At 60.1% G+C, this 57,146-nt stretch carries 48 protein-coding genes and 1 pseudogene (1 of these 49 running past the window's edge); 23 read left to right on the top strand and 26 right to left on the bottom strand.

Annotation, left to right across the window (positions count from 1 at the left end; all coding sequences use genetic code 11):
- Positions 1 to 49 carry the 3' portion of a hypothetical protein gene (locus PMI28_RS17360; RefSeq protein ID WP_033063250.1) on the top strand. It extends 1,226 nt beyond the left edge of the window, so the window shows 49 of its 1,275 coding nt (coding positions 1,227-1,275); the start codon falls outside the window, past its left edge; its stop codon occupies positions 47 to 49.
- Positions 50 to 271: 222 nt separating this feature from the next.
- On the opposite strand, the gene PMI28_RS17365 is transcribed toward PMI28_RS17360, so the two are convergent.
- From PMI28_RS17365 to PMI28_RS0128475, 3 genes are all read right to left on the bottom strand, one after another.
- The gene (locus PMI28_RS17365; RefSeq protein WP_007985753.1) at positions 272 to 5,383 is read right to left on the bottom strand and encodes an NEL-type E3 ubiquitin ligase domain-containing protein; all 5,112 of its coding nucleotides are present in this window, start codon (positions 5,381 to 5,383) and stop codon (positions 272 to 274) included.
- 148 nt (positions 5,384 to 5,531) lie between these two features.
- Positions 5,532 to 8,681: a transglycosylase domain-containing protein gene (locus tag PMI28_RS17370; protein ID WP_007985751.1), complete on the bottom strand. Its 3,150-nt coding sequence runs from the start codon at positions 8,679 to 8,681 to the stop codon at positions 5,532 to 5,534.
- A gap of 282 nt (positions 8,682 to 8,963) precedes the next feature.
- Positions 8,964 to 9,422, bottom strand: coding sequence for an REP-associated tyrosine transposase (locus tag PMI28_RS0128475; RefSeq protein ID WP_033063249.1), 459 nt, complete (start codon positions 9,420 to 9,422; stop codon positions 8,964 to 8,966).
- A gap of 480 nt (positions 9,423 to 9,902) precedes the next feature.
- Here PMI28_RS0128475 and PMI28_RS17375 point away from each other — a divergent pair, with 480 nt between their 5' ends.
- Positions 9,903 to 11,324 (top strand): amino acid permease, encoded by a 1,422-nt coding sequence (locus PMI28_RS17375; protein WP_007985749.1) that lies wholly within the window; start codon positions 9,903 to 9,905, stop codon positions 11,322 to 11,324.
- Positions 11,325 to 11,473: 149 nt separating this feature from the next.
- On the opposite strand, the gene PMI28_RS17380 is transcribed toward PMI28_RS17375, so the two are convergent.
- A complete protein-coding gene (locus PMI28_RS17380) occupies positions 11,474 to 12,598 on the bottom strand; it encodes an OpgC family protein (RefSeq protein WP_007985748.1) in 1,125 nt (374 codons plus the stop codon).
- Between the two features lie 248 nt (positions 12,599 to 12,846).
- Here PMI28_RS17380 and PMI28_RS17385 point away from each other — a divergent pair, with 248 nt between their 5' ends.
- From PMI28_RS17385 to PMI28_RS17395, 3 genes are read left to right on the top strand one after another with little or no spacing between them, the layout of a single operon-like run.
- Positions 12,847 to 13,221, top strand: a complete 375-nt coding sequence (locus tag PMI28_RS17385; RefSeq protein ID WP_007985747.1) for a GtrA family protein — start codon at positions 12,847 to 12,849, stop codon at positions 13,219 to 13,221.
- Positions 13,218 to 14,183, top strand: a complete 966-nt coding sequence (locus PMI28_RS17390) for a glycosyltransferase family 2 protein (protein WP_007985746.1) — start codon at positions 13,218 to 13,220, stop codon at positions 14,181 to 14,183. The genes PMI28_RS17385 and PMI28_RS17390 overlap by 4 nt, the downstream gene beginning before the upstream one ends.
- A complete protein-coding gene (locus PMI28_RS17395; protein ID WP_007985745.1) occupies positions 14,180 to 15,733 on the top strand; it encodes a glycosyltransferase family 39 protein in 1,554 nt (517 codons plus the stop codon). Before PMI28_RS17390 ends, PMI28_RS17395 begins: the two co-directional genes overlap by 4 nt.
- Before the next feature lie 33 nt (positions 15,734 to 15,766).
- Here PMI28_RS17395 and PMI28_RS17400 read toward each other — a convergent pair whose 3' ends face one another.
- Both PMI28_RS17400 and PMI28_RS17405 read right to left on the bottom strand, forming a co-directional pair.
- The gene (locus PMI28_RS17400) at positions 15,767 to 17,386 is read right to left on the bottom strand and encodes an FMN-binding glutamate synthase family protein (protein WP_007985743.1); all 1,620 of its coding nucleotides are present in this window, start codon (positions 17,384 to 17,386) and stop codon (positions 15,767 to 15,769) included.
- A 204-nt stretch (positions 17,387 to 17,590) separates the two neighbouring features.
- Positions 17,591 to 18,391, bottom strand: a complete 801-nt coding sequence (locus tag PMI28_RS17405) for a helix-turn-helix transcriptional regulator (protein ID WP_007985741.1) — start codon at positions 18,389 to 18,391, stop codon at positions 17,591 to 17,593.
- 124 nt (positions 18,392 to 18,515) lie between these two features.
- Between PMI28_RS17405 and PMI28_RS17410 the strand changes: the two genes are divergently transcribed.
- From PMI28_RS17410 to PMI28_RS17430, 5 genes are all read left to right on the top strand, one after another.
- Positions 18,516 to 19,337 (top strand): carbon-nitrogen hydrolase family protein, encoded by an 822-nt coding sequence (locus PMI28_RS17410; protein WP_007985739.1) that lies wholly within the window; start codon positions 18,516 to 18,518, stop codon positions 19,335 to 19,337.
- Between the two features lie 223 nt (positions 19,338 to 19,560).
- Entirely contained in the window at positions 19,561 to 20,886 is a 1,326-nt protein-coding gene (locus PMI28_RS17415; protein WP_007985737.1) for an APC family permease, read from the top strand.
- 324 nt (positions 20,887 to 21,210) lie between these two features.
- Positions 21,211 to 21,645, top strand: coding sequence for an NUDIX hydrolase (locus PMI28_RS17420; RefSeq protein ID WP_007985736.1), 435 nt, complete (start codon positions 21,211 to 21,213; stop codon positions 21,643 to 21,645).
- 23 nt (positions 21,646 to 21,668) lie between these two features.
- Positions 21,669 to 22,307, top strand: coding sequence for a LysE family translocator (locus tag PMI28_RS17425; protein ID WP_007985735.1), 639 nt, complete (start codon positions 21,669 to 21,671; stop codon positions 22,305 to 22,307).
- Between the two features lie 2 nt (positions 22,308 to 22,309).
- The gene (locus tag PMI28_RS17430) at positions 22,310 to 22,807 is read left to right on the top strand and encodes a GNAT family N-acetyltransferase (RefSeq protein WP_007985734.1); all 498 of its coding nucleotides are present in this window, start codon (positions 22,310 to 22,312) and stop codon (positions 22,805 to 22,807) included.
- A 119-nt stretch (positions 22,808 to 22,926) separates the two neighbouring features.
- Here PMI28_RS17430 and metR read toward each other — a convergent pair whose 3' ends face one another.
- Positions 22,927 to 23,844 carry a transcriptional regulator MetR gene (gene metR, locus PMI28_RS17435; protein ID WP_007985733.1) on the bottom strand — a complete coding sequence of 306 codons (918 nt, stop codon included), beginning with the start codon at positions 23,842 to 23,844 and terminating at the stop codon, positions 22,927 to 22,929.
- Positions 23,845 to 24,023: 179 nt separating this feature from the next.
- On the opposite strand from metR, the gene PMI28_RS31555 reads away from it, so the two are divergent.
- The 3 genes and pseudogenes from PMI28_RS31555 to PMI28_RS17440 all read left to right on the top strand — a co-directional run bounded on the left by PMI28_RS31555 (position 24,024) and on the right by PMI28_RS17440 (position 25,561).
- Entirely contained in the window at positions 24,024 to 24,206 is a 183-nt protein-coding gene (locus tag PMI28_RS31555) for a hypothetical protein (RefSeq protein ID WP_033063248.1), read from the top strand.
- Positions 24,185 to 24,301 (top strand): annotated as a pseudogene (locus tag PMI28_RS29570) (hypothetical protein); the annotation flags it as partial. The gene PMI28_RS31555 and the pseudogene PMI28_RS29570, both read left to right, overlap by 22 nt.
- Positions 24,302 to 24,526: 225 nt before the next feature.
- Positions 24,527 to 25,561, top strand: a complete 1,035-nt coding sequence (locus PMI28_RS17440) for an alpha/beta fold hydrolase (protein ID WP_033063247.1) — start codon at positions 24,527 to 24,529, stop codon at positions 25,559 to 25,561.
- A gap of 361 nt (positions 25,562 to 25,922) precedes the next feature.
- Here the strand turns inward: PMI28_RS17440 and PMI28_RS17445 are convergent, their stop codons facing one another.
- The 8 genes from PMI28_RS17445 to PMI28_RS17480 all read right to left on the bottom strand — a co-directional run bounded on the left by PMI28_RS17445 (position 25,923) and on the right by PMI28_RS17480 (position 34,721).
- A complete protein-coding gene (locus PMI28_RS17445; protein ID WP_177318964.1) occupies positions 25,923 to 26,252 on the bottom strand; it encodes a GlpM family protein in 330 nt (109 codons plus the stop codon).
- A gap of 8 nt (positions 26,253 to 26,260) precedes the next feature.
- Complete coding sequence (locus tag PMI28_RS17450; protein ID WP_007985728.1) at positions 26,261 to 27,589, bottom strand: sigma-54-dependent transcriptional regulator; 1,329 nt, start codon at positions 27,587 to 27,589, stop codon at positions 26,261 to 26,263.
- Complete coding sequence (locus tag PMI28_RS17455; RefSeq protein WP_007985727.1) at positions 27,586 to 29,487, bottom strand: sensor histidine kinase; 1,902 nt, start codon at positions 29,485 to 29,487, stop codon at positions 27,586 to 27,588. The genes PMI28_RS17450 and PMI28_RS17455 overlap by 4 nt, the downstream gene beginning before the upstream one ends.
- Before the next feature lie 72 nt (positions 29,488 to 29,559).
- Positions 29,560 to 30,294 (bottom strand): amino acid ABC transporter ATP-binding protein, encoded by a 735-nt coding sequence (locus PMI28_RS17460; RefSeq protein WP_007985725.1) that lies wholly within the window; start codon positions 30,292 to 30,294, stop codon positions 29,560 to 29,562.
- The gene (locus PMI28_RS17465; RefSeq protein ID WP_033063246.1) at positions 30,291 to 30,962 is read right to left on the bottom strand and encodes an amino acid ABC transporter permease; all 672 of its coding nucleotides are present in this window, start codon (positions 30,960 to 30,962) and stop codon (positions 30,291 to 30,293) included. Before PMI28_RS17465 ends, PMI28_RS17460 begins: the two co-directional genes overlap by 4 nt.
- Positions 30,962 to 31,708 carry an amino acid ABC transporter permease gene (locus tag PMI28_RS17470; protein WP_007985720.1) on the bottom strand — a complete coding sequence of 249 codons (747 nt, stop codon included), beginning with the start codon at positions 31,706 to 31,708 and terminating at the stop codon, positions 30,962 to 30,964. The genes PMI28_RS17465 and PMI28_RS17470 overlap by 1 nt, the downstream gene beginning before the upstream one ends.
- Positions 31,709 to 31,899: 191 nt before the next feature.
- Positions 31,900 to 32,814, bottom strand: coding sequence for a glutamate/aspartate ABC transporter substrate-binding protein (locus PMI28_RS17475; RefSeq protein WP_007985718.1), 915 nt, complete (start codon positions 32,812 to 32,814; stop codon positions 31,900 to 31,902).
- 278 nt (positions 32,815 to 33,092) lie between these two features.
- Positions 33,093 to 34,721 carry a glucan biosynthesis protein D gene (locus tag PMI28_RS17480; RefSeq protein WP_007985716.1) on the bottom strand — a complete coding sequence of 543 codons (1,629 nt, stop codon included), beginning with the start codon at positions 34,719 to 34,721 and terminating at the stop codon, positions 33,093 to 33,095.
- A gap of 417 nt (positions 34,722 to 35,138) precedes the next feature.
- Here PMI28_RS17480 and PMI28_RS17485 point away from each other — a divergent pair, with 417 nt between their 5' ends.
- The gene (locus PMI28_RS17485; protein ID WP_007985715.1) at positions 35,139 to 35,324 is read left to right on the top strand and encodes a hypothetical protein; all 186 of its coding nucleotides are present in this window, start codon (positions 35,139 to 35,141) and stop codon (positions 35,322 to 35,324) included.
- A gap of 49 nt (positions 35,325 to 35,373) precedes the next feature.
- On the opposite strand, the gene PMI28_RS29565 is transcribed toward PMI28_RS17485, so the two are convergent.
- The 3 genes from PMI28_RS29565 to PMI28_RS17495 all read right to left on the bottom strand — a co-directional run bounded on the left by PMI28_RS29565 (position 35,374) and on the right by PMI28_RS17495 (position 36,709).
- Entirely contained in the window at positions 35,374 to 35,664 is a 291-nt protein-coding gene (locus tag PMI28_RS29565) for a type II toxin-antitoxin system RelE/ParE family toxin (RefSeq protein ID WP_081501410.1), read from the bottom strand.
- The gene (locus tag PMI28_RS17490) at positions 35,642 to 35,890 is read right to left on the bottom strand and encodes a CopG family ribbon-helix-helix protein (RefSeq protein WP_007985713.1); all 249 of its coding nucleotides are present in this window, start codon (positions 35,888 to 35,890) and stop codon (positions 35,642 to 35,644) included. The genes PMI28_RS29565 and PMI28_RS17490 overlap by 23 nt, the downstream gene beginning before the upstream one ends.
- Positions 35,891 to 36,196: 306 nt before the next feature.
- The gene (locus PMI28_RS17495) at positions 36,197 to 36,709 is read right to left on the bottom strand and encodes a BRO-N domain-containing protein (protein ID WP_007985711.1); all 513 of its coding nucleotides are present in this window, start codon (positions 36,707 to 36,709) and stop codon (positions 36,197 to 36,199) included.
- 448 nt (positions 36,710 to 37,157) lie between these two features.
- On the opposite strand from PMI28_RS17495, the gene PMI28_RS30870 reads away from it, so the two are divergent.
- Positions 37,158 to 37,352, top strand: coding sequence for a hypothetical protein (locus PMI28_RS30870; protein WP_007985709.1), 195 nt, complete (start codon positions 37,158 to 37,160; stop codon positions 37,350 to 37,352).
- On the opposite strand, the gene PMI28_RS17500 is transcribed toward PMI28_RS30870, so the two are convergent.
- The 8 genes from PMI28_RS17500 to PMI28_RS17535 form a co-directional block, all read right to left on the bottom strand.
- The gene (locus PMI28_RS17500; protein ID WP_007985708.1) at positions 37,342 to 38,826 is read right to left on the bottom strand and encodes an APC family permease; all 1,485 of its coding nucleotides are present in this window, start codon (positions 38,824 to 38,826) and stop codon (positions 37,342 to 37,344) included. The genes PMI28_RS30870 and PMI28_RS17500 overlap by 11 nt on opposite strands.
- 274 nt (positions 38,827 to 39,100) lie before the next feature.
- The gene (locus PMI28_RS17505) at positions 39,101 to 40,525 is read right to left on the bottom strand and encodes a gamma-aminobutyraldehyde dehydrogenase (protein WP_007985706.1); all 1,425 of its coding nucleotides are present in this window, start codon (positions 40,523 to 40,525) and stop codon (positions 39,101 to 39,103) included.
- A gap of 168 nt (positions 40,526 to 40,693) precedes the next feature.
- The gene (locus PMI28_RS17510; RefSeq protein WP_007985704.1) at positions 40,694 to 41,503 is read right to left on the bottom strand and encodes an ABC transporter permease; all 810 of its coding nucleotides are present in this window, start codon (positions 41,501 to 41,503) and stop codon (positions 40,694 to 40,696) included.
- Entirely contained in the window at positions 41,493 to 42,440 is a 948-nt protein-coding gene (locus tag PMI28_RS17515) for an ABC transporter permease (protein ID WP_007985701.1), read from the bottom strand. Before PMI28_RS17515 ends, PMI28_RS17510 begins: the two co-directional genes overlap by 11 nt.
- Before the next feature lies 1 nt (position 42,441).
- Complete coding sequence (locus PMI28_RS17520; RefSeq protein WP_007985700.1) at positions 42,442 to 43,479, bottom strand: ABC transporter ATP-binding protein; 1,038 nt, start codon at positions 43,477 to 43,479, stop codon at positions 42,442 to 42,444.
- 209 nt (positions 43,480 to 43,688) lie between these two features.
- Complete coding sequence (gene ydcS / locus PMI28_RS17525; protein WP_007985699.1) at positions 43,689 to 44,840, bottom strand: putative ABC transporter substrate-binding protein YdcS; 1,152 nt, start codon at positions 44,838 to 44,840, stop codon at positions 43,689 to 43,691.
- 83 nt (positions 44,841 to 44,923) lie between these two features.
- On the bottom strand, positions 44,924 to 46,423 hold the full coding sequence (locus PMI28_RS17530; protein ID WP_007985697.1) for a gamma-aminobutyraldehyde dehydrogenase: 1,500 nt from the start codon (positions 46,421 to 46,423) through the stop codon (positions 44,924 to 44,926).
- 105 nt (positions 46,424 to 46,528) lie between these two features.
- A complete protein-coding gene (locus PMI28_RS17535; protein WP_007975056.1) occupies positions 46,529 to 47,443 on the bottom strand; it encodes a LysR family transcriptional regulator in 915 nt (304 codons plus the stop codon).
- A gap of 203 nt (positions 47,444 to 47,646) precedes the next feature.
- On the opposite strand from PMI28_RS17535, the gene PMI28_RS17540 reads away from it, so the two are divergent.
- From PMI28_RS17540 to PMI28_RS17575, 8 genes are all read left to right on the top strand, one after another.
- On the top strand, positions 47,647 to 48,339 hold the full coding sequence (locus PMI28_RS17540) for a tellurite resistance TerB family protein (RefSeq protein WP_007985691.1): 693 nt from the start codon (positions 47,647 to 47,649) through the stop codon (positions 48,337 to 48,339).
- Positions 48,340 to 48,635: 296 nt separating this feature from the next.
- Positions 48,636 to 50,258 carry a methyl-accepting chemotaxis protein gene (locus PMI28_RS17545; RefSeq protein ID WP_007985688.1) on the top strand — a complete coding sequence of 541 codons (1,623 nt, stop codon included), beginning with the start codon at positions 48,636 to 48,638 and terminating at the stop codon, positions 50,256 to 50,258.
- Positions 50,258 to 50,794 carry a chemotaxis protein CheW gene (locus tag PMI28_RS17550; RefSeq protein WP_007985686.1) on the top strand — a complete coding sequence of 179 codons (537 nt, stop codon included), beginning with the start codon at positions 50,258 to 50,260 and terminating at the stop codon, positions 50,792 to 50,794. The genes PMI28_RS17545 and PMI28_RS17550 overlap by 1 nt, the downstream gene beginning before the upstream one ends.
- Complete coding sequence (locus tag PMI28_RS17555) at positions 50,791 to 52,062, top strand: CheR family methyltransferase (RefSeq protein WP_007985684.1); 1,272 nt, start codon at positions 50,791 to 50,793, stop codon at positions 52,060 to 52,062. Before PMI28_RS17550 ends, PMI28_RS17555 begins: the two co-directional genes overlap by 4 nt.
- A complete protein-coding gene (locus PMI28_RS17560; RefSeq protein ID WP_007985683.1) occupies positions 52,059 to 52,739 on the top strand; it encodes a chemotaxis protein CheW in 681 nt (226 codons plus the stop codon). The genes PMI28_RS17555 and PMI28_RS17560 overlap by 4 nt, the downstream gene beginning before the upstream one ends.
- Positions 52,736 to 55,021, top strand: coding sequence for a hybrid sensor histidine kinase/response regulator (locus PMI28_RS17565; protein WP_007985682.1), 2,286 nt, complete (start codon positions 52,736 to 52,738; stop codon positions 55,019 to 55,021). Before PMI28_RS17560 ends, PMI28_RS17565 begins: the two co-directional genes overlap by 4 nt.
- The gene (locus PMI28_RS17570; protein ID WP_007985681.1) at positions 55,018 to 56,028 is read left to right on the top strand and encodes a chemotaxis response regulator protein-glutamate methylesterase; all 1,011 of its coding nucleotides are present in this window, start codon (positions 55,018 to 55,020) and stop codon (positions 56,026 to 56,028) included. Before PMI28_RS17565 ends, PMI28_RS17570 begins: the two co-directional genes overlap by 4 nt.
- A 48-nt stretch (positions 56,029 to 56,076) precedes the next feature.
- A complete protein-coding gene (locus PMI28_RS17575; RefSeq protein ID WP_007985680.1) occupies positions 56,077 to 57,078 on the top strand; it encodes a diguanylate cyclase in 1,002 nt (333 codons plus the stop codon).
- Positions 57,079 to 57,146: the final 68 nt, after the last annotated feature.

Raw genomic sequence — 57,146 nt, 5'->3', positions numbered from 1 at the left:
CGCCCACTATGCCGGGAACATCGTCGTGATCTGGGATTCGGAAATATGAAAAAGCCTTGGGCTAATGCCGGTAAGTTAAGACATTTGAGCGACGAAAATCCTGTGGGAGCGTGGCTTGCCCGCGAAGAATGCACCGCGGTTTTTCAGGTACTACGCGTCATCGTTTTTCGTGGGCAAGCCACGCTCCCACAGGTTCTGCGTCTTAACTTACCGGCTGACTGTTTGCCTCCAGGTACAGCATCTGGCAATGGTCGAAACGTTCAGGGCGTTTTCAATGACCTGCCATTTTCAATGCCATTCGGGTCAGGCGTCGCGCCAGCTCCTTTTCTTCGTCAAACAGATTGTTGATCAATCGGTTGTACACCTCATCGGTCATCTCCTTGCCAGTGAACACAACCGACTCGGGCACTGGAAGCTGTCGGGCAAGTTCTTTGAGTTTTTCCCCGAGCTGGTTTTTGTATTCATCCGTGCGGTGCCGGGTATGAGCCCGTTCATTTTGCGTCTGCCGCAAATCCGCCAGTAACCCGGCCTTGACCACCGCGTACAGCTCGGTGTTTTCCTCAAATGCTCGCGGGTGGGTCGCATGCAGGTATTCAACCCAGAAGCGTTGCTCCAGCATCTGGTTCACCAGCCCGTCACCGTACTCCAGTGACAGCACCGCGCCGTAGGCGTGATCGATCATGCTCTCACTCACGCCGGCAACCGGCCTGTGAAGCATGCTTCGCGATTGCCAGGGCAGGTCCAACCGTCGGGCCAGACCGGTCTGGTAGGCCAGATAGACCTCGACTTCATCCGGCGTAAGGCCGCTGGCCATCCGTTCCTGCATGTCCGCCCGGGCAATTTCATTCACATGATCCAGACGCGCCGCACTCCGGGCCAGGGTCACCAGTTGACGTTCGAGCATCTGCGGCGAGGTGCTCAAAGACCTGGCTTCCGAGGCCAGCACTTCCAGCCCCATGTTGTTGAACAACTGAGCGCCGGCGTCGGCGCAATTAGTGGGCGCGTTGGCCATGGTGAAGAGTGTGCTCCGTAGCTCGGCATCCATGTCGGCGGCATCGATCATTCGCCATACACGCTTGGCCAGCTCGATTCGAAACTCGCCTCCAGCTCGATAATCAGCAGACAGGCTAAGGCCGCGAATCACCGTGAAGAATCCCGCCGAGTCCGGTTCATCGGCCAGATCACCCCAGGCCTCGCCACGGTATCGGCCAAGCCCGGGGGAGGGCGTCCACCATTCGCTGTCGTCAGGTACCGGCCAGAAGGCCAGATCGTTGTCGGTGGCAGGTGGATAGGCATGTCGGGGGCTGAGTCCCACGGACCTCCTGAGGTCTTCATAGGCCAACCGGTTCATGTCGCTGAGCGCTTCTGCGTTCAGACGGGTGCGCGCGACCACCAGCGCATCCTTGGACCCGGGGATCACATCGGGGATGCGGGCAAGCAGGTTGTCTTGCAGGTCGAGGAAAAAACCGCGAGGCCGAGGTTTGGCGAAAGTGCCTCGGGGCCAGGTGTCGATGCCGGTGCCACGCAGGCTGACGATCATCAGGCCGGGCATGTGTCCGATGTCCGGTAGCGCGCCCAAGGGGTTGTGATCCAGCCTGAGGGTTTTCAGGTAGGTCAGGCGGCTGAGTTGTTCAACGCTTTGCGCTGTCAGGCGGATGTGGTTGTCGTTCAGGCGCAGGGTCGACAGAACGTGCATCGCGGTGATGCCCTGGGGTATTTCAGTCAGTTGACAGCCTCTGGCGCTTAATTCGTCCAGGTGCGCAAAGTCCTTTAACAGACCGCCCGGTTCGCTGGAGAAACGCGTGTTGTCCAGATTCAATACCGAAACCTTGTCGAGAAACCGCTTGAGATCGGGCTTGTGTTTCCACCAGGTCTCAAGATTGACACTGCTCAGTTCCACCGATAAATCGAGACGATAACCGCCGTGGGGATGCAGGCTGCGTTCATCGAACACCTGGCTTCGACGTTCGAAACACTCGATCAGTCGTTCGGCGATGTGGCGCCCGCCGCCGTCGCGGAAACCCTGGGGGTCAGGCCCCCAGACGTCGGATTGCTGATAACGCCACTGATTGAGGGTGACGCGCAGGTCGTCGAGTTCATCCTCAAGCGCCGAAAGGGCGGTCAGGGGGTCACCTTGCGCGGTCAACGCTTCAATGAAACTCGTGGCCTCCTCGGCGCTGAAGATCGGGTAAAGGTCGCGAACCCGCCGATCCAGCGAGATGGAACCGCCCTTGCTCAGGCCCCCGCCCTGTAACAGCAGGGTGGTGATCCGGTCACGCTGCGAGCGAATCGGAATGTCGGCGAGCGCGGTTCTGCGGACTTCAGGGGTGACGAGGATTTGCTTGAACCAGTGTTTGAGCGCCTTGCCCTGGCCGAGCTGGAAACCCAAGGCGTTGCGCTGATCCTGCGACATTGCACGCAGCAACGACTCATAGAGGCTGCTGGCACCGTAAAGGCGATTGTCCTGGTCGAACACTTCATATTTGTTGCGTACGCCGCTGCTGACGAGCGTCCTGACCCGGGTAGCGGATTGCGCGCCAACGCTGCAGCGCAAGCTTCCGTGCGCGGAACTGTCGCGGATATCGACACGCAAGTCGGTGAATACGTCGCTGTGCAGTTTCAGCGTATTCAGGAGCAGACGCTCGGTGTCCGCAGTTAACCCCGAATGCCCATAAAGGCTCTCGGTTGCCCGGACCGCGCGCACTTCGAAATTCAGTTCACGGGCCTGATTTTTTATACGCAACGGAAGGCGCTTTTCGCTGAGCATCGCGAGGCGTTCCGCACCCGTGGCGTTGGCCAGCAGCGTTTCGCCGATGCTTGACGGCAGTTCGGGAAACACGTCGCTAAGCAATCTCACTGGCGGGAGGCGATTTTTTTCCCGGGTGCGATATGTCCGTTTGGCTAACCTGTCCATTTCGCCTTCGACATAGTCGGCCAGTTGATTGCGCAAGGCTTGTGCCCGATGCGCCGGTGGCACGTCGGGGCCGAGCATGACGGCGAGTTCGGGCTCATCCAGAAACGCCACCACGCGTTCGGGCAACTGTCCGGCCATGACGTCCGCCAGGCTGATGCTGAGGATGTCCGATGACAAAGCCTCGGGATTGCCATAAAGGCGGTCTTGCGCCGAAGCACTGGATTGATGAAGCACGCGCAGGGCCTTGTCGTCTGGCCAACCGGGCAGTTCCGTTACGGTTTGCTCGAACCAGGTCGAAGCGGGGTCGGGCATCAAAGGTTGGCCGCTGCGAATCTGCTGCTCCAACAGGACGACATCTTCATACGCCTCGAAGCGTTTCAGGGTATCGGCCAGCAGTGGCGGCGGCGCTTCAGATTCGACGTACATCCGCCGCAAGGCATCGTGATCGGTGCCGCTGATGGCGCGGATCTGCTCCAGTTCGCCATCGCTAAAGCGCTCGACCGAATGCCCGAGCCGGCGCATCAGTTGGTGTTCATTCCAGGTTCCGGGCTGTTCGCCTTCATGCACGAAGGCACCCAGGCCATTGTGTGTCACCTGCGGTCGATAAGCGTCCGGCCGCTGGGGATGAACCACCCGCATCCGGCCGGAGGGTTCTCGCTCGATCTCAAGGAGTTTGCCCTCGTGAGGCAGAATGGATTTGCCTTGATGCCGATGCAACCCCCAGGCATCAGGCGTTGAATCGGCGGGCAATGACAGGTTGTGCTGTTGGTAGGGCGTGAGATCGGGGTGCCAAAGGCGTTGGCTGCCATCAGGCAACTGCACCGGTTTCATCGCGTCGATGAACGGTGAAGAGAGGGATTTGCCCAGCTCGGCGGCACTGCCGAAGATGCCCAACTGAACCAGGTTTTCGACAATGCCCAATACATGCCCGGCCGCTTCGGTGGTCTGACCTTCAGCCCAGTCCACCACGCCTTCGAATACGTCATCCGTCAGTTGATAAGCGGTGTACGCCAGCATCAACTCACCGAGCACCGGCACGAACGGCGTAACCACAAACAGGGCAACATTGAAAATGTCCGAGAGCATCTTCTCCAGGTTGTCCCACCAGGCCCAACGCGCCATGCGGTCGGCATCCTGGGTGGAGATCGCGAGGTCGCGGGCATCGTTGACGATCTTGTTGAGCCTGATCCGGAACAGGTATTGCCAAAGGTCGTCATGGGCCGGGTCGGGCGAGCGGTTTTGATAGTCATCGGTGATCGCCTGGACGCTGAAACTCAGGTTGGGATGGTCCACCGGCGTATCCCTCCAGACGGGGCCGCCGGCCTGACGATCTCGTTGCTGCCATTGCACCGTGCTCAAGCGTTGATTGAGATTGGCGAAGAAATGCCCTCGCTCCTGGTGGGGCACGAACTGGCTGAAGAACTGTTGATAACTGAACCCGGCCGATGGCTCTCCGTTGGCGGGTTTTTCTTCGCGCAACTGGCGAGTCAGTTCGGCCATGAACTCGGCGGGCGAGGGGTATTCCTTGAGTGGGTGTTGGTTGTCGTGTGGCACATAGGCGATCAGGCGGCCGGGAGAGCCATCCGGTCCAGGATCGGTTGTGATCAGCACAATGCCCGCCAGCACCGTTTCCATCATGGCCAGGTTGTAGTAGCGCACGTGCTTGCCGTCGAGCTTCAAATCTCGTTGGCCGTGGACCAGACCGAGGATCAGTCGATGGGCGTGTGCATCAATGTGTTTATTGAGCAGTGCCAAATGTGCCGCTGCTTTCAACGCGGCTTTTTGGCTGGCAGTGACCGCCGTGCGAACGTTGTTGGCCACCAGGGGGCTGCCGAATCCGAGGGCCTGACGCAATGCGTGCTGGTAGCGGGCCCCGATGTTCAGATCACGGCAGATGGCCTTGAACGTTTGGGCGGTAAGCGTGGCTCCCGTGATGGTGTGGTTGATGTGCAGCGTTTTCATCTGTCCGCGTGGGTCCGGCGCGTCAAGAAAAGCAAAGTCCGAAAAGGTTTCTTCATCCGAGAAGTTGTGCAGGGCCGCGTTCAGCAACGAGACCGTCCTGACCTTGGTGCCACCCTTGAAATCATGCACCCACCATGGGCGGCCGACGGCGGCATAAAGCCGCAGGTAGGTGTTCCTGACGTCAATGTCGCCGTAGTGCTTGCTCAGCGCTTTTTTCAACAGGGGTTCGGCAAACGCATAAACATCCGCCAGGTTCTCAAGCAGGGCGTCCACGGCGTTCTGGGTAGACCAGTGCTCGGCTATCGCCTCTCTGAGCTGATGATGAGCGGAGCGGGCATGGGGTTTGAACGGAGCGAAGTTGTGTGGGGCAGCCTTTAATGCGCGAGCGTTGACAGGGGAAATGTCGGTGATCCAGGCGGGCAACGCCTGAGCGATCCAGGCGTCATTAATGCCGTCCTGGTTTTTGGTGTCGCGGCGTTTTTGATCAATCCTTGAAAAATTCGTCATGTGCTAACCGTCAAAAGCTGTAATCAGGCTTTTCAGGTTAGGCAGGTACTGCGGTCGAAAAAAAGCGTAAATACAGGGTTGGATTACCCCCGAAAGAAGCTTCGATCCAACGATAAACAAAGAGCGAAAAATACAGGAATACCACCTTTTAACGTGCAGATGTGCCCGGTGCGGTCGCGGTTTGGGTGACGACCGGCAATCCTGCCCCGGCACCGCACATTGTGTGGGTGCCCGGTTGCAAATACGGCGTCAGTATCGGCGCCATGCCCTTGAGCACTTGCACCGGCAACGCCGAGGTGAAGGTGAAGCTTTCCGCCGAGCGTCCCGGTACGAAGGCGGTCAGGGTGCCGAAGTGGTGATCGCCGATATAGAACACGAAGGTCGCCGTGCGGTTGAGCGATTTGGAGCTGAGAATCCGCCCGCCGGAGCCGATGGCTTCGATGCGGTTGTCGCCGGTGCCGGTCTTGCCGCCCATGGCCAGTGGCGTGCCGTCGGCCAGTTTGAAACTGCCGGACACGCGTTTGGCGGTACCGGCGTCCACCACTTGCGAGAGGGCTTCGCGCATGGCGGTGGCGACCTCGGATGGCATCACCCGTTTGCCCACATCCGGGTCGTTGATCAACCGGGTTTCATAGGGCGTGCCCGCGGCAAAATGCAGGCTGTCGATGCGCAGCGTCGGCATGCGCACGCCGTCGTTGAGGATGGTGCCGATCAGCTCGGCCAGGGCTGCCGGACGGTCGCCGGAGCTGCCGATGGCGGTGGCCAGCGACGGCACCAGATGGTCGAATGGATAGCCGACTTTCTGCCAGCGCTGGTGAATGTCGAGGAACGCTTCGATCTCCAGCATGGTGCGGATGCGGCTGTCGCGGGCGCCCTTGTGCCGGCTCTTGAACAGCCAGCTGTAGACTTCCTGGCGTTCGAACTGGCTGGCCTTGACGATTTCGCCCCACTTGGCGTCCGGGTGGTTCAGCAAGTAGCCCATCAGCCACAGGTCCAGCGGGTGCACCTTGGCGATGAAACCCTGGTCGGGCAGGTCGTAGGTGCCGGGACCATAGGCTTCATAGAGCCGTTGCAGGCGCTCGTCGGTGAGTTTTTCGGTGAGCTTTTCACCCTGGAGGTGCGAGCGCACGAAGGAGTTGAAGCTTACCTGGCTGGCCTGCGGCAGCAAGTAGCGGTGTACGGCGGCCATGCGGATCGGCGTCGGGCGCATGCTGTCGAGGAAGGTGTCGAGCCGGTCCTGGGTGTCCTTGTTCTTGTACTTCTTCCAGAACTTGAGCAGGAACGAAGTCCCTTCGCGGTCAGCGAACGAGGCCAGGTATTCCTGGCGCCGCGGGTCGCGGTCGTCCTTGAACAGTTCGGCACTGCTGTTCGCGCCGGAGTAGGTGGTGTAGCGCACCAGGTCACGCATCAGGCGAATGAACGGCAGGTTGATCGACTCGCGCAAGGCGTCGCGCAGGGTCGGTATCCGGCCGTTGTCTTCCTTGCGGAAGTTGTGGAACACATGCAAGCCGCCCCCGGTGAAAAACGCCTCGCCGGGGCTGGCGGAATATTTGCGGTCCAGGGCTGCACCGAGCATTTTCTGCAGGTCGCGGTCGTTGTTCTCGATCAGGTAATCGACCGCCCAGCGGCTCAGGCGGTCCTGATCCGGCACGTCGACTTTCTTCAGTTCCGGAACGGTCATGCCGGCGTACTTGTCGTGCAGCTCCGAGATGATTTGCAGGTAGGTGGTGAGCACGCGCATTTTCGCGGTGGAACCCAGTTCCAGTTTGCTGCCTTCGTTGATGTCGAACGGCTGGTCGGTGCTGTCGGTCTGCACTCGAACCCGCGAGCCGTCCGGGGTCAGTTCGAACAGGGTGAAGCTGTAGCGCACCTGGGTGGTGCTGGTGGGGGTCAACAAGCGTTCGCCCATCAGGCCGATTTGCGTCGCATAGGCCGGATCGGCGAGTTTTTTCAGGTACGCGGTGGCCTGGGTTTGCAATTCCCCTTGCAGGGTGCTGGTGGCTGACAGGTCAAGGCGGTCGAGGTCGTACAGCGGCCGATTGAGCAAACCGGCCAGGCGGCTGCGGGCCACGCTGATGCCTTTGTTGGTTTCGATCGGTTGGATGGTCGGCTGGGTCGCCCAGTCGCGATACGTCACCTTGCTGGCCAGTGCCGCGGCGGCGAACGGCGCATCGATCACATTGTTCTGGGCCAGCAAACGAATATGACTGTCGGTGAGGTCGGCCAACTCATCCCGGCCCTTGGTCAGGTAATGCGACGGGCGGCGCTGGGCAATCATCAGCGACAGCATTTCGCGCAGGGCCAGGCCTTTGTCCGCCATGGTTTTTGGATCCGTCGCGGTGCTGGACAACGCTTCGTTGGCCAGTTTGAAGTCGGAGCCGTACCACACGCGCAACCCTTCAGCCATGCCATGCACTTCACCGTGGCCCGGTACGGCCGACAGCGGCACGCTGTTGAGGTAGTCGCGCACCACATTCTGCCGGGCTTCGAGGGTTTGCGGCCCGGCCTGATAGGCGCGTACGGTGGCGGAGACCATTTGGCGAATTTTTTCCGCGCCATTGACCGTCAGACCATCGGGGGAATGCCGGTACTTCTCCAGTTGTGTGGCCAGGGTACTGCCACCGGCGGATTGGCCGGGCACATGCAACATCTTGGCCACCTGGGACCACGCCGCCATGCCGAACCGCGGCCAGTCCACGGCCGGGTTGGCCAGAGGTTGTTTGGGGTCGAGCAGGAAGCGGTTCTCGATGAACAGCAGGCTGTTGACCACCACCGGCGGAATCGAGGCAAAGGATGAATAAAGCTGCTGCGGATAGTTGTATTGGTACAGCGGCGCTGCACGGCAATCGGTGATCGACAGCCCGGCCTGGATCTTCTCGGCATAGGGTACGAACAGGCCCTGGTCGCTGTACTTCAATAGCGCCGGGGAAAAGCGGGTTTGCGCCTCAACGACGAAATCGCGCTTGATCAAGCGCGGCAGAAACTCATCCAGCGAGCTGTAGCCCAGGCGCCGATCGAACGGGCCGTCGCCCGGATAGCGAATCGCATTGCTGGGGCCGGGTTTGAGCTCATAGCTCAGGGATGCGGCGTATTTGCTGACTTCCCTGGCCTGAAACCTGGAGGTACGCATTTCCCTCGCGGCGGCCAGCCCCACGACAATCGCGATAATCAACAGCAATAACCAGAACGCTCCCCAACCGTGTTTCGAGCGACGGGGTTTTTCAGGTAACGGCGCTTCATCCACACCTTCATTCGGGACCACGGTTTTACTCGAATCGGTTTGCCACAAAGCGCCCATAGTCGACTGATCCATTCACGCAGATTTATCGGACTTGTCTGAAGCTTAGACGGTGGATGGCAATGGTGAAAAAATTGTGAAGTGCAAAATGTCGGGTTATTGCTGTTTCCTGTGGCGAGGGAGCTTGTCGGATCGCCGCACCGTCCCGTTGGGCTGCGAAGCGGCCCCAAACTGTGTAAATACCGTTCGCCTGAATAAACCAGGCGTATGGTTTTGCGCCTGCTGCGCAGTCGAGCGGGAGCAAGCTCCCTCGCCACAGGGGGATCAGCCAGCCAAGTGACTTCAGAGCCAGCACGCATCCCAGAGCGGGTAGTCGCCAATTTTCTCTACCAGACCTGCCCGCAATGGATTGGCAACGATGTAGCGGGCGAACGGTAGAAGGTCCTCTCCATCGCGTATTGCCCGGTCGTGGTAGCCGGTTTGCCAGAAGGCTCCACTTTCGTTCAATGTCCGGTTGATGGTGAGGGTGCTCCGGGATTTGATGGCCTGCATGAGTTGCGCCAGCGTGTAGCGTTCAAGCTGTATTAACCAGTGGAAATGGTCCGGCATGATGACCCAGGCCATTGAGTCGACCCATTTTTGATCATGGGCTCGCCTGAACTCCTCAACCAAAAGGCGTCCAAGCCGCCAATCCGCGAATATTCGGCGGCGTTGATGCACGACTGCGGTAATTAAATAGCCCCGTCCTGGTTCTGAGTAACGTCCACGGCGCAATAGATGCGAGTTTGGATGTGGAGGCATTCCGTTGCTCCCTTTGGCGTTTGGCTAAATACGCTAGCTCCTCGTTTTCCTGCTTGAACCTGCATTTGCTGAGTGAAATTTCCCAACTCATTGAAGGAATCGGATCCACGCAGCACTTTTGTGGCGAGGGAGCTTGCTCCCGCTGGACTGCGAAGCAGTCCCCATACCAGCAACTCTGATCGGTCTGGAATATCTGGTTTTTTGGTTTGGCGCCTGCTGCGCAGTCGAGCGGGAGCAAGCTCCCTCGCCACAGTAGAGTGGGCTGAAACACTTGAATTAGAGCTTTCAAGACTTTGGCAGGGGCATGACGATGCACCATTGTTGTGCAATACTCGGTGCCGCTTTTCCCACTGATTTTGCGGGTTTTTCCTACAAGACAGCTCTGCCCACGAAGCAGGGCCGGTTCGGGAAGCGATGGCTTATCGGTCAGCGCTTCGCCACTCGGTGGTCATATCCAATAACAAGACGAGGATGTCCCCCATGCCCACAGGCAATCACCTGCCCCAAGGCGAGACCGCTCAGGGCGGTCCGCTTAAACGTGAACTCGGCGAGCGGCATATTCGCCTGATGGCACTCGGCGCCTGTATCGGCGTCGGCCTGTTCCTGGGTTCGGCCAAGGCCATCGAAATGGCCGGCCCGGCCATCATGCTGTCCTACATCATCGGCGGTCTGGCGATCCTGGTGATCATGCGCGCCCTCGGCGAAATGGCCGTGCACAACCCGGTCGCCGGCTCGTTCAGCCGTTATTCCCAAGACTATCTTGGCCCGTTGGCGGGCTTCCTGACCGGCTGGAACTACTGGTTCCTGTGGCTGGTGACCTGCGTCGCGGAAATCACTGCCGTGGCGGTCTACATGGGCATCTGGTTCCCCGACGTGCCGCGCTGGATCTGGGCGCTCGCTGCGCTGATCAGCATGGGCTCGATCAACCTGATCGCGGTCAAGGCCTTCGGTGAATTCGAATTCTGGTTTGCCCTGATCAAGATCGTCACCATCATTGCGATGGTGTTCGGCGGCATTGGCATCATCGCCTTTGGCTTCGGCAACGACGGTGTGGCCCTGGGGATTTCCAACCTGTGGACCCACGGCGGCTTCATGCCCAACGGTGTGCAAGGCGTGTTGATGTCGCTGCAAATGGTGATGTTTGCTTACCTCGGCGTGGAGATGATCGGCCTGACCGCCGGTGAGGCGAAGAACCCGCAAAAGACCATCCCGAACGCCATCGGCTCGGTGTTCTGGCGGATTCTGCTGTTCTACGTCGGCGCGTTGTTCGTGATCCTGTCGATCTACCCGTGGAACGAAATCGGCACCCAGGGCAGCCCGTTCGTGATGACCTTCGAGCGTCTGGGCATCAAGACCGCAGCGGGCATTATCAACTTCGTGGTGATCACTGCTGCGCTGTCGTCCTGCAACGGCGGCATCTTCAGCACCGGGCGCATGCTTTACAGCCTGGCGCAGAACGGCCAGGCCCCGGCGGGGTTCGCCAAGACGTCGAGCAACGGTGTGCCGCGACGTGCGCTGCTGCTGTCGATTGGCGCGTTGCTGCTGGGTGTATTGCTCAACTATCTGGTGCCGGAAAAGGTTTTTGTCTGGGTGACGGCGATTGCCACCTTCGGCGCGATCTGGACCTGGGCAATGATCCTGCTGGCCCAGCTGAAATTCCGCAAAGGCCTGAGCGCCAGCGAACAGGCCGGTCTGAAATACCGCATGTGGCTGTACCCGGTCAGTTCGTACCTGGCGCTGGCGTTCCTGGTGCTGGTGGTCGGCCTGATGGCGTACTTCCCGGACACCCGCGTGGCGCTGTATGTGGGACCTGCGTTCCTGGTGCTGCTGACGGTGCTGTTCTACGTGTTCAAGCTGCAACCGACCAATGCTTCACAAGGCGCGGCGCGTTCGGTTTCGTAAGTTGTAACGCTGAAACCTGTAGGAGCGAGCTTGCTCGCGATGGTCGTTAACGATAACGCGTCTTTACTGGCTAAACGCGGCGCTCTTGAGTCCATCGCGAGCAAGCTCGCTCCTACATAAGACGGTCCAGTGGCCGGGGCTTTTTCATATCAGGCGGGCACAGTTTGCAGTGATCGATTCAAACGCTTATTGAACTCCAGCCACATCGCCAGCAACGCCATCAACCCGGCCCCTACCAGCGCCGTGAAGATCTGCATGGCAACAGCATCGTCGGTCAACGCATTGACCATGTCCGCCAAGGGCGCCAGCAGCACGCCCAGACAGAAAATCTCCAGCGAGAAACGGCCCATGTGGCAGCATTGCTGCGCCAGCCAGTTTTGCGTCCATCCACTGTCGGGAATCAGTTTTGCCGTGACGTAGGCCAATGCCAGGAAATGCAGCAGGCGCACCGGGGAAAGATCGGTCTTGCTGATGGGGTACAGGAAGTTTTGCACGCTGGCCGGGACCACGGCATCGTGAATGTCCGGCCAACGCCACAGGACGGTCAACACCCCCGCGGTCACTACATACAGCGCCGCACCCACAAACAACGGCTGGCGTACCAGCGGGCGAGATTCGGGCAAGTGCGGGCGCTGGCTGTAGATCGCAGCGGCACCGCCAAGTACGAACAGCAACTGCCAGGCAACCGGGTTGAAATACCACACGCCGTCCTTGATGGCCGCCAGGTTCCAGCCAGCCAGCGGCACCATCAGGTACAGCACCACCGACATCGCGACCACCATCCAGGCCTTGCGCACCAGCAGTGGCAGCACCAGGGGCAAGCCAGCCAACAGCACGATGTACAACGGCAGCGGGTCCATCAGGTTCGGTTTGAAGCGCAGCAGCAACTCATCGATCAACGCTTGCTGCGGGTTGCTGATGAAGTGATGCATGCCCATTTCTTCCACCAGATCCCGTGTTTCCACGTGGCTGTTGGCGAAAAACACAATGCCCATCAGCATCGCCAGCAGGAAGATATGCACCACGTAGAGCACCCACGCCCGGCGCAGGATTTTCACGCAGGCGATCAGAAAGCCTTCGCGTGCCAGGACTTTGCCGTACGCCAGCACGGCCGCGAAACCTGCCAGAAACACGAAAACCTCGGCCGCATCGCTGAAACCGAAGTTACGCAGGGTGATTTGCCCCAAAGGGTTGTGGGGCACGTGATCCCAAAAGATGAAGATCAGGGCCAGACCACGAAAGAAGTCGATCCGGTGATCGCGCGTTAACGTCATGACAGCAGACTCGTAACTGCGGGTGAAAATGGGCTTGGCCGCGGGCGCAAAAAAGGCCGCGCGCCCAAGCGGCGGCGCGCAGGGTGGACTGATTCGCGGGCAATTGCAAAGTCGGGATATTACCGGATGTCTCCGGCGTTGCCCCGAGGCTAAACCGCTGGTCTGAAAGGTCTAAAAACCTGCGATTTGTGACAGTAGACAGGCTCAAATACTAATGAGCGCAACGTTCTAAAAAGCGGGAACCTCCCATGAGACTGTTGTGGAAAGGGCTGTCCAGTTACACGGTGATCGGGGTCGCCAACACCCTGATTCACTGGCAGATCTTTTTCCTGTTGAGCGTTGCAGCCGGCCTCAGCCAGGCGGTCAGCAACCTGGCGGCTTTCTGCGTGGCTGCGTCGTTCTCCTTCTACATGAACGCGCAATTTACCTTCGCCACCCGGGTCTCGGTCGTTGGTTATCTAATGTTTGTTTCGGGAATGGGAGCGTTGAGCCTGGGTGTCGGCCATTTGGGCGACGTCTGGCGATTGCACGGTTTGCTCACCGTGGCCCTGTTTTCGGCATTGAGTCTGGTACTCGGCTTTTTGTATTCAAAATACGTAGTGTTTCGCGAGCGTGACACATGAAAGTCTCGTTGATTGTTCCGGTGTTCAATGAGGAGCAGGCGATTGACCTGTTCTACCAGGCTGTTCGCCAGGAACCCTCGCTAAGCCCCTATCAGGTTGAAATCCTGTTCATCAATGACGGCAGCACCGATCACACTTTACTGCTGGCGGGCTCGATCGCTAGGCAGGACAGCGATGTGCTGTTGATTAATTTTTCGCGCAACTTCGGCAAGGAGCCTGCGCTGTTTGCCGGGCTGGAATTTGCTACCGGTGATGCGGTCATTCCGATGGATGTGGACTTGCAGGACCCGGTCAGTGTCATTTCCCGGCTAATCAAGGAGTGGACCGATGGCGCTGACGTGGTGCTTGCCAAGCGCCGCAACCGTTCGGCCGACGGTTATTTCAAACGCCATTTCGCGGCCCTGTTCTACCACCTGCTCAATCGGATTGCCTCGACCCGCATCGAAGAAAATGTCGGTGATTTTCGCTTGATGGACAGGAAAGTCGTTGACGTCATCAAGAGCCTGCCGGAGCACCAGCTGTTCATGAAGGGGGTGCTGTCATGGGCCGGATTCAATACGCGAGTCATTGAATACGATCGTGCGCCACGCGCCGCCGGCAAAAGCAAATTCAATATCTGGAAACTCTGGAACCTGGCACTTGAAGGCATCACCTCGTTCAGCACGGTGCCGTTGCGTGTTTGGTCCTACGTGGGCGGCATCATCTCGCTGGCGGCACTTGTGTATGCGGCCTACATGATTCTGGACAAGATTCTGTTCGGCAACGATGTCCCGGGGTATCCGTCCCTGATGACGGCGATTCTGTTTCTGGGCGGCGTTCAATTGATTGGCATCGGCATCCTCGGTGAATACATCGGGCGCATCTATATGGAGTCCAAGCATCGGCCCCGCTATGTCATCAAGGACATCATCAAAAGCAGTGACGAGCCAGCCGACAAACCCTCGCTGAAGAGGATTGTATGAACACGATGGGGCGCCTGGCCGAGGATGTTCAGGTGCGTCAGTGGCGTCAGGCCGTCTATCCATCGACTGTGCTGGCGTTGCTCACCCTGGCCCTGATCGTTCGATTTCACGGAATTTCAGTCCCGATCATCTGGTACGACGAAGGCTATAGCCTGATGCTGAGCGAGCGTTCGCCGGCATTGATCTGGTCCACCACGGCGGGAGACGTTCATCCACCGTTGTATTACGTGATTCTTCATTACTGGACGATGCTGTTTGGCGCCAGTGTGGTGGCTGTGCGCGGCCTGAGCGCCGTGGCAGATGTGGGCACGGTGCTGCTCTGTATCAAACTGATGAGTCTGCTCGCCACGCGAAGAGCGGCCTGTATCGCCGGAGTTTTGCTGGTGTTGCTGCCGATCACGGTTCGTTACAGCCAGGAAGTGCGCATGTACACGCTCGTCGGTTTCTGGCTGATGGCCGCTACGGTTGCACTGGTTTACTGGCGTCGGCAGCCGCAACTCAAACGCTATCCCGTGATGTACGTACTGCTGATGACAGCGGCTTTCTACACACACTACTTTGCAGCGCTCGGTGTGCTGGTGCATTGGCTGTATTGGGCGGGACCTGGCAGTGGCAAGTCAGCATCGTTGCCTGTGCGCAAGTGGCTGCTGGTCAATGTCGCGATTGTCGTGCTGTATTCGCCCTGGTTGCCGCATCTGATGGACCAGACGTGGAAAATGCAAGGACTTGAATGGATTTCGCCGACCACATGGGACATGTTGCCGAGCTTTATCGCGCAATGTGCGGCGATGATATCAACCACGGAGGGCGGGTTGTGGGGCACGCTGATTGTCTCGGCGGTGGTGATTGCCTGTTGTGTGATGGCGTGGCGGTATAGGCGCACCGACCGCCGCTCGACCGTGCTGGTCATCGGCTACTTCTTCGTACCGCTCATCACGGCATTTTTCTTGTCATTGGCCGTTCCGATCTTCGTTCCCAGGTACCTGGTGTTTGCCGCAGCCGGTTTGCCTTTGTTCGTCGCCGTTGTGCTGGATCGGTTGGCTGAACGACGTCCTGTGATTGCACTACTCTGCTTGAGCGTGTTTGTTGCAGGGGAAATACATGGACTGCAGAAAGTGTATTCGCAGGAAGACGGGCTGAACGGAACCTTCATTCGTAAGATGGCCAGGCTGGACATGTTGGCAGATGGCATCAAGAGGGAGGCCGAGGCAGGCGACGAGTTGGTCATTGACGGCCTGTACTGGTATTTGCCGTTCCACTACTACAACACCACGGGTATCCAGCCGAGGCTTTACATCGCCCGATTACCGACAGGAGCTTCCGACGGCCCCTTCAACTATGGCGGCTGGCTTCTTATCCCTCAGACGTTGGACTGGATTTTTTTCGACAATGTCGCAACAGTAAAACTCAGTTCCAAAAGAGTCTGGTGGGTGACCGGCAGGCCCCGGCCGGAAAAGGTCGTGACATTTCCCAAGGGATGGAAACAGACGCAGACCCTCAAGGGAGAGGAAGTCGAGGCGCGTCTGTTTATACTCGACGGCGAGCGCTGAAGTCGTCCCGAACCTTCAGCGCTGGAGCCAACGTCAGGCGGCGGCCACTTCATTGGGCTCAAAACTGTCCGCCCGCGCCATCTGCCACATTCGTGAGTAGAACTCGCCATTCACTTCACCGGTCAGCAGCTCGCCGGGTTTGAGGAATACGTGCAACTGCGAGAACAGCTTGATCTCGGTCGCCGACATGCGCCGCACCAGGTGCTTGGCGGACAACTGCGACGGATGTTCGAGGCCGGCGGCGGCGAGCATTTCCGCCAAAGCCTTGAGCGTGCTGCGATGGAAGTTGAATACGCGCTGGGCCTTGTCCGGCACCACCAGCGCGCGTTGGCGCAGGGGGTCCTGGGTGGCGACGCCGGTCGGACATTTGTTGGTGTGGCAGCTCTGCGACTGGATGCAACCGATGGCGAACATGAAGCCGCGCGCCGAGTTGGCCCAGTCGGCGCCGATGGCCAGCACACTGGCGATGTCGAAGGCGCTGACAATCTTGCCGCTGGCGCCGAGTTTGATCTTGTCCCGCAGGTTCAGGCCCACCAGGGTGTTGTGCACGAACAACAGGCCCTCGCGCATCGGCACGCCGATGTGGTCGGTGAACTCCACAGGCGCCGCGCCGGTGCCGCCTTCCTTGCCATCCACCACGATGAAGTCCGGGAGGATGCCAGTCTCGAGCATGGCCTTGGCAATGCCCATGAACTCCCACGGATGGCCGAGGCAGAACTTGAACCCCACCGGTTTGCCACCGGACAGTTCACGCAGTTGCGCGATGAAATGCATCATTTCGATGGGCGTGGAAAACGCGCTGTGACGCGACGGTGATACGCAGTCTTCGCCCATCAGGATGCCGCGGGTTTCGGCGATCTCTTTGGTGACCTTGTGTTTGGGCAGGATCCCGCCGTGGCCCGGTTTCGCGCCTTGGCTCATCTTGATTTCGATCATCCGCACCTGCGGCGTCCGGGCTTGCGCCGCGAAGCGTTCCGGGTCGAAACGCCCGTCGCTGGTGCGGCAACCGAAATAGCCGCTGCCCAGTTCCCAGGTCAGGTCGCCACCGTGTTCCCGGTGATAGGGGCTGATGCTGCCTTCGCCGGTGTCATGGGCGAAATTGCCGAGCTTGGCGCCCTGGTTCAAGGCGCGGATGGCGTTGGCGCTGAGCGAGCCGAAGCTCATGGCTGAAATGTTGAACACCGACGCCGAATACGGCTGGGTGCACTGCGGGCCGCCGACCGTCACCCGGAAACTGCTCGGGTCGCTCAACGGCGCCGGGCGCATGGAATGGCCGATGAATTCGAAACCCGACTGATACACGTCAATCAGCGTGCCGAAGGGTTTGTCGGCGGTTTCATTCTTGGCCCGGGAATAGACCAGCGAACGCTGGGCCCGGGAAAAGGGCAGGGCGTCGCTGTCGGATTCGAGCAGGTACTGGCGGATTTCCGGGCGGATGCCTTCGACCAGATAGCGGATATTGCCGAGGATCGGGTAATTACGGCGCACCGCGTGGGGAACTTGCAGCAGATCAAACAGGCCGATCAGACTGAGGACGCCGGTGACGGCGGTGATCGGCCAGACCCAGTCATAGTCAAGAAATGGCAGGCTGGCGAAGGTGAAAATCACGCAGACGGCAAAGAAGGCGTAGCGGCTCAGGAGTGACAGGCTCATACGGTTTCCTTGGGTTCGGACTCAATTATTCGGTGTCATGGCAGCTTTTGTGGCGAGGGAGCTTGCTCCCGCTCGACTGCGCAGCAGTCGCAAAAACCTGCTGACGGGTTTTGTCTGACTGAACGTGGTGATTGTCCTGGGACCGCTTCGCGATCCAGCGGGAGCAAGCTCCCTCGCCACAAAGTTCTCCTGCCTTAATGGTTGTCAGGCATTTTGTGCCTGCAAAAAAATCGAAAACAGCTCGGACTGGGACTTGATCCCCAGCTTGCTGTACATGTGTTTCTTATGGACTTTCACGGTTTCGACCGAGATTTCCAGCTTACGGGCGATTTCTTTACTGGAGCAACCGCTGAGCATCAAACGCCCGACATCCAGTTCCCGGGCGGTCAACTGCGCGCCCTTGAGTTGCTGCACCGAAGCTTCCAGTTGTACCCGCCAATCGGCTTGCGGTGGTGCGGGGGCCAGGGCCACGACTTCGTTGATCTCATAGGGTAGACGCTGGCGCAACAAACCGAGCACCCACGGCTGGATCAACGACAACAAGGCGATCTGCTGGCCGCTGAAGCGCTGCGTGCTGCCCAGTGACAGGCACAGCGTGCGGTCACCTTCGAGCTGACAATTGAACTGGATTTCGTCGGCCACCACATTCAGACGAAAGTAGCGCTGGTAATACTCGGTCAGCTCGAAGTGTTCCGGGGCGACTTCCGACAGGCGATACAGCCCGGTGCGCGACTGCTCGCGGCAGGCGATGTAGAACGGGTCGAGCAGATACAGGCCGCGCAGGTAATCCTGGAACAACTGGTCGGGGCTGCCGTCCTCTCCGGGGCATTCGGCGAATACCTGCGGGCGCTGATCGGCGCTGAAAAGCAGGGCCACCCAGCTGTCGAAGGACACGTACTGATCCAGCAAACGCACCAGCTGGGTCCAGAAATTGGGCTTGTCCAGGGCGTCGATCAGTTGCCCCACCGAGCGGTGCCAGGCGATGTCGTCCAACGAGAGTGTCATGCATCTACCCCTATCGTGTTACCCCAGCGGCGTGATTCCCCGCCCGGTTGCTTGCTGCGCATACTGGCGCACAGACACCGACCGGGCAATCTTTCTGCCGCCCGGCCCATAACAAGGAATACCGATGAAGGTCGAACTCGCCCAATTGGCAGGTCGTGACAATGACACGGCTTACAACCTCGAACGCACCCTGGCGGCGATTGCCGAGTGCGCAGCCGACACGCAGCTGATCATGTTCCCTGAAGGCCATTTGATGGGTTTCCCTTCGGCCGAGTCCGTGGCCGAGGTGGCCGAGCCGCTGGACGGACCGTCCGTCAGTGCGGTGCTCGCCGCCGCCCGCCAGCGCAATATCGCGGTGGCCATTGGCATGGCCGAAAACGACAACGGCCGTTTCTACAACACCACGTTGCTGATCACCCCCGAAGGCATCGCGCTGAAGTACCGCAAGACTCACTTGTGGGCCTCGGACCGTGGTGTCTACGAGGCGGGCGATCGCTACGCCACCTGTTTGTGGAACGGCGTGCGCGTGGGCCTGCTGATTTGCTACGACATCGAATTCCCCGAAAGCGCCCGCGCCCTGGCGCAACTGGGTGCCGAACTGTTGATTGTCACCAACGGCAACATGGACCCGTATGGCCCGACCCACCGCACCGCGATCATGGCCCGCGCCCAGGAAAACCAGGCGTTTGCGCTGATGGTCAACCGGGTGGAAGCGGGTGACGGTGGTTTGCTGTTTGCCGGCGGCAGCGCATTGGTCGATCCGCTGGGCACCTTGTTGTTCGAAGCTGGGCGCGAGGAAGGGCAGTTTGCGGTCGAGCTGGACCTGAATCAGCTGACGGCGGCGCGTCAGGATTATCGGTACCTGGATGATCAGCGGCTGAAGTTGCCGGGAGAGGTGGTTGAGCGGGCCTGCGGGTTGCGCGAGCTGCTGATTCCCAAGAGCTGATCCGGATTCTGTGTGGCTGGTGCCGGCCCCTTCGCGAGCAAGCCCGCTCCCACATTGGCCTTGTGAACACCCGAGATCCCCTGTGGGAGCGGGCTTGCTCGCGAAGAGGCCGGCACAAACAACACACCTGCTTGATCATTCACCGAAGAACAACAACGCAACACCCGTAATTTGCGCCGAACTCGGCTCTGCCATAAATCTAATAATTCCGGAGTAGTCGCTCATGGCTCGTTTGCAACGCACCCTGTCACTGGGGTCGGTGGTGCTGTTTGGCATTGCCTACATGACGCCGATCATTGTGCTCGGCACCTTTGGCATCCTCGCTCAATCCACCGCCGGCATGGTGCCGGCCGCGTACCTTGCGGCACTGGTGGCGATGTTCTTCACCGCCATGAGCTACGGGCGCATGGCCTCGGCGTTCCCGGTGGCCGGCTCGGCCTACAGCTACGTGCGCAAGGCCATCAGCCCGAAACTCGGATTCATCGCCGGTTGGGCGGTGCTGCTCGATTACCTGTTCCTGCCCATGGCGATCTGGCTGATCGGCGCGGCCTACCTCAACTCCGCATTCCCGGCCGTGCCGCAGTGGATCTGGGTGCTGGCGTTTATCGGCATCACCAGCGCGATCAATATCGTCGGCCTGAAACTGGCCAACGGCATCAATGCGTTGCTGATGCTGGTGCAGTTCCTGGTGTTGATCGCCTTCGTCGCGTTGTGCGTGCATTACGTCGGTGGTGATGCGAGCACGCCGTTGTGGTCGATCAAACCGTTCTTCAATGGCGACATGCAGATGCCGTTGATCATGAGCGGCGCGGCCATTGCCTGCTACTCGTTCCTCGGTTTCGACGCGGTCAGCACCCTGACCGAAGAAACCCGTGATCCACGCCGCACCATTCCCCGGGCGATCATGCTGATCACCCTGATCGGCGGGCTGATTTTCGTCGGCGTGTCGTACTTCGTGCAGATCGCCCATCCGTCGTTCCAGTTCGAGAGTGTCGACTCGGCGGCCTATGAAATTGCCCGCAACATCGGCGGTGACCTGTTCGTCTCGATCTTCCTCATCGGCCTGATCGTCGGCCAGTTCGCCTCGGGCCTGTCGGCCCAGGCCAGCGGTTCGCGGCTGCTGTATGCCATGGGCCGTGACGGCGTGCTGCCGAAAGCGTTTTTCGGCACCTTGCACGAACGCTTCGGCACGCCGATCAACAGCATCCTGCTGTGCGCGGTGGTGGCATTGCTGGCGCTGAAACTGGACGTCACCACCTCGACCTCGTTCATCAATTTCGGCGCGTTCCTGGCGTTCAGTCTGGTTAACCTGTCGGTGATCTTCCATTACTGGATCGGTGGCGAGAAGAAAGGCCTGCGTGAACTGGTGCTGTTCCTGCTGTTCCCGTTCATTGGCCTGGCAGCGGATTTGTGGCTGATGGTCAGCCTCGATCATCTGGCGGTTTATCTGGGATTGAGCTGGCTGGCGATTGGCGTGGTGTACCTGGCGGTGTTGACCGGCGGTTTCCGTCGGCAGCCGCCGGAGATGGATTTCCAGGAAGCTGCATAAAGGAAACTGTAGGCGCTAGAACCCGGACGCTACGTCTTCCTCGTAGCAGCTGCCGAAGGCTGCGTCCGGCTGCGCAGCAGTCGTAAATCCGGTTTGCACGATCTCTCTGACGTACCGCGAGCTCTGATTTTACGACTGCTGCGCAGCCGGACGCAGGCTACGCCAGCTGCTACAGATTGCGTTAACTACTGTAGGGGCGGGTTTTCTCGCGATAAATCTGAGTGCGCCGATGGGCATCTGGTTTTATGCGTTTTCGCGAGCAAGCTCGCTCCTACAGGGCGGACATGTGATCCTTAGCGTTTTTGAGTCAAAGGCCTTCTGTTTATGTCGACCCTTTCCATGCCAGTCTCCGGCACTATTCGCATCGCCGCCGCTTTGTTGATCGACCCCGATGGCCGCACGTTGCTGGTGCGCAAGCGCGGCACCACGGCGTTCATGCAGCCGGGTGGCAAGATTGAGCCTCACGAGCTGCCGGTTCATGCGCTGGCCCGTGAGCTGGAAGAAGAGTTGGGTCTGGACATCGATCCGGCGCAGGCCGTTTACCTCGGTCCCTTCTCGGCACCGGCGGCCAACGAGCCGGGTTTTGTCGTACACGCCGAGATTTTTCAGTTGAACATCGATGCCGACGTGACACCGGCGGCGGAGATCGAAGAAGTACTCTGGATCGACCCGGCCACCGATGGCGGTGTCAGCCTGGCACCATTGACACGGGACCTGATCCTGCCGTTCTATCGAGCATCGCTGACCGCGATCGCCTGATCATTACGCAAAGGACTTCGCCCATGATCCCGCTTCAAGACTTGCTGATTTTTGCCGCTGCCGCGTTGCTGATGGTGCTGACACCGGGGCCGAACATGATTTACCTGATCTCCCGTTCGATTTGCCAGGGCCGAAAGGCCGGGGTGATTTCGTTGCTCGGCGTGGTCGCCGGATTCTTCGTGCATTTGTTCGCTGCCGCTGCCGGTTTGACCGCGGTGTTCCTGGCGGTACCGATGGCCTATGAGGTGTTGAAGTGGGCCGGTGCGCTGTACCTGTTGTGGCTGGCCTGGCAGGCGGTCAAGCCCGGTGCGCGCTCGCCGTTCGAGGCGCAGCAATTGCCCCCGGATTCGTCACGCAAACTGATCACCATGGGCTTTCTGACCAGCGCCCTGAACCCGAAAATCGCGGTGTTCTATCTTTCGGTATTTCCGCAATTCATCACGCCGGAGCATGGCTCGGTGTTCAGTCAAAGCATCATTCTCGGCCTGACCCAGATCAGCGTCAGTTTCTGCGTCAACCTGATGATCGCCATGTTTGCCGCGGGTATCGCCTCGTGGTTCGTCAACAACCCGACCTGGCTGGCGATGCAGCGCTATTTCATGGGCTTCATATTGTCGGGGCTGGCACTGCGGCTGATGCTTGAGCAAAAACGGATGGCTTGAGCATGTGGATCGAGCGACTGGATGCCAGCCATGCCCTTGTCTATCGGGCGCTGATGCTCGAAGCCTACGACCTGCATCCGCAGGCCTTTACCTCGAGTGTGCGTGAGCGGGCGGTGATGCCGCTGAGCTGGTGGGAGTCGCGCCTGGCCAGCAAGCTGGATGTGGTGCTCGGGGCGTTCGAGGATGGCCGGTTGGCCGGCATCGTCGGCCTCGCGTTCGAGTCTCGGGAAAAGGCCCGGCACAAGGTGACGCTGTTTGGCATGTACGTCTCGCCAACGGTTCGCCAGCGTGGGCTCGGTTATCAACTGGTTCAGGCGGCACTGGGCGAGGCGCGGAACCATGCGGGTTTGCGCCTGATCCAGTTGACCGTCACCGCCGGCAACGATCCTGCGTTCAGCCTCTACCAGCACTGCGGTTTCGTCCAGTTCGGCCTGGAACCGATGGCGGTGCGGGTGGGGGAGGAGTATTACGACAAAATCCACATGTGGCGCGAACTCTGAAGTCACCGCAGATCCCCTGTGGGAGCGGGCTTGCTCGCGAATACGGTTTTACATTCAACAATGATGTTGGCTGATACACCGCTTTCGCGAGCAAGCCCGCTCCCACATTTGATCGCATTTCAGCGAACGGCACTAACCCCATCCAGCGTCGAAAACGACGTGTCCTTGGCCGTCAGCAAGAAGTCACGCATGTACGGCGCATCGAGCATGTCGGCGCGGATCGCCGCATACAACGTCGCGAACAAACCTTTCTCACCCAGCCGCTTGGCTTTCACGTAACCCCGCGAGCTGTATTCATGCAGCGCCCAATGGGGCATGCCGCACACGCCGCGACCGCTGGCCACCAGTTGCATCATCATCACCGTCAACTCCGAGGTGCGGACCTGGGCCGGTTCGATGTCGGCAGGCTCAAGGAAGCGAGTGAAAATATCCAGCCGATCCCGTTCCACCGGGTAGGTGATCAAGGTTTCCGGGAGCAAGTCTTCCGGGACGATGTAGGCCTTGCTGGCCAGGCGGTGCTGATTGGCCACCGCGAGCATCGCTTCATAGGTGAAGAGCGGGACATAGGTGATCCCGGCCAGATCCACCGGATCGGAGGTCACCACCAGGTCCAGATCGCCACGGGCCAGGGCCGGCAGCGGGGCGAAGGAAAAACCCGAGGCCAGGTCCAGCTCGACTTCCGGCCAGGCATCACGGAACTGGTCGATGGTTGGCATCAGCCACTGGAAACAACTGTGGCACTCGATGGCCATGTGCAAGCGCCCGGCGGTGCCCCCGGCCAGGCGACTGATGTCGCGCTCGGCGGCGCGCAGCAGCGGCAGGGTGGCGTCGGCCAGTTGCAGCAGACGCAAACCGGCGCTGGTGAAGCGCACCGGTTTGGTCTTGCGCACAAACAGCGGCATGCCCATGCGCTCCTCCAGTTCCTTGAACTGATGGGACAGGGCTGATTGGGTCAGGTGCAGGCGATCGGCCGCATCCACCAGGCTGTCGGCTTCGCGCAAGGCGTGCAGGGTCTTGAGGTGACGGATTTCAAGCACCGGGGGGCTCCATGAGGAAAACTTGTAGATAAGTCGAAAATGTTGAGTTTGTCTCATGTTGGGTCGGCTGTCGACAATAGCGCCATCTTTTACAAAGGGCGATCTCGACCAGAACGCGCTGGAAAGCGTTGGCCGCCAATTGCGCGCCACCCATTGGCAATTGCAGAAAGACGCCGGGATTGACCTGCTGCCGCTGCGAATTGGAGCCAGTGCTGGCGCAACTGCAATTTGCCCAGGAACGTTTTGGCGACAACCTGTGGGTCAGCAGTTCCTGCTCGCTGTTGCACAGCCCGGTAGACCTGGAACGTGAAGACAAGCTCGATCCGGAGCTGAAACGCTGGCAGTGGAAGCGTTCCGCCTGAACGCCAGCGGTGTGCGTGATGAAACCCGGACCCACACCCACATGTGCTACAGCGAATTCAACGATGTAATCGAGGCCATCGCGGCGATGGACGCCTTCGCGAGCAAGCCCGCTCCCACACTTGATTAGAGTTGTACACAAATTTTGTGTTCGCTGAAGATCAAATGTGGGAGCGGGCTTGCTCGCGAAAAACGATAACGCGGTCCCAAAAAATGACCGCCCGGCACTCTTCATCAAACTGTCATGGAACTGTGGCAGCGCGCTTGAACGAACTTCATCAGACTCGCGCTCTACTGGGGTTCTGCGTTTCGGTGTTTGTCCATGTGTGGAAGATTTTTTTCAGTCGCCTTTTTCATGGCCGCGTTGTTGTTAGGTTTGCCGTCGTTTGCGGCGTCTCGTTGTGATGTCAATGTTCCGACCGAGCGGGTCGATCTGGACCAGGTGAGTCTGGCGTACCAGAGCATCGGTCGTGCGTCGGACCCTGCCTTGCTGTTGGTGATGGGCCTGGGCGGGCAGTTGATTCACTGGCCCGATGAGGTGGTGGTCGCGCTGTGTCAGCAAGGTTTTCGGGTGATTCGCTATGACAACCGTGATGTCGGTCTTTCGACCTGGCGACAGGCGCCCATGGAGGCCAACCTGACGTTTGAAGTCATGCGTTACAAACTCGGTTTGCCGGTGTCGGCACCGTATTCGCTGACCGACATGGCGGACGATGGCCTGGGCCTGATGGATGCCTTGCACATCGAGCAATTCCACGTGCTGGGCGCAAGCATGGGCGGCATGATCGCCCAGCACATGGCTGCCATGGCTCCGCAACGGGTCGAGAGCCTGACCCTGATCATGACCAGTTCCGGCGCTGAAGGCTTGCCGGCACCGAGTGCAGCGCTGGTGCAATTGCTGGCACGCCGCGGGGCGCCCAATCGTGAAATCGCTTTGGAGCAGCAAGCCGACTTGCTGGCGGCGCTGGGCAGCCCGGCAGTGAGTGACGATCGCCAGGCGCTGCTGCATCAGGCGGCGCTGTCCTATGACCGGGCGTTCAATCCCGAGGGGGTAAAGCGGCAGATCATGGCGATCCTGGCTGAACCGAGCCGGGTGGCATTGCTCAATCAATTGCGGGTGCCGGCGCTGGTGGTGCATGGCACGGCCGATCCGTTGTTGCCAGTGATGCATGGCGTGCATCTGGCGGCGCATTTGCGCGGCAGTCAGTTGAAATTGATTCCGGGACTGGCTCATCGTTTTCAAGAGGCATTCAAGGCGCCGTTACTGGCGGCAGTGTTGCCGTATTTGCGGGCGCACCGGGAAGACACTTCGCATTGGGCGCAGATCGAACCGGTGGCCGAACACAACCTCCTGTAACCCCGATCTTCTCGTACATATCCATTTCTGCAGTCACGGCCACTTCCTGCTCGCGATGACGGCCTGCCAGCCGCAGGTACATCACAGACGAACAAAACCAGCAAACAGGCCGCCTCGGGTTAGCCGCCCCCGCCGTAAGGGCGCAACTCTTAGCGGCCGTGACCGTAGAAACGGATATGTACACCCGTAAAAAAACACGTCGCCCAACACATAGCTTTCGCGAGCAAGCCCGCTCCCACAATGGAGCCGCTGCCAGCTCGGGTGGTATTCGCCTTGCTAAAGGGACAGGACGAATACCAACCGAAAGTCAGTTGAGGGCTTCCCCTCAACCATAGAATCTCCCACAGTGAATTGGTGGTGCTCAGGTGTGCAGGCGCACCCACACCGAAACCAGTACCGTCGCTGCCATCAACCACGCTACTGCCGCCACGGCCAGCGAAGCCTCCAGGCGCATCCGGTCGACCATGACGTACAAGGTCGCCAGATAGATGAAGTACGGAATGATCGACCACATGCCAAACACGATGGTGGTCTTCAGGTCATCGATCGAGCGACCCTTGCCGACGATGTAATGAGCGATCAGCGCGAAGGTCGGAAACAACGGCACCAGCCCGGCGATGTAATAGTTTCTGGTCTTGGCCAGGCCGGCGAGGATGACCACCACCGCCGCGCCCAGGGTTGCTTTGAGAATCAGGTCCATCAGTGACTTAGCCCGTACTTCTTCACTTTGTCGAACAGCGTGGTCTTGGCCATGCCCAGTTCCTGGCTGGCCTGGGTCAGGTTGCCGCCGCTGCGTTGCAAGGCATCGCTGAGCAAGTTGCGCTCGAACGCTTCCACCGCTTCGGCAAAGGCCAGGCCCTGGTTGCCGCCGCCGGCACCGGGTTTCTTGAACGCCGGCAGACCGAGGGCAAAGCGCTCGGCAACGTTGCGCAGTTCACGCACGTTGCCCGGCCAGTCGTGGCTCATCAGGTTCGAAACGGTCTGGTTGTCCAGTTCCGGCACCGTGCGGTCGAAGCGCAGGGATGACTGCTGCAGGAAGTGTTCGAACAGTTGCAGGATGTCTTCGCGCCGCTCGCGCAGCGGCGGCAGTTCCAGGGTCACCACGTTGAGGCGGTAATACAGGTCGCTGCGAAATTCACCGGCCTTGCTCGACTCGTCGAGGTCGGATTTGGTCGCCGCGATCACCCGGCAATCCACCGCCACGCTCTGGTTCGAACCGAGGCGTTCGAGGGTGCGTTCCTGCAACACCCGCAGCAGTTTGATCTGCAGGGGCAGGGGCATGCTTTCCACTTCGTCGAGGAACAGCGTGCCGCCGTCGGCATGTTCGATCTTGCCGATCCGTCGTTTGCCCGCACCGGTAAAGGCGTTGGCTTCGTGGCCGAAAATTTCACTTTCGAAGAGGTTTTCCGGCAGGCCGCCGCAGTTCAAGGCGACGAACTGCTTGGTGTGCCGCCGACTGAAATCATGCAGGCACCGCGCAACCAGTTCCTTGCCGGTGCCGGTCTCGCCCTCGATCAACACGTTGGCCGAGGTATCGGCGACGTTGGCGATCAGTTCCCGCAGGTTCTGCATGGCCGGCGAACGGCCGATGATCCGCCCTTCGAGGGAGTCACGCTCGGCCAGTTGCCGACGCAACGACGAGACTTCCCGCGCCAGGCTGCGTTGCTCCAGGGCGCGGCGGGCGACATCCACCAGGCGTTCGGGAGAGAAGGGCTTCTCCATAAAGTCGTAGGCGCCTTTTTGCATCGCGCCGACGGCCATGGAGATGTCGCCGTGGCCGGTGATCAGCACCACCGGCAGGCTGCGGTCGCGGGCCTTGAGCCGGGTGAGCAATTCCAGGCCGTCGATGCCCGGCAGGCGAATGTCGCTGACGACGATGCCGGCAAAATTGTCGCCGACCCGCTCCAGGGCTTCTTCGGCGCTGCCCACGCCGATGCAGGGAATGTCTTCCAGGGTCAGCGCCTGTTGGCAGCCGAGCAACACATGGGGGTCGTCTTCGACGATCAATACACTAAGGTCGTTGTTCATATTGGCTCGGCGGAAGTGGGGCTTACCAACGGTAAACTGAGGACGAATGCAGTACCACCGCTGGCCGGGTGTTCGACACCCAAGTGACCGCCGGTGGCGGCGGCCAGGCTGGCGGAAAGGGTCAGGCCAAGGCCCAGGCCCTGTTCGCCGGGTTTGGTGGTGAAGAACGGTTCGAACAGGTGCTTGCGCGCTTCGGCGTCGATGCCGTGGCCGTTGTCCCGCACGCGCAGTCGGTACTTGCCATCGAATGTTTCGCCTACGAGCCACAACTCGGGTTGCGGCTGAGCCTGCATGGCATCGAGGGCGTTGCCGATCAGGTTGACCAGAATCTGCTCCAGGCGGGTCTGGTCGATTTGCACCTGGACATCGGTGAAGTCGCGGTGCAGTTGCAGGTGAATGGTTTCCACCCGGCCGCCGAGCAATTGCAGGGCCGCGTCCACCGCTTTGCCGAGGCACGCCTGGCCCTTGTCGTCACCGCGCCGGGCAAACGAGCGCAGGCTGGCGGTGATCCGGCCCATACGGTCGATCAGTTCGTTGATGGTCTTGAGGTTGGTGCTGGCCACGTCGAGCTGGCCGCGTTCGAGGAAGCGCACGGTATTGCCGGACAAGGTGCGCAGCGCCGCCAGAGGCTGGTTCAGTTCGTGGGCGATGCTGGTGGACATCTGGCCGATGGCTGCGAGTTTTCCGGCCTGCACCAGTTCATCCTGGGCACGGCGCAAGGTTTCTTCGGCGAGCCGGCGTTCGCGGATCTGGCCCTTGAGCCGTTCATTGCTGGCGCGCAGGTCGGTGGTGCGTTCGGTAATCCGACGCTCCAGTTGGTTGTTGGCTTCCTGCAAGGCTTCCCGGGCGGCGAGACGGGTGGCGATCACCTTGCGCCGCTCGTTCCAGGCAATCAAAAGAAAGGCGAGGAGGGCAAACGCCACCGCGACCAGAATCCCCTGATTGATCGCTTCGCGACGCAAATCCTGTAGCGGCGTGAGCAGGGTGAAATTCCACGGTGTGTCGCTCAGCGGCCTGGTTTGCGAGAGGTAGCTGATGTTTTCTTCGTCGGACACCAGTTCGCTGTTGGCCGGGAAGGTGAGTTTTTCCACGCCCTCGGACAGGGTTTCCCGGGCCAGTGGTTGCAATTCGTTCAGCGGAAACCAGTAGTACTGCAGGCTGCGGGCCAGTTTCTCTTTGGTTTCATCGCTCAGCGGCACCACCGACTTGAGTCGGCGCGACGGATCGCTGGAGAGAATGATGATGCCGTTCTCGTCACTGACAAAAGCTTCCAGGCGCGCCTTTTGCCAACGTTCTTCCATGGCCTCCAGGCGCACCTTGACCACTGCGACACCGATGATCTTGCCGTGTTCTTCCAGGCCGTGGGCCAGGTAGTAACCGGGTTCACCGTTGGTGCTGCCGATGCCGTAGAAGCGCCCTGGCTGACCGCGCACGGCGTTCTGGAAGTAGGCGCGGAAAGACAGGTCTTCACCCAGGTAGCTGTCGACATCGCGCCAGTTGCTGGTGGCCATGACTCGGCCGGTGGTGTCCATCACATAGATGGCCCGACTGCGGCTGCGCCGGTTCAGGCCTTCAAGGTAATCATTGACCGATTGCCGGTGTTCCGGGGTCGGGTCGGCCAGCAACTGCGAAACGCTGGTTTCCAGTTCCAGCAGGCTGGGCAGGTAGGTGTATTTGCTGATCTCGCTCTCGACGGCGCGGGCATGCAGTTCCAGCTGACGCTGGCCGTTCTCGCCAAGACTGCGAATGCCATAGTGCTCACTGATCCAGAAGCCGATATAGCCCAGACCGATCATCATCGCGATGATCAGCGGCGGCAGGAACAAATGACGAATCAGACGGGGTTTCACGGCGAGTGATGGCGACGCTGCGCGATAAAGATTGGGGTCGCATTTCATCACAGATGCCTTGGGTCAACCACAACGCAAATCTCAAGATCACCACTGGCCAGTGTGGGAGCGGTGTTTTTCTTAGTGCTGCAGAATCTTGTTGAGGAAGTGCTGCGTACGATCGGCGCGGGCGTTGATGTCGCCGAAGAACTCCTCTTTCTTGCAGTCTTCGATGATCTTGCCGGCGTCCATGAAGATCACCCGGTCGGCCACTTTACGGGCGAAGCCCATTTCGTGGGTCACGCACATCATGGTCATGCCTTCGTGGGCCAGTTGCACCATCACGTCGAGCACTTCGTTGACCATTTCCGGGTCCAGCGCCGAGGTCGGTTCGTCGAACAGCATGACGATCGGGTCCATCGCCAGCGCACGGGCAATCGCCACACGCTGCTGCTGACCGCCGGAGAGTTGGCCGGGATGCTTGTGGGCATGGGCGGAGAGGCCGACGCGCTCGAGCAGTTGCAGGCCTTTCTTGGTGGCTTCTTCCTTGCTGCGGCCCAGCACCTTGATCTGCGCGATGGTCAGGTTTTCGGTGATGGTCAGGTGCGGGAACAACTCGAAATGCTGGAACACCATGCCCACGCGTGAACGCAGTTTCGGCAGGTTGGTCTTCGGGTCGGCGATGGAGGTGCCGTCGACCACGATGTCGCCTTTCTGGAACGGTTCCAGGGCGTTGACGCATTTGATCAGGGTCGACTTGCCGGAACCGGATGGCCCGCACACCACGATCACTTCGCCTTTCTTGACCTCGGTGCTGCAATCAGTCAGTACCTGGAAGTCCCCATACCACTTGTTGATGCTTTTGATAGAGATCATACGGCGAACCTTTTTTGCAGACGCTTGACCAGCCGCGAGGCGGCAAAGCTGATGATGAAGTACACGAGACCGGCGAAAACCAGGAACTCATTGGAGCGGCCAATGATGTCGCCACTGGCGCGCGAAGCATTGAGGAAATCCACCAGGCCGACCGCGTAAACCAGCGAGGTGTCCTGAAACAGGATGATGCTCTGTTGCAGCAACAACGGCGTCATCTTGCGGAACGCTTGCGGCAGGATGATCAGGCGCATCATCTGGCCATAAGTCATGCCCAGTGCCTGGGCAGCGCCCATCTGGCCCTTGGGAATCGACTGTACGCCGGCGCGGACGATTTCGCAGAAGTACGCCGCTTCGAACATCATGAACGCCACGATGCACGACGCGAACGCGCCGATCGGCGTGTCTTCGCCGGTGATCCAGCGCAGCACGAACGGCACCGCCAGGTAGAACCAGGTGATCACCAGCAGCAACGGAATCGAACGGAAATAGTTAACGTAGGCGCCGGCGATGTTCGACAGCAGCTTGCTATGGGACAGGCGCATCAGCGCCAGGATCGTGCCGAGGATGATCCCGCCGACCACGCCCATGGCCATCAGCTTGAGGGTCATGATCATGCCGTTCCACAGGCCCGGCAGGGACGGGATGATGCCCGAGAAATCGAATTCCATCATTTACCCCCTACGGAGATCAGGCCCGGTACGGCGACTTTCTTCTCGACCAGGCGCATCAGCAACATCAGGCTCATGTTCAGGGTGAAGTAGATCAGCGTTGCCAGGGTAAAGGCTTCGAACAGGTTGGCGGAGAACTCGGCGGTCTGTTTGGTCTGCGCGAGCAGTTCCATCAAACCGATCAGCGAGGCCACGGAGGTGTTCTTGAAAACGTTCAAAAATTCCGAGGTAAGCGGCGGAATGATGATCCGGTAGGCCTGGGGCAGCAGCACGTTCCAGTAGATCTGCGGCAGCTTGAAACCCATGGCGCGAGCCGCGGATTCCTGGCCTTTGGGCAGGGCCTGGATACCGGTGCGCACTTGTTCGCAAACCCGGGCGGTGGTGAACAGACCCAGGCACACGACGACGCTGAGGAAGGCCGAGGTGGTCGGGTTCAGATCCTGCTTGTACCACTCTTGCAGGTCCGCCGGCAGCAGGTCGGGTACCAGGAAGTACCAGATGAACAGCTGAACCAGCAGCGGCACGTTACGGAAGAGTTCGACGTAGCAGGTGGCGATGCCCGATACGATGCGATTCGGCACGGTACGCATGACGCCCAGGATCGAGCCCAGTGTCAGGGCGATGATCCAGGCCGCGATGGCGATGCCGATGGTCCAGCCCAAACCGGTCACGTACCAGTCGAAATAGGTCTCGCTGCCCACGCCGGTGGACTTGAAGAACACGCCCCAGTCCCAGTTGTAATTCATTAGGGTCTCCCCTCAGTTCGATGTACAAGTGCCCGCTTGGGGGAAACTCCGTTCCCGCCTGTCCTTGAGGGACAGGCACACGCGCTCGGCTCGACAGCCACCGGTTCGAGTGTTTCCAAAAAATGCCAGCAGGAAGTGACCACCTCCTGAAAGGGCGGCTGCCCTCTCAGGAGATAAGGTTAGTCAGAAAATCAGGACTTCTTGTCGTCAGCCGCTTTATCGGTCGGTTTGGCGATCAGGGCCTTGAGCTCGTCGCTCATCGGGAAGTTCAGATTCAGGCCTTTTGGCGGGATTGGCTGCATGAACCACTTGTCGTAGATCTTGTTGATCTCGCCCGATGCGTAGGTGGCCTTGATGGCGTCATCCACAGCCTTTTTGAACGGCTCGTCGCCTTTGCGCACCATGCAGCCGTAGATTTCGAAGGACTGCGGAGTACCGGTCACTGCCCAGTCTTTCGCATTCTTGGCCTTGGCTGCTTCACCTGCCAGCAGGGCGTCGTCCATCATGAAAGCCACGGCACGGCCGGTTTCCAGCATCTGGAAGGATTCGCCGTGGTCTTTGGCCGAGATGACGTTCATGCCCATCTGCTTGTCGGCGTTCATCGCCTTGAGGATGCGCTCGGACGTGGTGCCGGCGGTGGTCACGACGTTCTTGCCGGCCAGGTCAGGGAAATCCTTGTACTTGGAGTCTGCCTTGGACAGCAGGCGAGTACCGATTTCGAAGATGCCAACGGAGAAGTCAACTTGCTGCTGACGCTCGACGTTGTTGGTGGTGGAACCGCACTCGAGGTCCACGGTGCCGTTCTGCACCAGCGGGATGCGGGTTTGCGAGGTCACCAGGTTGTATTTGACCTGGAGATTCGGCATGTCGAGGTCTTTTTTCAGCGCTTCGACGACTTTCAGCTGGATGTCGTGGGAGTAGCCAACCGGTTTGCCGGAAGCATCCGCGATATAGGAGAACGGAATGGAAGCGTCGCGATGCCCGAGAGTGATGACACCGGACTCTTTGATCTTCTTCAGGGTGCCGGTCAGTTCGGCGGCGAAAACTGGCGTGCTGATCAGAGCGGCAGCAATGGCTGCGCCCAGGATGTGGGGAACGATGCGCATCAAATTTTCCTCGACATTGTTTTTTTTATGGAGCCAGTTCATCGGCCCTTTTTGTGCTGCAAAACACCTGAACGCTACGATGAGTAGGCGCAAAGGATATTCGTCGAAGAAGTGTAGAGCATGACTCGTGCCAGACCAGTCGCAATTAATCAAAGTGTTGATTTACAAGGGAATTAAATATTTTTTGCGCTGAAATTTCAGTTCGATGATCCGGTTAACCGAACCGACCGGCAGGTCGCGTTCGGAAAACCGAATGCTGGTTGGGCGCAACCCGTCGATCAGGGATATTTGCGCTTGTCCGGGGCGGGCGGGAAGTACTGGTACAGCCAGGTTTCACTCAGTGTGCGCTCGTTGGTGCGGATGAACAGGCGCAGTTCGACAGGCTCGACGCTGTCATTGGTCGGGTACCAGTCAAACAGAATGCGATAGCCCTTGATGTCATCCAGCTTGAGGATGCTGAAATCCTTGACCTCGCCGTTCGAGCAAGTGACCACCGGCTCGATGCCCGCGCCTTCAGGCAATCGGTCCAGGCCGCCGCCGGTGAAGTCCACGGCAAAACGACGGGCCCAGACTGGCGGGTAATGCTCGCCGGGTGCCCAGCCTTCGGTGAAGCCGCCCATGCCCGAACGGGTCGCATTGACCCGCGCCAGCGGTGTGCCGACCGGTGGCAGTGCGCTCCAGTAGAGCTTGTAGCCGTAGTTCAGCGAATCGCCGGCAGCCACCGGTTTCTTCGGGGTCCAGAAGGCGACGATGTTGTCCATGGTTTCGCCGGTCGTAGGAATTTCCAGCAGATCGACCGAGCCTTCGCCCCATGCGGTGGTCGGTTCGACCCACAGGCTCGGGCGGCGGCTGTACCAGTCGACGGTGTCCTGATAGCTGGCGAACTCATGGTCGGTCTGCACCAGGCCGAAACCTTTCGGGTCCTTGTCGGCGAAGGCATTGAATTGCAGGGTCGCCGGATTGTTCAGCGGACGGCAGATCCACTCGCCGTTGCCGCGCCACATGGCCAGGCGATCGGAGTCGTGGATCTGCGGGTGAATGGTGTCGCACATCCGGCGTTCGTGGGTACCGCAACTGAACATGCTGGTCATCGGCGCGATGCCCAGTTGGTCGATGGCGGTACGTGCATTGACGTGGGCGTCGATCTCCATCACCACGCGCTCGGCCTGGCAATCGATATCGAAACGATAGGCGCCGGTGGCGCTCGGTGAGTCGAGCAGGGCGTAGACCACGAAGCGGGTGCTGTCCTTGTCCGGCGTCTCGAACCAGAACTTGGTGAAGTCCGGGAATTCCTCACGTTTTTTGGCATAGGTATCGATGGCCAGGCCGCGGGCCGACAAACCGTACTGGCCGGTGGCGTCCACCGCCCGGAAGTAACTGGCACCGAGGAAGGACACGACGTCGTGCTTGTCCAGTTCCGGGGCCTTGAACAACTTGAAGCCGGAGAACCCCAGATCGCCCTTGAGCTGGGTGGTGTCGACCGTGGTTTGTTCATAGTTGAACAACGACGGACGGAAATGCACCTCACGCGCCTGGCGGGTCTTGGGGTCGACGCTGTACATGCGTACCGGCTGCTTGAAACCCATGCCGACGTGGAAAAACTGCACATCCAGTTGACCATTCAGGTCATTCCACAAGGAGTGATTGGCGTCGTAGCGGATCGCGTTGAAGTTCTGCGGCGTCATGGTTGCCAGGGTCGGTGGCAACTGTTGCTTGGTGTCCTGATAGCGATTGCTGGCGAGCTGTTTGGCCTGGAGTTTCAGCGCCTCGAAATCGAATGCAGTGGCCTCGCCATCAGCGGTGCCGCCGCTGGCGGCCCAGGCTTGGGCGGCCAACAGTCCCGTGGCGGACAAGCCGGTGTAGGCCGCGATGGCCATGGAGGCTTTGAGCAAATTCCTGCGGTGCATATATACAACCTGTCGTGAACAATCCCGTGCCGTTCCTGGCACGTACTGGATCAGAAATATCGGTTCGGACATGCCTTCGGCCAAACGCAACGGACTTTAAACAGATGCCGGATAGCTTAAACCGTTCGATTGCAGAGCTGAATTGATTGATGGCACGGCGCTAGCCCGGCAATGAAACAAGACATGTCGGGAAACAATTCCGACAGGGGTTTCTGATTTAAAGGGCATTTCTGCTTTTTTCGACTAATTACTCTAAAAAATGCTTTTCAGCGCCCGGAATATTTCTATTCTGTGCTCATGACCGGTTTATGCCCTTCGGACCGGTGCGGTTCAGTGAGCACCCGGCGGCTGCTGAAAAAGGGATAGGGCGATGCGGTTTTTTGCAGTTTCTTTGACGTCTAGAGAAGGACATCGTCCATGTCGAAAGTACAGAACATCACCGAAATGTTGGGAATCTTTCCGTGCCTGACCAGCGGACGGCAAAGACGCCGGCTGAATTCCGAGGAAATGAAACTGGTGGAGCGCTATCGGGAACTGTCGGAGAACGACCGGATTGCGATGCGGTATCTGGTGGATGCGATGAGGAGTGTTTCGCGGTTTTGAGCAGGAGGGGCATTCAGTCGCGGCAAGATTGTCGCGGCTGGGGGCCTTTTTACCAATCTTGCGAGCGCTCCATTCGTTGATGCAGCACTCGCAAAACTTGAATTTGCCCATGGGCAAATCGGTATGGAGCAATGAAGGGGTAACGATCAAGTACCAGTTCTCGCACATCTGGCATGACGGAAGGTCTGCCTGAGCCGGGAAACTGCTCCAGTTGTTGGAAGGACTGCAAGATCGTCGAGATGATCGTTATGGCGGTGTCTGCGCCAACGGACTCTAGGTAGTGCTCATGAATATTGTCGAGATCGCTTTCCGCTTTTTCAGTCAGTACTACTTTCGGCACGTTTTTCCCACTTAGCCTTCACGGCGTCCAGATCGGTGAGTTTCCCAGCATCGGCATCGGCTATACCTTCGCTGATGGCTTGTAGATGCCAGGACTCAGCTTCCACATATCGAACCAGTGCACGTTTGAGATGATATTGACGGTCGCGATCAGTGGCTGCTGCCAGTTGATCCAATTGTTGAGCCAAAAGCTCTTCGACACGAAAAGATAGAACGGGCGAGGCCATGGCGGCTTTCCTCAATATGTATACGCTGTAAACCACGTAAACACCCTATGTTGTACCGCGATGTTCGTCAACCGTTACCACGTGCTTGGGTAAAAGACACTCTAGCCAGTGATACCGCAATGGACGAGGGGGAAATGTTGCGAGTAATTGCCTTGAAGCAGGCTGAGGACTCTGCTGCCCACTGGCATTGGGGCTAAGGCTCTTATCGACTCACCTTTCACACCTCTCTGGAAGCTGCGATGCCGTGGTCATACAGCAAATGGGGCGAACTAAAGAGTCCCCCCATTTTCACTAATGACTAAAGACTCAGCGGCAGGTGCCCGCAACCGGATAGGGTCGCTGTACGTGCATCAATTCAGGCATGTCTCGCCATTTGATCCATGCCTGATGCTGCCAATGCAGCAATGGCACCGTAATTCCGGCCCAATGCAAGGAGCTCAGGCTTGGCAGGTTTTCCACAGGCTCTGACTTCGCATGACGCAACAAGGGTATGACCTCGTTACTCAGCCATTGGCGCAGGTGGCGGTTTTCTGGAGCGAAATGATGAACCAACAGGGCATACATGCCTGATTCGCTGACCATCAGTGTCTCGACTGTTCTACCGTCCTTGAGCAACCAGACGCAGCGGCGCTGATCGGGATCGAGTTTCAGGGTGAGTCGTTCATTCAATGGTTTGCCCATCAAGCGTCCCAGATCCTGGACGCAGAACCAGGCTTGATGATCCAGCATGAAGGTGTGGAGGAAACGGTTGTGGCGGGTGAAAACGATGGGGGTGAAACAGGGATGTGTTTCAGGTGAATTTGACGTGTGCTTTTGCATTTTTCGACTCCATGTTGAAAGTGGGGCCGCCACTAATCCTTCGACAGATTAGGGTGGCGGACCGTGCGGCGTTCGAAGTCGGAACATTCTCGATCAACATGGAAGCCGAGAGGCCCGCGCCACACGGCCCGCCATAACGCGAAACTGAAAGGCAAAAAATGCCTCAGCTCATATGGGGGGCGCGGATGCGCCATGTTGATATGTTCCGGCTTCGACTCCGGGTCGCTGATTTGGCAGCGACGGGGTAAAGCCTATCGGTCAGGCGCTCGCGGCGCCAAGTCTACTCTGGCGACGCTTGATGTAGGAATCGAGGGTTTTTCAGGAAGGCTGTATCTGTAGGAATTTCCTGTTTTTGCACTGGCTGCAGAGAAGCGGCACCTGAGGCGCAGTTTTTCCTTTATTTGTTCGAATCCTCGCCCACTTACTTCTATGCAGGAGCAATAGATTGATGACTGACAGTGACAACGAGAGGCGTAATGCTAATGCCCAAGATCGCTTCGAAGCGGTGCGTGGCAAAGCTGATATCAAATGGCACACGGAAGACTTGATGGATGTTTTGCGAGGCGACGACACAGATTGTTTGATTGGCAGAGCTTGCCCCGAGATCGAACTTGATCCCGGGGCGACTTTCATTAGTGACTAACCTTCCACGCATCCCCCGCAGGCGCCTTTCCGTGGTCATACGGTTTGGCGATCCACATGTAGAGCAAGCCCAAACCAATAACGATGGCAGTACTCAGGACCATGGCGTAGTTGATGTACCACGCGGCATCCGGTGTCCGTGGCCAGGCCATGTTGATGATGGCGCCGACGCCGTAGACCAGCGCGCCGATGTTCACCGCCCAGCCCCAGGCACCGAGGGTGAATTTGCCGCTCGGTTTCCAGCCTTTCATGCGTGCGTAAAGTGCTGCGAGCACGATCATCTGGAACGCCAGGTAGATGCCGATTGCCGCGAAGCTGACGATGGTGGCTACCGCGTCTTGCAGGAAGAAGCCGAGGATGATGATCAGTGCCGGCAGGACGCCGGAGACGAACAGCGCGGCAACTGGAACCTGAGTCGTAGGGGAAATCTTCTTCAGCAGTCGGCTGCCGATAACCATTTCGTCGCGGGCGTAGGAATACAGCAAACGACTGGCCGCTGCTTGCAGGCTGATGACACAGGAGATGAAGGAAATCATCACCACCCCCATCACCACTTTCGAGCCCACCGGCCCGAACGCGTTGTTGAGGATGGTGGTGACCGGGTCCTTGTCGGTGCCGTTGATCACCGCTTGCATGTCCGGCACGGCCAGGATCAGTGCCAGGCAGGCGAACATTGCGGCGATGCCGCCGATGTAGATGGTCATGCGCATGGCCACCGGAATCTGCTTGCTCGGGTTCGGGGTTTCTTCGGCCACGTCGCCGCAGGCCTCGAAGCCGTAGTACAGGAACATCCCCGCCAGCGACGCGGTGAGGAACGCCGGCAGGTACGAGCCGTCGACGCTGATATCGAAGGTGTTGAACAACACGCTGATGGATTGATGACGTTCGAAGATCAGCAGGTAAACGCCGACGATCACCGCGCCGACCAGTTCGCAGAGGAAGCCGAACATGGCGATCCGCGCCAGCACTTTGGTGCCGCTGAGGTTGACCAGGGTGGCGAACAGCGTCAGGAACAGGGCGATGATGATGTTGGTGTTGTTGCTCGGTTCAAAGCCCATCATGGCGGCGAGGTACGGACCGGCACCCACGGCAACCGCCGCGATGGTCACACACAGGGCGATGGAGTAGATCCAGCCAACCATCCACGCCCAGCGCTTGCCCACCAGACGGCGGGCCCATGGGTACACGCCACCGGAAATCGGGAACTGCGAAACCACTTCGCCGAAAATCAGGCACACCAGCAACTGGCCGCAACCGACCAGCAGATAAGCCCAGAACATCGGTGGCCCGCCCGCGGCCAGGCACAGGCCGAACAGGGTATAAACCCCGACGACCGGGGACAGGTAAGTGAAGCCCAGGGCGAAGTTTTCCCACAGGCTCATGCTGCGATTGAAGTTGGAGGTGTAACCCAGCTTGCGTAGTTGCTCGGCATCGCTGTCGGCAAGGGCTACAGAGAGATCGGGTGATGCACTCATGTGTGTTTTCTCCGGAAAATCGGCAGATTTCGGATGTCCGAAACCGTGACGGGGCCTTGAGGGCACCGCCCGGATCGGTGGTTATTGTTTTGTTTTTTTGCTGTGGAGCCTGGTGGTGCGTGTTGCCGGTTTCTGCCTTGAAACCGAGGTGACCTCTTCGCTGTAGGAGCGAGCTTGCTCGCGAAAAACCTGAGGACACCGCGGGGCGTCAGGATTCCCGCGTCAACGTTGACGTCCATCGCGAGCAAGCTCGCTCCTACAGGCGATGCTTTTCTTAGTGCTTGAACATCACATGCCGCACGACGGTGTAGTCCTCGAGCCCGTACATGGACATATCCTTGCCATAGCCGGACAGTTTCTGACCGCCGTGAGGCATTTCGCTGACCAGCATGAAGTGCGTATTCACCCAGGTGCAGCCGTAATGCAAGCGGGCCGACAGGCGATGGGCGCGACCGACGTCGGCAGTCCACACCGACGACGCCAGGCCGTATTCCGAATCGTTGGCCCAGCCGAGTACTTGCGCTTCATCGCTGAATTTGGTCACCGACACCACTGGTCCGAACACTTCGCGACGGACGATTTCGTCATCCTGCTGCGCGTCGGCCAGTACGGTCGGTTCGAAGAAGTAACCGTTGCCGTCCACCGCTTTGCCGCCAGTGATCAAACGAATGTGCGGTTGAGCAATGGCGCGTTCGACGAAACCGGCAACGCGGTCGCGGTGTTGCGCGGTGATCAGCGGGCCGAGTTCGGTGGACGGATCATCCTGCAAACCGTACTTGATGCTGCTGACCGCAGCGCCGAGCTTCTCGACGAACTTCTCGTAGATGCCTTCCTGCGCATAGATGCGGCAGGCGGCGGTGCAGTCCTGGCCGGCGTTGTAGAAACCGAAGGTGCGGATGCCTTCGACGGCGGCGTCGATGTCGGCGTCATCGAAGATGATCACCGGGGCCTTGCCGCCCAGTTCCATGTGCATGCGTTTGACGCTGTCGGCGGTGCTGGAAATGATGTTCGAACCGGTGGCAATCGAGCCGGTCAGCGACACCATGCGCACTTTCGGGTGGATCACCAGCGGGCTACCGACGGTAGGACCACGGCCAAATACCAGATTGAGCACGCCGGCCGGGAAGATTTCCGACGCTAGTTCGGCCAGACGCAGGGCAGTCAGCGGGGTTTGTTCCGACGGCTTGAGCACCACGGTATTACCGGCGGCCAGGGCCGGGGCGATTTTCCAGGCCACCATCATCAGCGGGTAGTTCCACGGCGCGATGGAGGCGATCACGCCCACCGGGTCGCGACGGATCATCGAGGTGTGCCCCGGCAGGTATTCGCCGCCGGCCGAGCCGCTCATGCAACGGTTGGCGCCAGCGAAGAAGCGGAACACGTCGGCAATCGCCGGGATTTCGTCGTTCAGCGCGGCGCTGTAAGGCTTGCCGCAGTTGTCCGATTCCAGTTTGGCCAGCTCTTGGCCGTGGGCTTCGATGGCATCGGCGAGTTTGAGCAGCAGCCGCGAACGCTCTCTCGGCGGGGTTTGCGACCAGCTGTCGAATGCCGCGTCGGCGGCGCGCACCGCGGCATCGACCTGGGCTTCGCTGGCTTCGTTGATTTCCACCAGCACACGACCCAGCGCCGGGTTGAACACCGGTTGGGCGGGGCCTTCGCCGTCGAGCAGTTGGCCGTTGATCAAGAGTTTGGTTTGCATGGCATTTGTCCTCTTCGCAACTGTTGTTTTTTCTCTGTGGAAACCGGCCCCCGGTGGGAGCGGGCTTGCTCGCGAAAGCGGTGTATCAGTGACCATCACTGTTGACTGTGATGGCCTCTTCGCGAGCAAGCCCGCTCCCACAGGAACTCTGTTCCTTCAGTTATTCGGTTATTTCCCGCCACTGCCCGCCACGCTTTCGCCGCCACGGGTCAGGTAATAGGCGCCAAGGATCGGGAGCATGGTCACGATCATCACCAGCATCGCCACGACGTTGGTCACCGGCACGTCCCGTGGGCGGCTGAGCTGGTTGAGCAGCCACAGCGGCAGGGTCCGTTCATGGCCGGCGGTGAAGGTGGTGACGATGATTTCGTCGAACGACAGGGCAAACGCCAGCATGCCGCCGGCCAGCAACGCCGAGCCGAGGTTCGGCAGGATGATGTAGCGGAAGGTCTGCCAGCCGTCAGCACCGAGGTCCATCGAGGCCTCGATCAAACTGTGGGAAGTGCGGCGCAACCGGGCGATGACGTTGTTGTAGACGATCACCACACAGAAAGTCGCGTGACCGACGATGATGGTGAACATGCCCGGTTCGATGCTCAGTGTCTTGAACGTCGCCAGCAACGCGATCCCGGTAATGATCCCCGGCAAGGCAATCGGCAGGATCAGCATCAGCGAGATGCCTTGCTTGCCGAAGAAGTCCCGGCGGTACAACGCGGCGGAAGCCAGTGTGCCGAGGACCATGGCGATCAGGGTGGCAATCGAGGCGATCTGCAACGACAGCTTGATCGCTTCGAGCACGTCCGGTCGCGAGAACGCCACGCTGAACCAATTCAGGGTGAAGCCCTTGGGCGGGAAGCTGAACGCCGCGTCTTCGGTGTTGAAGGCGTACAGGAAGATGATCAGGATCGGGAAGTGCAGGAACACCAGCCCGCCCCAGGCGGCGATTTTCAAGCCTAAGGAAGCTTTCTCAGAGTGCATCGAAGGCCCCCAGACGTTTGACGATGGACAGGTAAATGGCGATCAGTACGATCGGCACCAGGGTGAACGCAGCGGCCATCGGCATGTTGCCGATCGCGCCCTGTTGGGCGTACACCATGCTGCCGACGAAGTAGCCGGGCGGGCCGACCAGTTGCGGCACGATGAAGTCACCCAGGGTCAGCGAGAAGGTGAAGATCGAACCGGCGGCAATGCCCGGGACCGACAGCGGCAGAATCACTTGCATGAAGGTCTGGCGCGGCTTGGCACCGAGGTCGGCGGAGGCTTGCAGCAACGAAGGCGGCAGGCGTTCCAGCGCAGCCTGGATCGGCAGGATCATGAACGGCAGCCAGATGTAGACCAACACCATGAAGCGGCCCAGGTGCGAGGTCGACAAAGTACTGCCACCTACGCCCGGAATGCCCAGCACGAGTTGCAGAACCGGTTCCAGCCCCAGGTGCTGCACGAACCACTGCGCCACGCCGCCCTTGGCCAGCAGCAGCGTCCAGGCGTAAGCCTTGACGATGTAACTGGCCCACATCGGCATCATCACCGCGATGTAGAAAAACGCCTTGGTCTTACCGGTGGTGTAGCGCGCCATGTAGTAGGCAATCGGGAATGCAACGAAGGCGCTGGCAATCGACACGACTATCGCCATGCCCAGGGTGCGCAGGATGATGTCGAAGTTCGACGGCTGGAACAGCGCGGTGAGGTTCGCCAGGGTCAGGTCAGGGGTGACCGCCATGGTGAAATCATCGAAGGTATAGAGACCTTGCCACAGCAGCACCAGCAATGAGCCCAGGTAGATCGCACCGAACCACAGTAGCGGCGGTACCAGCAACATCGACAGATAGAGGTTAGGCCGGCGATACAGCAGGTTGGAGAACCGGCGCAACGGCGAGCCGCCCGACCGGGTTTGAGAGACAGCCAAGGTGTTCATGTCACACCCCGCCCGCAACGGTGTCGTGCAACGCAATCATGGCTTCACGCGCCCAGCGTGCGCTGATGCGCTGCCCGGTCTGGTGCTGGGCGCTGGTATCGATCCACTGATTGTTGGCCTGGCTGATGTTCAGGGTCTGGCCGTTTTCCAGCTTCAACTCATAACGAGTCGCGCTGCCCTGGTACTGAATGTCATGCAACAAGCCGCTGACTTCGATTTCGTGGCTGGCCAGCGGACCGTCGGCGAAGCGCACGTGTTCCGGGCGAATCGAGAATGGCTGCGGATTGCCACTCAACTGCTTGGCCAGTTCGCCGCGAATCACGTTGGAGGTGCCAACGAATTCCGCGACGAAGGTAGTGGCCGGTTTCATGTACAGGTTGCGCGGGCTGTCGACCTGTTCGATGCGGCCTTTGTTGAACACCGCGACGCGGTCGGACATCGACAGCGCTTCGGTCTGGTCGTGGGTGACGAAAATGAAGGTGATGCCGAGCTGGCGTTGCAGCTTCTTCAATTCGCCCTGCATTTGTTCGCGCAACTTCAGGTCGAGCGCGCCGAGGGGTTCGTCGAGCAGCAGCACCCGTGGACGGTTGACCAAAGCGCGGGCCAGGGCCACACGTTGGCGCTGACCGCCGGAGAGCTGCACCGGCTTGCGGTCGCCGTAGCCGCCGAGGGCGACCATCTCCAGGGATTCTTCGGCGCGCTTGAGGCGCTCGGCCTTGCCGATGCCTTTAACCTTCAAGCCGTAGGCGACGTTGTCGCGAACGTTCATGTGCGGGAACAGCGCGTAATCCTGGAATACGGTGTTCACGTCGCGCTGGTACGGCGGCAGGCCGGCGGCTTCTGCGCCATGAATACGGATGGAGCCTGCGCTCGGCTGTTCAAAACCGGCGATCAGGCGCAGACAGGTGGTTTTGCCCGAGCCGGAAGGCCCCAGCATGGAGAAGAACTCGCCGTCCTGGATGTCGATGGAAACCTGGTCTACGGCTTTCACTTCGCCGAATTGCCGGGAAACGTTGGTGAACTGGACTGCAAGCGTCATGGTGCGGTGCTCCAAAAAGGCGAAGGCCGTCGCAGCGGCCCTGCCTGGACTTCTGAAAAAACTGAATCGAATACGGAGTGTTGGCTGTAGATATCCCCTGTGGGAGCGGGCTTGCTCGCGAATGCAGCGTGTCAGGCAACATCAATGCTGGATGTGATGGCCTCTTCGCGAGCAAGCCCGCTCCCACAGGGGCGGTGTCATCTCACAAACTACCTACCGCCCATGATCGCGATGTAGTCCTGGGTCCAGCGGCTGTACGGCACGAACTTGCCGCCTTCAGCCTGCGGGGTTTTCCAGAAGGCGATCTTGTCGAACTGGTCGAAACCGTTGGTCTTGCAGCCTTCGGCGCCGAGCAATTCGCTCTCCTTGCACGCCGCCGGAACCGCTGGCAACGAGCCGAACCACGCCGCGACGTCACCCTGGACTTTCGGTTGCAGCGACCAGTCCATCCACTTGTAGGCGCAGTTAGGGTGCTTGGCCTCGGCATGCATCATGGTGGTGTCGGCCCAACCGGTGGCGCCTTCTTTCGGGATGGTCGAGGCGATTGGCTGTTTCTCATTCATCAGGCCGTTGACCTGATACGGCCACGAACTGGAGGCGACCACGCCTTCGTTCTTGAAGTCGCTCATTTGCACGGTGGTGTCGTGCCAGTAGCGGTGGATCAACGGCTGCTGGGCGCGCAACAGGTCGAGCACGGCCTTGTACTGGGCTTCGGTCAGTTCGTAGGGGTTCTTGATGCCCAGTTCCGGCTTGGCGGTCTTCAGGTACAGCGCCGCGTCGGCGATGTAGATCGGGCCGTCATAGGCCTGCACGCGGCCCTTGTTCGGCTTGCCGTCCGGCAGGTTTTGCGCATTGAACAGCACGCCCCAGCTGGTGGGCGCGGTCTTGAACACGCTGGTGTTGTACATCAACACGTTCGGGCCCCATTGATACGGGGTGCCGTAGGTCTGCTTGTTGACCACGTACCAGGGTGCATCCTTGAGGCGCGGGTCGAGGTTTTTCCAGTTCGGGATCAACGCCGTGTTGATCGGCTGCACACGCTTGCCGACGATCAGGCGCAGGGAGGCATCGCCCGACGCTGTCACCAGGTCGTAACCACCCTTGGCCATCAAGCTGACCATTTCGTCGGAGGTGCCCGCCGTCTTGACGTTGACCTTGCAGCCGGTTTCCTTCTCGAAACCGGTTACCCAGTCGTAGGCCTTGTCGCTCTCGCCACGTTCGATGTAGCCAGGCCAGGCCACAATATCCAGTTGGCCCTCGCCGGCCCCGACAGCTTTGAGCGGCTCGGCGGCCTGGACACTGGCGCTGGCCAGCAGCGCGGTGGTGATTGCACTGAGCAGTGCGGTCTTGTGCACGAACATGGAATTTCCCTCTTCTTCAAATTATGGTCGGGGCAGTTGTGAACGTGGTGAAGCATGCCGTTGGTGGCTTCTTATAAGCGTAGTCAGAGATGCTCGCCATGGCGGGCCATGATGTGCCGCACCACGCTGTAGTCCTGAAGCGAATCGCTGGACAGGTCTTTGCCGTAGCCCGAACGTTTCAGGCCGCCATGGGGCATTTCGCTGACCAGCATGAAATGGCTGTTGATCCAGGTGCAGCCGTACTGCAGGCGCGCCGCAACCTGCATGGCCTTGTCGAGGTTCTGGGTCCAGACCGACGAAGCCAGGCCGTATTCCGAATCGTTGGCCCAGTCCACCGCCTGTTCCAGTTCATCGAAGCGGGTCACGGTGACCACCGGCCCGAACACTTCGCGCTGGACGATCTCGTCACTTTGCTTGCAGCCGGCGAGCAGGGTCGGCTGGTAATAGAAGCCGGCGCCGGAATGCACCGCCGCGCCAGTCACTCGTTCGATATGCGGCTGGCCGAGGGCGCGCTCGACAAAACTGGCCACGCGGTCGCGCTGGCGGGTGCTGATCAATGGGCCGATTTCATTGTCGGCGTCGCGTTTACCGGCGAAGCGCAGGCTGCTGACCGCCGCGCCGAGTTCGGCCACCAAACGGTCATGAATCCCGGCCTGGGCATAAATGCGGCAAGCAGCGGTGCAATCCTGGCCGGCGTTGTAATAGCCGTAGGTGCGCACGCCTTCGACCACGGCCTGGATGTCGGCATCGTTGCAGACGATCACCGGGGCCTTGCCGCCGAGTTCGAGGTGGGTACGCTTGAGCGTTTTCGAGGCGGCTTGAAGGATTTTTTGCCCGGTGACGATATCGCCGGTCAGCGACACCATACGGATCTTCGGATGGCTGACTAGATGGCTGCCAACCCCTTCACCGCCACCGCAAATGATGTTGATCACACCCTGTGGCAGGATCTCGGCCAGTGCCGGAGCCATGGCCAGGATCGACAGGGGCGTGTGTTCCGACGGCTTGAACACCAGGGTATTGCCGGCGGCGAGGGCCGGGGCGATTTTCCACGCGGCCATCATGATCGGGTAATTCCACGGCGCAATCGACGCCACGACCCCGATAGGATCGCGACGGACCATGCTGGTGTAGCCCGGCAGGTATTCGCCGCTGAGCTGGCCGGTCTGGCAGCGCACGGCACCGGCGAAGAAGCGGAACACGTCGACCGTGGCATTCAAGTCATCCTGACGAGCCAGGTGCAACGGCTTGCCGCAGTTCATGGCTTCGAGGCGGGCGAGCAGGTCGGCGTTTTTTTCGATGACGTTGGCGATTTCCAGCAGCAGGTTCGAACGCTGCTGTGGCGTGGTCCGTGACCAACCGGCAAAAGCGCGATTCGCGGCGAGGATCGCTGCTTCGACTTGCTCGGTGCTGGCTTCGGCAATTTGCGTCAGCACTTCGCCAGTGGCCGGGTTGAGAATCGGCTCGACGCAGCCTTGACCGGCGACTAATTCACCATCAATCAACAATGCGGTGAACAACGGGGTCTGCGCGCCAGCCATTTTTCGGGTTCTCTTTTTTTGTGTGGCTTCTTGTGTAGACATGGCAGCGCTCCCTGTGACTGGAGCCCGGCCGTCTTTATTAGATGTCACAAGACTAGTGCGCGGACCCGAGGACAACAAATACTAAATACTGAAGGTGGCGTTCGATTAAATAGATGGCTTACGCCCGCCGTGGGGTTGTTCGCGGGCGACCGTAAGGAACGGGTCCACCAGCGCCGGGCGCGCAGTGCCGCGACGCCAGGCGAGGCCGACATCGAGGGTCTGGCTGAGGTCGGCAATCGGTCGCGCTTCGATGATGTCGCCCTCCAATGACCACGGGCGATAGGTCATGTCGGGCTGGATCGACACGCCCAGGCCGGCAGCCACCAGGCTTCGCACCGCTTCGGTCGAGGCCGTGCGCAGGGTGATGCGCGGTTGCAGGGAGGCTGCCGACCACATGCGCTGGGCGTTGCGGTCCATTTCATCGACGTTCAGTTGAATCAATGGTTCGCGGGCCACATCGGCGAGGTTGATGCTGTCGTGCTCCAGCAGCGGGTGCTGGGCCGGCAGCCACAGCCGGTGCGGCGAGTGGGTCAGCACTTCGGTCTGCAGGGCATGGCGGTCTTCGAGGTTGGAGAGGATCAGCACGCCGACATCGATCTCGCCACTGACCAGCAAATGCTCGATGTACGGGCGCTCGTCTTCCATCACGCGGATTTCCACGTTGGGGTAGGCACGCTGGAAGCGGGTGAGCAAATCCGCCAGGTAATAACCGGCCACCAGGCTGGTCACACCGACGATCAACTGTCCGGCCACCTGGTCGGTGCTCTGTTGCAGGCTGCGCTTGGCGTTATCCACGGTGGCCAGGATCAAGTGCGCCTGGCGCAGGAATTGATGCCCCTGGTGGGTCAGGGTCATGCCCTTGGCGTGGCGGCTGAACAGACTGACGCCGATTTCCTCCTCCAGTTGCTGGATCGCCAGGGTCAGGGTCGACTGGGAAATGAACGCGGTTTGCGCGGCGGCCGAGATCGAGCCGGTTTCGGCCACGGCAATGAAGTGACGGATCTGGCGCAAGGTCATCATGGGAAAGCACCCGGTGGGCTGTTTTTATCGATTGGCGAGAGTGTATATCGTTTTTTTGAAAGGCAGCTTTATGCCGCAAGCTTCAAGCGGCAAGCAGAAAGGGTGAAGCAACATCTCGAAGCACTCTTGCGGGCAGCAATCGGGCACTTTCGATCTAGGCTGGTGGCCTTGGTTTCAGGTTAAGTGTCTTGAGGAGGCGGCAAATGAACACCCGTGGATTGCTCGATCAACTACTCAAATCCGGCCAGGACCTGTTGCAGAACAAGGCCGGTAGCTCACAGCAAAAGGGCGCGAGCGGTGGCACCGGTGCCCTCGGCAGTTTGCTCTCCGGTGCGAGCGGCGGGGCTTTGGCGGCGGGGGCCATGGGTTTGCTGCTCGGCAGCAAAAAGGCCCGTAAAGTCGGGGGCAAGGTCGCAGTCTACGGCGGTCTCGCCGCGTTGGGCGTGCTGGCCTACAAAGCCTACGGTAACTGGCAGGCGCAACAGGGCGCTGCGGCCGGTGCGGAACCACAAACCCTGGACCGCGTGCCGGCCGCGCAAGTCGAGCTGCACAGTCAGGCGATTCTCAAGGCGCTGGTGGCGGCGGCCAAGGCTGACGGTCATGTCGATGAGCGTGAGCGGGCCTTGATCGAAGGTGAGTTCACCCGGCTCGACAATGACCAGGAGCTGCAACACTGGCTGCACGCCGAGCTCAACAAGCCACTGGACCCGAGCGACGTCGCCCGCGCCGCCCGCTCACCGGAAATCGCCGCCGAGATGTACATCGCCAGCGTGATGATGGTGGACGAGGAAAACTTCATGGAGAAGGCTTACCTTGATGAGTTGGCGCGGCAGCTCAAGCTGGAGCCGGGGTTGAAAGCCGAACTGGAAAAGCAGGTGCGTCAGGCTTCCCTGTAAACCTTCAATCCGCCATCGCGAGCAAGCTCGCTCCCACATTGACCGCGTATAACTTGTGGGAGCGAGCTTGCTCGCGATGACAATTTCAGTAACACCGCATTCCTTGATGACCATTGCACGGCCCCTTTCTGCTGAATCACCCCTAACACCCATTCCCTCAATTAGCGGACATTCCCAACCCGGAGCCCATCCCGCCTTTTTTCAACGGGATGAGCAGTGGTATGCAACCGTCTTATAAATGAAACACCGCCCTCGTCTATACTCCCCGCATTTCGAATCAGGCCCGAGGATTGACTGTGAAGAACTGGACGTTGCGCCAACGCATCTTGGCGAGCTTTGCGGTAATTATCGCCATCATGCTGCTGATGGTGGTCCTCTCCTATTCGCGATTGCTGAAGATCGAAGAGAGCGAAACCAGCGTCCGGGACGACGCTTTGCCGGGGGTTTATTACAGCTCCATGATTCGCAGCGCCTGGGTCGACACTTACCTGCAGACTCAGGAACTGCTCGGCTTGAAAGAAGGGCAGGGCATCAGCAGCGAAGACGCCGCGGAATTCAAGGCTTTCGAGGTGCGTCTGCTGGAGCAGATAGGTAACTACCGCAACACCATCACGACCGATGAAGACAAGGTCGAGTTTGCCGCTTTCGAACAACGCCACGAGGAGTTCAGCAGGATTCTGACGGCAGTGCTCGATCTGCACAGCCGCAACCAGGAAGCCGAGGCCGTCAAGTTGTTCACCGAGCAACTGACCCCGGTCTGGACTGCAGGGCGCACGAAGCTCAATGACATCCTCCGCGAAAACAAATTGGTGGCCGACCACGAAATGGCCGCCATCGACGACGCCGTGCTTTCGGCAAAAATCAGCATGGGCATTTCCCTGCTGGTGGCCGTCCTGGCTGCCGGCCTCTGCGGTTTGCTGTTGATGCGCGCCATCATGGCGCCGATGAGCCGCATCGTGAAAATCCTCGAAATCATGCGCACTGGCGACCTCAGCAGTCGCCTGAACCTGGAGCGCAAGGACGAGTTCGGCGCCGTGGAAACCGGCTTCAACGACATGATGACCGAGCTCACTTCCCTGGTGTCCCAGGCCCAGCGCTCGTCAGTGCAAGTCACCACGTCGGTGACCGAAATCGCCGCCACTTCCAAGCAACAGCAGGCTACTGCCACCGAAACCGCCGCCACCACCACGGAAATCGGCGCGACCTCCCGTGAAATCGCCGCCACTTCCCGGGATCTGGTGCGCACCATGACCGAGGTCTCCACCGCCGCCGATCAGGCTTCCGTGGCCGCCGGCTCCGGGCAGCAGGGCCTGGCGCGCATGGAGGAAACCATGCACTCGGTGATGGGCGCGGCCGATCTGGTCAACGCCAAACTGGCGATCCTCAACGAGAAGGCCGGCAACATCAATCAGGTGGTGGTGACCATCGTCAAGGTCGCCGACCAGACCAACCTGTTGTCGCTCAACGCCGCCATCGAGGCCGAGAAGGCCGGGGAATACGGACGCGGTTTTGCCGTGGTCGCCACCGAAGTGCGGCGTCTGGCGGACCAGACCGCCGTGGCCACCTACGACATCGAGCAAATGGTGCGCGAGATCCAGTCGGCGGTATCGGCCGGAGTCATGGGCATGGACAAATTCTCCGAAGAAGTGCGTCGCGGCATGTCCGAGGTGCAGCAGGTCGGCGAGCAGTTGTCGCAGATCATCCATCAGGTTCAGGCGCTGGCGCCGCGGGTGCTGATGGTCAACGAAGGCATGCAGGCCCAGGCCACCGGTGCCGAGCAGATCAACCACGCGCTGGTGCAGTTGGGTGATGCCAGCAGCCAGACTGTCGAGTCCTTGCGCCAGGCCAGTTTCGCCATCGACGAACTGAGCCAGGTGGCCGTCGGGCTGCGCAGCGGCGTTTCGCGATTCAAAGTCTGATGAGCGAAATCACGGCCAAACGCTCTGCCGTGAAGCAGGCGCTGCATGCATTGTTCCTGGTGTTCCGCATCGGCAGCGAGCGCTATGCCTTGCGAGCCATCGAGGTGGCGGAAGTGCTGCCGCGCCTGCCGTTGAAGCCCATTCCCCATGCACCCGCCTGGGTCGCCGGGGTGTTCGCCTATCGGGGCGCGGTGGTGCCGGTGATCGACTTGAGCGCACTGACCTTTGGTACGCCTGCACAGGCCCGTACCAGCACGCGGCTGGTGCTGGTCAACTACCGCCCGGATGCAACTACCGAGGCGCACCTGCTCGGGCTGATTCTGGAACAGGCGACCGACACCTTGCACTGCGATCCGGCGGATTTTCAGCCCTACGGCCTGGACAATCGGCAGGCGCCCTACCTGGGGCCGGTGCGCAAGGATGAGCAGGGCTTGCTGCAATGGGTAGGGGTCAGCGATCTGCTCGACGATCAGGTTCGCGCATTGTTGTTCCCCTCGCCGCCACTGGATCCGGCGCTGCTTGAGGAGCGGCCATGAATAGCGATCAGCGTTTTTTCGACTTCCTCAAGGAACGTATCGGTCTCGACGTGACCTCCGTAGGGCCTGCGATCATCGAGCGTGCGGTGCGCCAGCGCTGCATCGCCTCGCAAGCACCCTCGGCCGATGAATATTGGCGCACCCTGCAAGGCTCGCGGGACGAGCAGCAGGCGTTGATCGAAGCGGTGATCGTTCCGGAAACCTGGTTCTTCCGCTATCCGGAGTCCTTCGCCACCCTGGCGAAACTGGCGAGCAAGCGTCTGGCCGAGATCAATAATCTGCGCGCACTGCGGATTCTCAGCCTGCCATGCTCCACCGGCGAAGAACCGTACTCGATCGCCATGGCATTGTTCGATGCCGGGCTCCAACCGCATCAGTTCAAGGTCGACGGCATGGACGTCAGCCCGTTGTCGGTGGAAAAAGCCCGGCGGGCGTTGTACGGCAAGAACTCTTTTCGGGGTGACGACATTGTATTTCGCGACCGTCACTTCATCGCTGAAGGCGAGGGCTATCGACTTCATCCGCGCGTACTTGAACAGGTGCGCTTGCAGGTTGGCAATGTGCTGGATCCGGACTTGCTTGCCGGCGAACCACCGTTTGATTTCGTGTTTTGCCGCAACCTGCTGATCTATTTCGACCAGCCGACCCAGAAACAAGTCTTCGAAGTGCTCAAGTGTCTGACCCACGTTGACGGCGTGCTGTTTATCGGTCCGGCCGAAGGCAGTCTGCTGGGGCGTTTGGGGATGCGCTCGATCGGTATCGCGCAGTCCTTCGCGTTCAGTCGGCAAGGGGCGCCCGACCCTGAGCCTTTGCCGGCATTCGTTCCAGCACCATTGCCAGTGCCGCAGCCGTTGCGCAACCCACCGCCTGCGCCAGCGCGCAGTCGTCCATTTGCCCGGGTTGTGCCGCTGCAGCCTGCGCCTGCAATCTCGGGTGCCGAGACTGCCGTGCTGCTGGCCAATATCGCCGCGCTGGCCGATGAAGGCAAAAGCGCCGAGGCACGAGCGGCGTGTGAAAGCTACTTGCGCAGCCATGAGCCGGTGGCTCAGGTCTTTTACTGGCTGGGGCTGCTCAGCGATGTGGCCGGCAATACCCTTGAAGCCCAGGGTTTTTACCGCAAGGCGTTGTACCTCGAACCGCAACATCCTGAAGCGTTGATGCACCTGGCCGCGTTGCTGCAGGCCCAGGGCGACGCCATGGGAGCCAGACGATTGCAGGAGCGTGCCGCTCGCAGCGGGCGCGCCGTCGACAGTGAGCGCAAACGATGATCGCCTCCGACACCTTTAGCGTCACCCGGGATGCCCAGGCCATCGACGACTGCTGGAACCGCATCGGTATCCACGGCGACAAGTCCTGCCCGCTGCTTGGCGAGCATATTCATTGCCGCAATTGTGCGGTGTATTCGGCGGCCGCGACGCGTTTGCTCGATCGCTATGCATTGCAGCAGGAAGATCGCGGGCCAGTGTCCGTCGCGGTCGAGAGCGAGGTGAAGACCCGATCGTTATTGATGTTCCGTCTGGGTGAGGAATGGCTGGGCCTGGCCACGCGCAGCCTGGTGGAAGTGTCGCCGTTACAGGCGATTCACTCATTGCCACACCAGCGTTCCCGGGCCTTGCTCGGCGTGGCGAATGTGCGCGGCGCGCTGGTCGCCTGCCTGTCGCTAGTGGAGCTGCTCGGGCTCGACGGCACCAGTAGCGTGGCACCCGGCGCGCGGGTCATGCCTCGCATGCTGATTATCGCGGCCGATGGCGGGCCGGTGGTGGTGCCGGTGGACGAGGTCGACGGGATTCACGCCATCGAAGAGCACATCCTCGATGCCGCGTCGCGCTCGGGTGCTCAAGCCAGCGCGAAATACACCCGTGGCGTGTTGCCATTCAAAGGTCGCAGCCTGCGTTGGCTGGATGAAGAACAGCTGCTGTCCGCCGTGACCCGGAGCCTCACATGACCCCCGAGCAAATGCGCGACACCTCTTTGCTGGAACTGTTCAGCCTGGAGGCCGAAGCCCAGACCCTGGTCTTGAGCGCCGGCCTGCTGGCGCTTGAGCGCGACCCGACCCAAGCCGATCAACTTGAATCGTGCATGCGTGCGGCGCATTCGCTCAAAGGCGCGGCGCGGATCGTCGGCGTCGATGCCGGTGTCAGCGTCGCCCACGTGATGGAGGACTGCCTGGTCAGTGCCCAGGAAGGCCGCCTGTTGTTGCGCCCCGAACACATCGATGCACTGCTGCAAGGCACCGACTTGCTGATGCGCATCGCCACGCCGAACAGCACGCCGGGGACCGTGGATATCGATGCCTATGTGGCATTGATGGCGCGGTTGCTGGACCCGGCGGCTGCTGTGGTTGCGCCTGCTGCACCGGTAATGGCCGAACTTCAACTCGAAGCCCCCGCGCCCAGGGTCGAGTTGCCGGCGCCTGCCGTCGAACCGCCACCGGCGTCAGATCCGGCCCCGCGCAAGGCCAAACGCACCACCGAAAACGGCGAGCGTGTGCTGCGTGTCACGGCCGAGCGCCTGAACAGCCTGCTCGATCTGTCGAGCAAATCCCTGGTGGAAACCCTGCGGCTCAAACCGCACCTTGCGACCATGCAGCGACTCAAACGCATGCAGAGCAACAGCCTGCGCGCACTGGAAAGTCTCAACGTCCATCTCAAGGACCAGGCCCTGAGCCTGGAGGCCCGGGAAGCCCTCGAGGATGCGCGGCGCTTGCTGGCGCAATCCCAGCAACTGCTGATGGAAAAGAACGCCGAACTCGATGAGTTTGCCTGGCATGCCAGCCAGCGTGCGCAGGTGTTGTACGACACGGCGCTGGCCTGTCGCATGCGGCCGTTTGCCGATGTGCTGACCGGGCAGGTGCGGATGGTCCGGGATCTGGGGCGCGACTTGGGCAAACAGGTGCGGCTGGAAATTGAAGGCGAGAAGACTCAGGTTGATCGCGACGTACTGGAAAAACTTGAAGCACCGCTGACTCACCTGTTGCGCAACGCAGTCGACCACGGCATCGAAACGCCGGAACAACGCCTGCTGGCGGGCAAGCCGGCTGAAGGTTTGATCCGCCTGCGGGCTTCTCACCAAGCCGGTTTGCTGGTGCTTGAGTTGAGCGATGACGGCAATGGTGTGGACCTGGAAAAAGTCCGCAGCAGCATCGTCGAGCGAAATTTGTCGCCCGCACAAACCGCCGCGCAGTTGAGTGAAGAGGAACTGCTGACGTTCCTGTTCCTGCCCGGTTTCAGTCTGCGCGACACGGTCACCGAGGTGTCCGGTCGCGGCGTTGGACTGGATGCGGTGCAGCACATGGTCCGGCAGCTGCGTGGCGCGGTGGTATTGGAGCAGACGGTGGGCGAGGGCAGTCGCTTCCACCTTGAGGTGCCGCTGACCCTGTCGGTGGTTCGCAGTCTTGTGGTGGAAGTCGGCGACGAAGCCTATGCCTTTCCGCTGGCTCATATCGAGCGCATGTGCGACCTGGAGCCGGAGGATATCGTGCAGGTCGAAGGTCGCCAGCATTTCTGGTACGAAGGCCGGCATGTCGGGTTGGTGGCGGCCAGCCAATTGCTGCAACGTCCGGCCAGCCAGAACAGCGGGCAAACCCTGAAGGTCGTGGTGATTCGCGAGCGCGATGCCATCTACGGCGTGGCGGTCGAGCGCTTTATCGGCGAGCGTACGCTGGTCGTGTTGCCGCTGGATGAGCGTCTGGGCAAGGTGCAGGACATTTCCGCCGGGGCCTTGCTCGACGACGGTTCGGTGGTGCTGATCGTCGATGTCGAAGACATGTTGCGTTCGGTGGACAAACTGCTCAATACGGGGCGTCTGGAGCGCATTGCCCGTCACAGCAGTCAGGTGGTCGAGGCCGCCCGCAAACGAATTCTGGTGGTGGATGATTCCCTGACCGTACGAGAGTTGCAGCGCAAGCTGTTGCTCAATCGCGGTTACGACGTGGCGGTTGCAGTAGACGGCATGGACGGCTGGAACGCGCTTCGTTCGGAGGATTTCGATCTGCTGATCACCGACATTGACATGCCGCGTATGGACGGCATCGAACTGGTCACGCTGCTGCGTCGGGACAATCGTCTGCAATCGCTGCCGGTGATGGTGGTGTCCTACAAGGATCGTGAAGAGGACCGGCGCCGTGGACTGGATGCCGGGGCCGACTATTATCTAGCCAAGGCCAGTTTTCATGACGACGCCTTGCTCGATGCAGTGGTCGAGCTCATTGGAGGAGCGCGGGCATGAGGATCGCAATCGTCAACGACATGCCCATGGCGGTGGAGGCCCTGCGCCGCGCCCTGGCATTCGAGCCGGCACACAAGGTGGTCTGGGTCGCCGGCAATGGCGCCGAAGCGGTGCGCCAGTGCGCGCAGGACACGCCGGACCTGATTCTGATGGACCTGATCATGCCGGTGATGGATGGCGTCGAGGCCACGCGGCGGATCATGGCCGAGACCCCGTGCGCCATCGTCATCGTCACCGTGGATCGCCAGCAGAACGTGCACCGGGTGTTCGAGGCCATGGGCCACGGTGCGCTGGACGTGGTCGACACCCCGGCCGTCGGCTCCGGCAATGCCCAGGAAGCGGCCGCGCCGTTGTTGCGCAAGATCCTGAACATCAGCTGGCTGATCGGCGACAAGGGCAATCCCCCGCGCCCGACGCAGGCGCCAATGCGCAGCTCGGGCTCACGCCAGAGCCTTATCGCCATTGGTTCATCCGCCGGTGGGCCGGCAGCGCTGGAAGTCTTGCTCAAGGGACTGCCGCACAATTTTTCTCCGGCCATCGTGCTGGTACAGCACGTTGACCAGGTGTTTGCCGCCGGCATGGCTGAATGGCTTGGCAGCGCCAGTGGCCTCAACGTGCGGCTGGCCGAGGAAGGCGAGCCACCGCAAAGCGGCACGGTGTTGCTGGCCGGCACCAATCACCATATCCGCCTGCTGAAAAACGGCACGCTGGCCTACACTGCCGAACCGGTCAACGAAATCTACCGACCCTCCATCGATGTGTTCTTCGAGAGCGTGGCCAGTTACTGGAACGGTGACGCCATAGGGGTTTTACTCACCGGCATGGGGCGTGACGGCGCCCAGGGGCTTAAACTCATGCGCCAACAGGGCTACCTGACCATCGCACAAGACCAAAGCAGCAGTGCGGTGTACGGCATGCCGAAGGCGGCCGCAGCCATCGACGCTGCCGTGGAGATTCGCCCGCTGGAAAAGATAGCGCCACGATTGCTGGAGATTTTCGCCAAATGAGCACCTTTTTCCGCATTCCTGGCCCAGGTAGTACTCAGGTGACCGCACATGAATGAATTACAGCTCGACGACTTCAAGACCGACGAAAACGCCGCCATGGTGTTGCTGGTAGACGATCAGGCAATGATCGGCGAAGCCGTTCGCCGCGGCCTGTCGAATGAAGAAAATATCGATTTCCACTTCTGCGCCGACCCGCACCAGGCCGTCGCCCATGCGGTCCGCATCAAGCCGACGGTGATTCTTCAAGACCTGGTGATGCCGGGGCTGGACGGTCTGAGCCTGGTACGCGAATACCGCAATCACCCGGCGACCAAGGACATTCCGATCATCGTCCTGTCGACCAAGGAAGACCCGCTGATCAAGAGCGCGGCCTTCGCGGCCGGGGCCAACGATTATCTGGTCAAACTGCCGGATACCATCGAACTGGTCGCGCGCATCCGCTATCACTCGCGCTCCTACATGACCCTGCTGCAACGGGACGCGGCATACCGCGCGTTGCGGGTCAGCCAGCAGCAACTGCTCGACACCAACCTGGTGCTGCAACGCCTGATGAACTCCGATGGCCTGACCGGACTGTCGAACCGTCGGCACTTCGATGAATACATGGAACTGGAGTGGCGCCGTTCGCTGCGTGAGCAGAGCCAGTTGTCCTTGTTGATGATCGATGTCGACTACTTCAAGGCCTACAACGACAGCTTCGGCCACCTGGAGGGCGATGAAGCCCTGCGCAAGGTCGCCGCGGCGATTCGTGACGCAAGCGCCCGGCCTTCGGACCTGCCGGCTCGTTATGGCGGCGAAGAGTTCGCCCTGGTGCTGCCCAACACCTCCCAGGGCGGTGCGCGCCTGGTGGCGGAAAAGCTGCGCATGACCGTGGAAGCCATGAAGATCCCGCACATTTCGCCCGCCGAAGGGGCGAGCCTGACCATCAGCATCGGCCTGTCGACCATCACCCCGAAAGCGGGCAGCCACTGCCGTGACCTGATCCTGGCGGCGGACAAGGGGCTGTATTCGGCAAAAAACAATGGGCGCAATCAGGTAGGGATCGAGTAACGAAAAGCGCTGCTCGTGGCGCTGTAGCAGCTGCCGAGCCCGCGAGGCTGCGTTCGAGGACGAAGTCC

It is taken from the genome of Pseudomonas sp. GM48 (genome assembly GCF_000282335.1).
In the GTDB taxonomy this organism is placed as follows: Bacteria; Pseudomonadota; Gammaproteobacteria; order Pseudomonadales; family Pseudomonadaceae; genus Aquipseudomonas.
The sequence above is the reverse complement of the archived record's forward strand: the minus strand, read 5'-3'. Positions and strand labels throughout refer to the sequence as shown.

What these genes read in the sequence shown, in the direction of transcription:
- PMI28_RS17365 (WP_007985753.1), bottom strand. Translation starts at nt 5,383, where the DNA reads ATGACGAATTTTTCAAGGATTGATCAAAAACGCCGCGACACCAAAAAC.
- PMI28_RS17370 (WP_007985751.1), bottom strand. Translation starts at nt 8,681, where the DNA reads ATGGGCGCTTTGTGGCAAACCGATTCGAGTAAAACCGTGGTCCCGAAT.
- PMI28_RS0128475 (WP_033063249.1), bottom strand. Translation starts at nt 9,422, where the DNA reads ATGCCTCCACATCCAAACTCGCATCTATTGCGCCGTGGACGTTACTCA.
- PMI28_RS17375 (WP_007985749.1), top strand. Translation starts at nt 9,903, where the DNA reads ATGCCCACAGGCAATCACCTGCCCCAAGGCGAGACCGCTCAGGGCGGT.
- PMI28_RS17380 (WP_007985748.1), bottom strand. Translation starts at nt 12,598, where the DNA reads ATGACGTTAACGCGCGATCACCGGATCGACTTCTTTCGTGGTCTGGCC.
- PMI28_RS17385 (WP_007985747.1), top strand. Translation starts at nt 12,847, where the DNA reads ATGAGACTGTTGTGGAAAGGGCTGTCCAGTTACACGGTGATCGGGGTC.
- PMI28_RS17390 (WP_007985746.1), top strand. Translation starts at nt 13,218, where the DNA reads ATGAAAGTCTCGTTGATTGTTCCGGTGTTCAATGAGGAGCAGGCGATT.
- PMI28_RS17395 (WP_007985745.1), top strand. Translation starts at nt 14,180, where the DNA reads ATGAACACGATGGGGCGCCTGGCCGAGGATGTTCAGGTGCGTCAGTGG.
- PMI28_RS17400 (WP_007985743.1), bottom strand. Translation starts at nt 17,386, where the DNA reads ATGAGCCTGTCACTCCTGAGCCGCTACGCCTTCTTTGCCGTCTGCGTG.
- PMI28_RS17405 (WP_007985741.1), bottom strand. Translation starts at nt 18,391, where the DNA reads ATGACACTCTCGTTGGACGACATCGCCTGGCACCGCTCGGTGGGGCAA.
- PMI28_RS17410 (WP_007985739.1), top strand. Translation starts at nt 18,516, where the DNA reads ATGAAGGTCGAACTCGCCCAATTGGCAGGTCGTGACAATGACACGGCT.
- PMI28_RS17415 (WP_007985737.1), top strand. Translation starts at nt 19,561, where the DNA reads ATGGCTCGTTTGCAACGCACCCTGTCACTGGGGTCGGTGGTGCTGTTT.
- PMI28_RS17420 (WP_007985736.1), top strand. Translation starts at nt 21,211, where the DNA reads ATGTCGACCCTTTCCATGCCAGTCTCCGGCACTATTCGCATCGCCGCC.
- PMI28_RS17425 (WP_007985735.1), top strand. Translation starts at nt 21,669, where the DNA reads ATGATCCCGCTTCAAGACTTGCTGATTTTTGCCGCTGCCGCGTTGCTG.
- PMI28_RS17430 (WP_007985734.1), top strand. Translation starts at nt 22,310, where the DNA reads ATGTGGATCGAGCGACTGGATGCCAGCCATGCCCTTGTCTATCGGGCG.
- PMI28_RS17440 (WP_033063247.1), top strand. Translation starts at nt 24,527, where the DNA reads ATGTGTGGAAGATTTTTTTCAGTCGCCTTTTTCATGGCCGCGTTGTTG.
- PMI28_RS17450 (WP_007985728.1), bottom strand. Translation starts at nt 27,589, where the DNA reads ATGAACAACGACCTTAGTGTATTGATCGTCGAAGACGACCCCCATGTG.
- PMI28_RS17455 (WP_007985727.1), bottom strand. Translation starts at nt 29,487, where the DNA reads ATGAAATGCGACCCCAATCTTTATCGCGCAGCGTCGCCATCACTCGCC.
- PMI28_RS17460 (WP_007985725.1), bottom strand. Translation starts at nt 30,294, where the DNA reads ATGATCTCTATCAAAAGCATCAACAAGTGGTATGGGGACTTCCAGGTA.
- PMI28_RS17465 (WP_033063246.1), bottom strand. Translation starts at nt 30,962, where the DNA reads ATGGAATTCGATTTCTCGGGCATCATCCCGTCCCTGCCGGGCCTGTGG.
- PMI28_RS17470 (WP_007985720.1), bottom strand. Translation starts at nt 31,708, where the DNA reads ATGAATTACAACTGGGACTGGGGCGTGTTCTTCAAGTCCACCGGCGTG.
- PMI28_RS17475 (WP_007985718.1), bottom strand. Translation starts at nt 32,814, where the DNA reads ATGCGCATCGTTCCCCACATCCTGGGCGCAGCCATTGCTGCCGCTCTG.
- PMI28_RS17480 (WP_007985716.1), bottom strand. Translation starts at nt 34,721, where the DNA reads ATGCACCGCAGGAATTTGCTCAAAGCCTCCATGGCCATCGCGGCCTAC.
- PMI28_RS17485 (WP_007985715.1), top strand. Translation starts at nt 35,139, where the DNA reads ATGTCGAAAGTACAGAACATCACCGAAATGTTGGGAATCTTTCCGTGC.
- PMI28_RS17490 (WP_007985713.1), bottom strand. Translation starts at nt 35,890, where the DNA reads ATGGCCTCGCCCGTTCTATCTTTTCGTGTCGAAGAGCTTTTGGCTCAA.
- PMI28_RS17495 (WP_007985711.1), bottom strand. Translation starts at nt 36,709, where the DNA reads ATGCAAAAGCACACGTCAAATTCACCTGAAACACATCCCTGTTTCACC.
- PMI28_RS30870 (WP_007985709.1), top strand. Translation starts at nt 37,158, where the DNA reads ATGACTGACAGTGACAACGAGAGGCGTAATGCTAATGCCCAAGATCGC.
- PMI28_RS17500 (WP_007985708.1), bottom strand. Translation starts at nt 38,826, where the DNA reads ATGAGTGCATCACCCGATCTCTCTGTAGCCCTTGCCGACAGCGATGCC.
- PMI28_RS17505 (WP_007985706.1), bottom strand. Translation starts at nt 40,525, where the DNA reads ATGCAAACCAAACTCTTGATCAACGGCCAACTGCTCGACGGCGAAGGC.
- PMI28_RS17510 (WP_007985704.1), bottom strand. Translation starts at nt 41,503, where the DNA reads ATGCACTCTGAGAAAGCTTCCTTAGGCTTGAAAATCGCCGCCTGGGGC.
- PMI28_RS17515 (WP_007985701.1), bottom strand. Translation starts at nt 42,440, where the DNA reads ATGAACACCTTGGCTGTCTCTCAAACCCGGTCGGGCGGCTCGCCGTTG.
- PMI28_RS17520 (WP_007985700.1), bottom strand. Translation starts at nt 43,479, where the DNA reads ATGACGCTTGCAGTCCAGTTCACCAACGTTTCCCGGCAATTCGGCGAA.
- ydcS (WP_007985699.1), bottom strand. Translation starts at nt 44,840, where the DNA reads ATGTTCGTGCACAAGACCGCACTGCTCAGTGCAATCACCACCGCGCTG.
- PMI28_RS17530 (WP_007985697.1), bottom strand. Translation starts at nt 46,423, where the DNA reads ATGTCTACACAAGAAGCCACACAAAAAAAGAGAACCCGAAAAATGGCT.
- PMI28_RS17535 (WP_007975056.1), bottom strand. Translation starts at nt 47,443, where the DNA reads ATGATGACCTTGCGCCAGATCCGTCACTTCATTGCCGTGGCCGAAACC.
- PMI28_RS17540 (WP_007985691.1), top strand. Translation starts at nt 47,647, where the DNA reads ATGAACACCCGTGGATTGCTCGATCAACTACTCAAATCCGGCCAGGAC.
- PMI28_RS17550 (WP_007985686.1), top strand. Translation starts at nt 50,258, where the DNA reads ATGAGCGAAATCACGGCCAAACGCTCTGCCGTGAAGCAGGCGCTGCAT.
- PMI28_RS17555 (WP_007985684.1), top strand. Translation starts at nt 50,791, where the DNA reads ATGAATAGCGATCAGCGTTTTTTCGACTTCCTCAAGGAACGTATCGGT.
- PMI28_RS17560 (WP_007985683.1), top strand. Translation starts at nt 52,059, where the DNA reads ATGATCGCCTCCGACACCTTTAGCGTCACCCGGGATGCCCAGGCCATC.
- PMI28_RS17565 (WP_007985682.1), top strand. Translation starts at nt 52,736, where the DNA reads ATGACCCCCGAGCAAATGCGCGACACCTCTTTGCTGGAACTGTTCAGC.
- PMI28_RS17570 (WP_007985681.1), top strand. Translation starts at nt 55,018, where the DNA reads ATGAGGATCGCAATCGTCAACGACATGCCCATGGCGGTGGAGGCCCTG.
- PMI28_RS17575 (WP_007985680.1), top strand. Translation starts at nt 56,077, where the DNA reads ATGAATGAATTACAGCTCGACGACTTCAAGACCGACGAAAACGCCGCC.